The 55748-nt window shown below is 60.4% G+C and carries 56 protein-coding genes and 2 pseudogenes (1 of these 58 running past the window's edge); 19 read left to right on the top strand and 39 right to left on the bottom strand.

The genetic code is table 11. The annotated features are described in order from the left end of the window. From C6382_RS17880 to hrpA, 5 genes are all read right to left on the bottom strand, one after another. Positions 1-701, bottom strand: the 5' portion of a protein-coding gene (locus C6382_RS17880; RefSeq protein ID WP_107025696.1) for an OprO/OprP family phosphate-selective porin. Its footprint begins 613 nt before the window's first position; the window shows 701 of its 1314 coding nt (coding positions 1-701); it begins with the start codon at positions 699-701; the stop codon falls past the left edge of the window. Positions 702-899: 198 nt separating this feature from the next. Then, positions 900-1139, bottom strand: a complete 240-nt coding sequence (locus tag C6382_RS17875; protein ID WP_107025695.1) for an anti-sigma factor — start codon at positions 1137-1139, stop codon at positions 900-902. Further along, the gene (locus C6382_RS17870; protein ID WP_107025694.1) at positions 1133-1744 is read right to left on the bottom strand and encodes an RNA polymerase sigma factor; all 612 of its coding nucleotides are present in this window, start codon (positions 1742-1744) and stop codon (positions 1133-1135) included. The genes C6382_RS17875 and C6382_RS17870 overlap by 7 nt, the downstream gene beginning before the upstream one ends. Positions 1745-1805: 61 nt before the next feature. Then, on the bottom strand, positions 1806-2927 hold the full coding sequence (locus C6382_RS17865; RefSeq protein ID WP_107025693.1) for a beta-ketoacyl-ACP synthase III: 1122 nt from the start codon (positions 2925-2927) through the stop codon (positions 1806-1808). Between the two features lie 202 nt (positions 2928-3129). Continuing rightward, on the bottom strand, positions 3130-7035 hold the full coding sequence (hrpA, locus tag C6382_RS17860) for an ATP-dependent RNA helicase HrpA (protein ID WP_107025692.1): 3906 nt from the start codon (positions 7033-7035) through the stop codon (positions 3130-3132). A gap of 440 nt (positions 7036-7475) precedes the next feature. Between hrpA and C6382_RS17850 the strand changes: the two genes are divergently transcribed. Further along, complete coding sequence (locus C6382_RS17850) at positions 7476-8840, top strand: glutamine synthetase family protein (protein ID WP_107025690.1); 1365 nt, start codon at positions 7476-7478, stop codon at positions 8838-8840. A 30-nt stretch (positions 8841-8870) separates the two neighbouring features. Beyond that, positions 8871-10178 (top strand): FAD-binding oxidoreductase, encoded by a 1308-nt coding sequence (locus C6382_RS17845; protein WP_107025689.1) that lies wholly within the window; start codon positions 8871-8873, stop codon positions 10176-10178. 83 nt (positions 10179-10261) lie between these two features. Here the strand turns inward: C6382_RS17845 and fadD1 are convergent, their stop codons facing one another. Both fadD1 and fadD2 read right to left on the bottom strand, forming a co-directional pair. Next, on the bottom strand, positions 10262-11959 hold the full coding sequence (gene fadD1, locus C6382_RS17840) for a long-chain-fatty-acid--CoA ligase FadD1 (protein ID WP_107025688.1): 1698 nt from the start codon (positions 11957-11959) through the stop codon (positions 10262-10264). A gap of 298 nt (positions 11960-12257) precedes the next feature. Beyond that, complete coding sequence (gene fadD2, locus C6382_RS17835) at positions 12258-13946, bottom strand: long-chain-fatty-acid--CoA ligase FadD2 (protein ID WP_107025687.1); 1689 nt, start codon at positions 13944-13946, stop codon at positions 12258-12260. A 209-nt stretch (positions 13947-14155) separates the two neighbouring features. On the opposite strand from fadD2, the gene C6382_RS17830 reads away from it, so the two are divergent. Together C6382_RS17830 and C6382_RS17825 are read left to right on the top strand one after the other, a co-directional pair. Further along, a complete protein-coding gene (locus tag C6382_RS17830) occupies positions 14156-15100 on the top strand; it encodes an alpha/beta hydrolase (protein WP_107025686.1) in 945 nt (314 codons plus the stop codon). 35 nt (positions 15101-15135) lie between these two features. Next, complete coding sequence (locus C6382_RS17825) at positions 15136-15606, top strand: MaoC family dehydratase (protein ID WP_010223082.1); 471 nt, start codon at positions 15136-15138, stop codon at positions 15604-15606. Between the two features lie 3 nt (positions 15607-15609). Here C6382_RS17825 and C6382_RS17820 read toward each other — a convergent pair whose 3' ends face one another. From C6382_RS17820 to C6382_RS17790, 7 genes are all read right to left on the bottom strand, one after another. Continuing rightward, positions 15610-16845, bottom strand: a complete 1236-nt coding sequence (locus C6382_RS17820; RefSeq protein ID WP_107025685.1) for an RNA polymerase sigma factor — start codon at positions 16843-16845, stop codon at positions 15610-15612. Continuing rightward, on the bottom strand, positions 16845-17330 hold the full coding sequence (locus C6382_RS17815) for an SRPBCC family protein (protein ID WP_107025684.1): 486 nt from the start codon (positions 17328-17330) through the stop codon (positions 16845-16847). Before C6382_RS17815 ends, C6382_RS17820 begins: the two co-directional genes overlap by 1 nt. 19 nt (positions 17331-17349) lie before the next feature. Then, complete coding sequence (locus C6382_RS17810) at positions 17350-17694, bottom strand: YciI family protein (RefSeq protein WP_038613614.1); 345 nt, start codon at positions 17692-17694, stop codon at positions 17350-17352. Positions 17695-17751: 57 nt separating this feature from the next. Further along, positions 17752-18186: a nuclear transport factor 2 family protein gene (locus C6382_RS17805; RefSeq protein WP_107025683.1), complete on the bottom strand. Its 435-nt coding sequence runs from the start codon at positions 18184-18186 to the stop codon at positions 17752-17754. A gap of 99 nt (positions 18187-18285) precedes the next feature. After that, entirely contained in the window at positions 18286-18777 is a 492-nt protein-coding gene (locus C6382_RS17800) for a GyrI-like domain-containing protein (RefSeq protein ID WP_107025682.1), read from the bottom strand. Positions 18778-18992: 215 nt separating this feature from the next. Then, the gene (locus tag C6382_RS17795) at positions 18993-19649 is read right to left on the bottom strand and encodes a LysE family translocator (RefSeq protein WP_107025681.1); all 657 of its coding nucleotides are present in this window, start codon (positions 19647-19649) and stop codon (positions 18993-18995) included. Between the two features lie 84 nt (positions 19650-19733). Next, the gene (locus tag C6382_RS17790; protein ID WP_107025680.1) at positions 19734-20687 is read right to left on the bottom strand and encodes a threonine dehydratase; all 954 of its coding nucleotides are present in this window, start codon (positions 20685-20687) and stop codon (positions 19734-19736) included. An 87-nt stretch (positions 20688-20774) separates the two neighbouring features. On the opposite strand from C6382_RS17790, the gene C6382_RS17785 reads away from it, so the two are divergent. The 3 genes and pseudogenes from C6382_RS17785 to ada all read left to right on the top strand — a co-directional run bounded on the left by C6382_RS17785 (position 20775) and on the right by ada (position 23424). Next, complete coding sequence (locus tag C6382_RS17785) at positions 20775-22121, top strand: PLP-dependent aminotransferase family protein (RefSeq protein ID WP_107025679.1); 1347 nt, start codon at positions 20775-20777, stop codon at positions 22119-22121. A gap of 42 nt (positions 22122-22163) precedes the next feature. Next, positions 22164-22286, top strand: a pseudogene (locus C6382_RS24410) (DNA-3-methyladenine glycosylase 2 family protein); the annotation flags it as partial. A 76-nt stretch (positions 22287-22362) separates the two neighbouring features. Further along, positions 22363-23424: a bifunctional DNA-binding transcriptional regulator/O6-methylguanine-DNA methyltransferase Ada gene (gene ada, locus C6382_RS17775; RefSeq protein ID WP_107025678.1), complete on the top strand. Its 1062-nt coding sequence runs from the start codon at positions 22363-22365 to the stop codon at positions 23422-23424. 7 nt (positions 23425-23431) lie between these two features. Here the strand turns inward: ada and C6382_RS17770 are convergent, their stop codons facing one another. Then, positions 23432-23689, bottom strand: coding sequence for a DUF2790 domain-containing protein (locus tag C6382_RS17770; protein WP_107025677.1), 258 nt, complete (start codon positions 23687-23689; stop codon positions 23432-23434). 286 nt (positions 23690-23975) lie between these two features. Here C6382_RS17770 and C6382_RS17765 point away from each other — a divergent pair, with 286 nt between their 5' ends. Then, entirely contained in the window at positions 23976-24428 is a 453-nt protein-coding gene (locus C6382_RS17765; protein ID WP_256589131.1) for a GNAT family N-acetyltransferase, read from the top strand. Here the strand turns inward: C6382_RS17765 and def are convergent. Both def and C6382_RS17755 read right to left on the bottom strand, forming a co-directional pair. Next, a complete protein-coding gene (def, locus tag C6382_RS17760; protein ID WP_107025676.1) occupies positions 24380-24919 on the bottom strand; it encodes a peptide deformylase in 540 nt (179 codons plus the stop codon). The two genes, C6382_RS17765 and def, sit on opposite strands and share 49 nt — an antisense overlap. Beyond that, on the bottom strand, positions 24909-25895 hold the full coding sequence (locus C6382_RS17755; protein ID WP_107025675.1) for a YihY/virulence factor BrkB family protein: 987 nt from the start codon (positions 25893-25895) through the stop codon (positions 24909-24911). The genes def and C6382_RS17755 overlap by 11 nt, the downstream gene beginning before the upstream one ends. 282 nt (positions 25896-26177) lie before the next feature. Here C6382_RS17755 and C6382_RS17750 point away from each other — a divergent pair, with 282 nt between their 5' ends. Then, positions 26178-26561, top strand: a complete 384-nt coding sequence (locus C6382_RS17750; RefSeq protein ID WP_107025674.1) for a hypothetical protein — start codon at positions 26178-26180, stop codon at positions 26559-26561. On the opposite strand, the gene C6382_RS17745 is transcribed toward C6382_RS17750, so the two are convergent. Next, positions 26562-27398 carry a S1 RNA-binding domain-containing protein gene (locus C6382_RS17745; protein ID WP_107025673.1) on the bottom strand — a complete coding sequence of 279 codons (837 nt, stop codon included), beginning with the start codon at positions 27396-27398 and terminating at the stop codon, positions 26562-26564. Positions 27399-27508: 110 nt separating this feature from the next. On the opposite strand from C6382_RS17745, the gene C6382_RS17740 reads away from it, so the two are divergent. Then, positions 27509-28378: a DUF6279 family lipoprotein gene (locus tag C6382_RS17740; RefSeq protein ID WP_107025672.1), complete on the top strand. Its 870-nt coding sequence runs from the start codon at positions 27509-27511 to the stop codon at positions 28376-28378. Between the two features lie 32 nt (positions 28379-28410). Here the strand turns inward: C6382_RS17740 and aceK are convergent, their stop codons facing one another. Continuing rightward, positions 28411-30132, bottom strand: coding sequence for a bifunctional isocitrate dehydrogenase kinase/phosphatase (gene aceK / locus C6382_RS17735; protein ID WP_107025671.1), 1722 nt, complete (start codon positions 30130-30132; stop codon positions 28411-28413). 186 nt (positions 30133-30318) lie between these two features. On the opposite strand from aceK, the gene C6382_RS17730 reads away from it, so the two are divergent. Further along, positions 30319-31209 carry a DMT family transporter gene (locus tag C6382_RS17730; RefSeq protein ID WP_107025670.1) on the top strand — a complete coding sequence of 297 codons (891 nt, stop codon included), beginning with the start codon at positions 30319-30321 and terminating at the stop codon, positions 31207-31209. A 63-nt stretch (positions 31210-31272) separates the two neighbouring features. On the opposite strand, the gene C6382_RS17725 is transcribed toward C6382_RS17730, so the two are convergent. The 3 genes from C6382_RS17725 to cysK all read right to left on the bottom strand — a co-directional run bounded on the left by C6382_RS17725 (position 31273) and on the right by cysK (position 34641). Beyond that, entirely contained in the window at positions 31273-32163 is an 891-nt protein-coding gene (locus C6382_RS17725; protein WP_107025669.1) for a DMT family transporter, read from the bottom strand. A 405-nt stretch (positions 32164-32568) separates the two neighbouring features. Next, entirely contained in the window at positions 32569-33504 is a 936-nt protein-coding gene (locus C6382_RS17720; protein ID WP_107025668.1) for an aspartyl/asparaginyl beta-hydroxylase domain-containing protein, read from the bottom strand. Positions 33505-33666: 162 nt separating this feature from the next. Continuing rightward, the gene (cysK, locus tag C6382_RS17715) at positions 33667-34641 is read right to left on the bottom strand and encodes a cysteine synthase A (protein ID WP_107025667.1); all 975 of its coding nucleotides are present in this window, start codon (positions 34639-34641) and stop codon (positions 33667-33669) included. Between the two features lie 240 nt (positions 34642-34881). Here cysK and C6382_RS17710 point away from each other — a divergent pair, with 240 nt between their 5' ends. Together C6382_RS17710 and C6382_RS17705 are read left to right on the top strand one after the other, a co-directional pair. Continuing rightward, positions 34882-35727: a MoxR family ATPase gene (locus C6382_RS17710; protein WP_107025666.1), complete on the top strand. Its 846-nt coding sequence runs from the start codon at positions 34882-34884 to the stop codon at positions 35725-35727. 17 nt (positions 35728-35744) lie between these two features. Beyond that, positions 35745-36923 (top strand): VWA domain-containing protein, encoded by a 1179-nt coding sequence (locus C6382_RS17705; RefSeq protein WP_107025665.1) that lies wholly within the window; start codon positions 35745-35747, stop codon positions 36921-36923. 63 nt (positions 36924-36986) lie between these two features. Here C6382_RS17705 and C6382_RS17700 read toward each other — a convergent pair whose 3' ends face one another. Genes C6382_RS17700 through C6382_RS17685 form a run of 4 tightly spaced genes read right to left on the bottom strand, consistent with a single transcriptional unit; the run spans position 36987 to position 40669 of the window. After that, positions 36987-37907, bottom strand: a complete 921-nt coding sequence (locus C6382_RS17700; RefSeq protein WP_107025664.1) for a biotin-dependent carboxyltransferase family protein — start codon at positions 37905-37907, stop codon at positions 36987-36989. Continuing rightward, complete coding sequence (gene pxpB, locus C6382_RS17695; RefSeq protein WP_107025663.1) at positions 37904-38608, bottom strand: 5-oxoprolinase subunit PxpB; 705 nt, start codon at positions 38606-38608, stop codon at positions 37904-37906. Before pxpB ends, C6382_RS17700 begins: the two co-directional genes overlap by 4 nt. Further along, positions 38605-39357: a 5-oxoprolinase subunit PxpA gene (locus C6382_RS17690; RefSeq protein WP_107025662.1), complete on the bottom strand. Its 753-nt coding sequence runs from the start codon at positions 39355-39357 to the stop codon at positions 38605-38607. The genes pxpB and C6382_RS17690 overlap by 4 nt, the downstream gene beginning before the upstream one ends. 25 nt (positions 39358-39382) lie before the next feature. Then, complete coding sequence (locus C6382_RS17685; RefSeq protein WP_107025661.1) at positions 39383-40669, bottom strand: MFS transporter; 1287 nt, start codon at positions 40667-40669, stop codon at positions 39383-39385. A gap of 143 nt (positions 40670-40812) precedes the next feature. Between C6382_RS17685 and C6382_RS17680 the strand changes: the two genes are divergently transcribed. After that, entirely contained in the window at positions 40813-41724 is a 912-nt protein-coding gene (locus C6382_RS17680) for a LysR family transcriptional regulator (RefSeq protein ID WP_107025660.1), read from the top strand. On the opposite strand, the gene C6382_RS17675 is transcribed toward C6382_RS17680, so the two are convergent. Genes C6382_RS17675 through C6382_RS17665 form a run of 3 tightly spaced genes read right to left on the bottom strand, consistent with a single transcriptional unit; the run spans position 41721 to position 43538 of the window. Then, positions 41721-42242 (bottom strand): DUF2937 family protein, encoded by a 522-nt coding sequence (locus tag C6382_RS17675; RefSeq protein ID WP_107025659.1) that lies wholly within the window; start codon positions 42240-42242, stop codon positions 41721-41723. The two genes, C6382_RS17680 and C6382_RS17675, sit on opposite strands and share 4 nt — an antisense overlap. 10 nt (positions 42243-42252) lie before the next feature. Beyond that, complete coding sequence (locus tag C6382_RS17670) at positions 42253-43026, bottom strand: class II glutamine amidotransferase (RefSeq protein ID WP_107025658.1); 774 nt, start codon at positions 43024-43026, stop codon at positions 42253-42255. Positions 43027-43049: 23 nt separating this feature from the next. Beyond that, the gene (locus C6382_RS17665; protein ID WP_107025657.1) at positions 43050-43538 is read right to left on the bottom strand and encodes an MFS transporter; all 489 of its coding nucleotides are present in this window, start codon (positions 43536-43538) and stop codon (positions 43050-43052) included. Positions 43539-43622: 84 nt separating this feature from the next. Here C6382_RS17665 and C6382_RS17660 point away from each other — a divergent pair, with 84 nt between their 5' ends. After that, positions 43623-45674, top strand: a complete 2052-nt coding sequence (locus C6382_RS17660) for a S9 family peptidase (RefSeq protein ID WP_107025656.1) — start codon at positions 43623-43625, stop codon at positions 45672-45674. 149 nt (positions 45675-45823) lie between these two features. Continuing rightward, the gene (locus C6382_RS17655) at positions 45824-46294 is read left to right on the top strand and encodes a cyclic nucleotide-binding domain-containing protein (RefSeq protein WP_107025655.1); all 471 of its coding nucleotides are present in this window, start codon (positions 45824-45826) and stop codon (positions 46292-46294) included. Here the strand turns inward: C6382_RS17655 and C6382_RS17650 are convergent. Then, entirely contained in the window at positions 46291-46566 is a 276-nt protein-coding gene (locus tag C6382_RS17650; RefSeq protein WP_107025654.1) for a hypothetical protein, read from the bottom strand. The genes C6382_RS17655 and C6382_RS17650 overlap by 4 nt on opposite strands. 125 nt (positions 46567-46691) lie before the next feature. On the opposite strand from C6382_RS17650, the gene C6382_RS17645 reads away from it, so the two are divergent. Together C6382_RS17645 and C6382_RS17640 are read left to right on the top strand one after the other, a co-directional pair. Further along, positions 46692-47063 carry a YajD family HNH nuclease gene (locus tag C6382_RS17645; protein ID WP_107025653.1) on the top strand — a complete coding sequence of 124 codons (372 nt, stop codon included), beginning with the start codon at positions 46692-46694 and terminating at the stop codon, positions 47061-47063. A gap of 71 nt (positions 47064-47134) precedes the next feature. Then, positions 47135-47605: an RNA methyltransferase gene (locus C6382_RS17640; RefSeq protein WP_038613734.1), complete on the top strand. Its 471-nt coding sequence runs from the start codon at positions 47135-47137 to the stop codon at positions 47603-47605. A 6-nt stretch (positions 47606-47611) separates the two neighbouring features. Here C6382_RS17640 and C6382_RS17635 read toward each other — a convergent pair whose 3' ends face one another. The 7 genes and pseudogenes from C6382_RS17635 to C6382_RS17610 form a co-directional block, all read right to left on the bottom strand. Then, positions 47612-48826 carry a hypothetical protein gene (locus tag C6382_RS17635; protein WP_107025765.1) on the bottom strand — a complete coding sequence of 405 codons (1215 nt, stop codon included), beginning with the start codon at positions 48824-48826 and terminating at the stop codon, positions 47612-47614. 56 nt (positions 48827-48882) lie between these two features. Next, a complete protein-coding gene (locus C6382_RS17630) occupies positions 48883-49332 on the bottom strand; it encodes a YcgN family cysteine cluster protein (RefSeq protein WP_107025652.1) in 450 nt (149 codons plus the stop codon). Positions 49333-49466: 134 nt separating this feature from the next. After that, on the bottom strand, positions 49467-50399 hold the full coding sequence (locus C6382_RS17625) for a D-2-hydroxyacid dehydrogenase (RefSeq protein WP_107025651.1): 933 nt from the start codon (positions 50397-50399) through the stop codon (positions 49467-49469). A 78-nt stretch (positions 50400-50477) separates the two neighbouring features. Continuing rightward, positions 50478-50771: a YcgL domain-containing protein gene (locus tag C6382_RS17620; protein ID WP_107025650.1), complete on the bottom strand. Its 294-nt coding sequence runs from the start codon at positions 50769-50771 to the stop codon at positions 50478-50480. Next, a complete protein-coding gene (gene rnd / locus C6382_RS17615; RefSeq protein WP_107025649.1) occupies positions 50768-51901 on the bottom strand; it encodes a ribonuclease D in 1134 nt (377 codons plus the stop codon). Before rnd ends, C6382_RS17620 begins: the two co-directional genes overlap by 4 nt. 151 nt (positions 51902-52052) lie before the next feature. Then, positions 52053-52247: pseudogene (locus tag C6382_RS24405) on the bottom strand (phosphoethanolamine transferase); the annotation flags it as partial. Positions 52248-52306: 59 nt separating this feature from the next. Then, positions 52307-52672, bottom strand: a complete 366-nt coding sequence (locus C6382_RS17610; protein WP_107025648.1) for a 5-carboxymethyl-2-hydroxymuconate Delta-isomerase — start codon at positions 52670-52672, stop codon at positions 52307-52309. A 116-nt stretch (positions 52673-52788) separates the two neighbouring features. On the opposite strand from C6382_RS17610, the gene C6382_RS17605 reads away from it, so the two are divergent. Further along, positions 52789-53016 (top strand): YdcH family protein, encoded by a 228-nt coding sequence (locus tag C6382_RS17605; protein ID WP_107025647.1) that lies wholly within the window; start codon positions 52789-52791, stop codon positions 53014-53016. Positions 53017-53158: 142 nt separating this feature from the next. Here the strand turns inward: C6382_RS17605 and C6382_RS17600 are convergent, their stop codons facing one another. Further along, positions 53159-54598, bottom strand: a complete 1440-nt coding sequence (locus tag C6382_RS17600) for a sodium:alanine symporter family protein (RefSeq protein WP_107025646.1) — start codon at positions 54596-54598, stop codon at positions 53159-53161. A 433-nt stretch (positions 54599-55031) separates the two neighbouring features. After that, positions 55032-55406 carry a hypothetical protein gene (locus C6382_RS17590; protein WP_107025644.1) on the bottom strand — a complete coding sequence of 125 codons (375 nt, stop codon included), beginning with the start codon at positions 55404-55406 and terminating at the stop codon, positions 55032-55034. Positions 55407-55748: the final 342 nt, after the last annotated feature.

Raw genomic sequence — 55748 nt, 5'->3', positions numbered from 1 at the left:
TTGACGCCAAAGTGCAGGACGTTGCCGGCTTCATGCATCGGAGCGAAGACGCCACGCAGGTTGAACTGCTTGGTGCTGTCACCATCCTTGTCCTGGTTGGTGGCGTCTTTGGCAAACACACCCACCGAACCGTACAGCGAGTCACCGGCATTGCCGGAGGCCTGCAGGCCCATGCCGCCGTTGTGCGAGTTGGTCCAGTCGACCAGATCGTAGGCTGCGGTACGCTCTTGAGCAGTCACCCACTTGGAGCTGGTGGCTTTTTCCAGACCGAACTCGGGGTCGAAACGACCGACCTTGATCGACACCGGCTTGAAGCCGTTGTAGGCCAGCGAGGCTTCGTCGAAGTAACCATCTTCGGAGCGATTGTCACCACCGGCGTTATGCGAGAAGTCGTAAGAAACGGCATAAGCCCAGTCGGTGTACATCACACCGCTCAGTTCCAGAAAGGCACGACGGAAGTAACCAGCGTCGGCAGTGTTGCCGTTTTTAGTGTAGAAGCCGTCAAAACGACTGTAGTCAGCCTGGACACGACCGCCCAGCTTGAAGCTGAATTCCTTGTCGGTGGTAGCGACCTCGAGGCCACCCTTGGTCTTGACTACGATATCGGCGCCGTCGGTGGTCACGGTACCCGCAAAAGCCTGGGCGGTAACGGCCATGGCCAAAGCGCTGGCTGCGAAACCTGCGAAGTGCTTACGGATCATCGAAGAAGCTCCCCTACTCTATGGTCTTGATAATGTTGGAAAAACACGCGGCTTGAGCCACTTGTGCTGGGGAGGAATCTTGGCGGGGGGTTATGTCAGATCAGTGGCTTTTATATAAATGTTTTGTGACACGGGAACTTTTTACTTCGAATAAGAATAAGCAGGAAAGCCCCGTTGCAGGGCCTCCCAGCGCGATTTTCAGGGTTTGTCGTGGGTCCGATGGGCTGCTGTCATGCGCTGGACGATTTCGTCAATGTCGTCTACCGGTGCCTCCGGCAACGCCTTGATCGTCGCCTGGGTCAAACGCATCTGCTTGATGAACCGTCGACAGCTTTTGCAAAACAACAGGTGCTGGCGGGCCAGCAGGTTTTCACCCAGGGTGAGTTGTCCATCCAGGTAATCGCTTGAGCGGGCGACAAGTTCCTTACAGGTCAGCATTGGCCGGTTTCCTCGAAATGTTCCAGGGTCGCGAAGACCTTCAGCCGTGCCCGATGCAGCAGCACGCGGACATTGGAGAGCGAAATGTCGAGAAGATTACAGATTTGCTCCAGTTCCAGGCCCTGGCGCTCACGCAGCACCAGGACGCTGCTTTGCAACTCGGACAGGCTGAGCAAGGTATGTTCAAGGCACTCGCGCAACTGCTCCTGACTGAGCAGTGCTTCAGGGGAGTCTTCGTGCCACGAAGAAGGTGCCGACAGCCAGTGGCCATCGTTGGCGAATCGATCATCACCGATGGTGCCATGAGGAGATGGCAGATCATCAAGCAGCACCTCGCGGCGATTCTGCTTGTAGCGGGTCTTGGCCGCGTTGGCGGTAATCGTCAACAGCCAGGTCTTGAGACTGGAGCGCCCCTGAAAACCCGGCAGGCCGCGCACCACGGCCAACCAGGCATCCTGCACAGCTTCATCGGCCTGACGGCTGCCCAGAATCGCATAGGCCACGGCGCGCATAGCGCCCTGGTAGGTATTTACCAGCTCCTTGAACGCCTGCTGATCTGCGAGCAATAGACGTTCAAGCAAGCGTGCTTCGAAATCAACCGACATTGCCACCTCATCCTGACTGTGCTCAATGGACGTCGAAGCGTGCGCTTTGTTACAACCGAACTCAGCGCTTGCGCAAAATCACGCTACCGATGGAATAGCCGGCACCGAAGGAGCTGAGCACGCCCAGGGCGCCTTTTGCCAGGTCATCCTGATGTTTGTGCAAGGCAATCACCGAACCCGCCGAACTGGTGTTGGCGTAACTGTCGAGAATCACCGGTGCTTCTTCTTCCAGGGCATCACGACCGAGCAGCTTCTTGACGATCAGGTGGTTCATGCTCAGGTTGGCCTGGTGCAGCCAGAAGCGCTTGACGTCGCTGACGTTGAGGTTGTTCTCACAAAGGTGCTGAGCAATCAGCTCCGCCACCATCGGACAGACTTCACGGAACACCTTGCGGCCTTCCTGAACGAAGAGTTTGTCAGGGGCACCGATACCCTCCTCGGCCGCACGGTTGAGGAAGCCGAAGTTGTTGCGGATATTGTTGGAGAACTGGGTCAGCAGCTTGGTGCCGACAATGTCGAACTGATGCGCCGAGGTGGCCAGATCGGCACGCTCGACCAGCACCGCTGTGGCTGCATCACCGAAAATGAAGTGGCTGTCGCGGTCACGGAAGTTCAGGTGGCCGGTGCAGATCTCAGGGCTGATCACCAGTACCGCACGGGCCTGGCCCAGTTGCACACTGTTGCAGGCAGTCTGGATACCGAAGGTGGCCGAAGAGCAAGCGACGTTCATGTCGAAGCCAAAACCGTTGATACCCAGGGCCTGCTGCACTTCGATGGCGATCGCCGGGTACGGGCGCTGCAAGTTGGAGCAGGCCACGATCACCGCGTCGACGTCGGCGGCCGTGCGTCCAGCACGTTGCAGCGCCTGTTCGGCAGCCGCCACGGCCATCTGGCAGAGGATCGACGGTTCGTCGTTGGAGCGCTCCGGCAAGCGCGGCTTCATGCGTTGCGGATCGAGGATGCCGTCTTTGTCCATGACAAAGCGGCTCTTGATCCCCGAGGCCTTTTCGATGAAGGCGGCGCTGGATTCGGCCAGAGCCTGCACTTCGCCACGTTCGATGGCCTCGGCATTGTCAGCGTTGAACTGCTGCACATAGGCATTGAAGGACTCCACCAGCTCTTCGTTGGAAATGCTGTTGGCCGGGGTGTACAGGCCGGTGCCGCTGATGACGACGTTATGCACGGTCGTTCCTCTGTTCAGGGGCCGATGCCGATCGGGCAACGGCCTGTTCGATTCGGTAAGCTGGCACGAACGTACCAACTCCTACACACAATAATCCCGTCAGCGGGAGCGCTGCAGGGCACCTCATTCGGTAAGCGCTGCTGCCGGCAGGAAGGGCGCGGCAGCGACAAATATCGGTCAAGTGTGCCACAACTAAAGCCGTTTAGGCTTCTACCTGACTCCACTGCTTGCTCAATCGTTTGTCCGAAACCGGCACCTTGGTACCGAGCTGCTGAGCGAACAGCGATACCCGGTATTCTTCCAGCCACCAGCGGTACAGGGACAGTTGTTCGTCACGCTTGCCCTCTTGGGCATGCTTGTCGGCGCGCGCCTTGTACTGGCTCCACAGATTACCCAGCTCACCGCTCCAGACCCGGTCCTTCTGGACCTGGGAACCGAGTTTCTCCAGGCGCAACTCGATGGCCTTGAGGTAGCGCGGCAGCTCCTTGAGCCACAGGCCCGGGGTTTCGCGGACAAAGCCCGGGTAGACCAGGTTGCTCAGCTGCTGCTTGATGTCGTTGAGCGCCACCGCCTGGGCCAGGTCGATCTTGCCCTTGAAGCGCTTTTGTAAGCCGTGCCAGAGTTTGAGAACCTCCAGGGTCAGACGTGCCAGGCGTTCAGCATGCTCGGTCCAGCTGCCGCGCTTACGCTCGGCCAACGAGGCCAGGCCGGCGCCATCGCGAGGCAGATGCTCTTCACCTTCGAGAATGCAGCTATCGAGACTGGCCAGGAGGATGTCCTCGACCAACGCCTCGATACGCCCCAGCTCGCGGTACAGCAAACCCAGTTCGGTCAGCCCCGGGAGCTTGCCGCGCAGAAATTTGGCCGGTTCGGCCAATTGCTGCAGGAGCAGGCGCTGCAAGGCACGCCGGTGCTGAAACTCGGCTTCGGCCTGGGTCGAGAAGCGCCCTTCCTTGACCGTACCGTTTTCTTCCACCAGTGCTGGATACACCGTCATCGACAGCCCGGCGATCTTCTGCTGGGCGGTCTCGGCAACCTGGGCAAAGGCCTTGGCCTGCACCGGTTGCTGGCTTTTCTCGGTCTGCGGCACAGCCAGTGCGGCCTGGCTGGCGGCGGCAAAGCGGGCGGTCAACTCGGTCAGGTCGCGGCCTTCACCAAGAAATTTACCCTGACCATCGAGCACTTCCAGGTTCATCTTCAGGTGATTGTCCACCTGCCCGGCCGCTTCGGCCCAGGCTTCATCGCTGACCCGCGCGCCGGTCATGCGCAACAGTTCACGCCCCAGGGCCTGCGGCAGCGAGCCCTCGGCGAAGGTCATGCGCTGCAAAGCCGCTTTGACGAAGTCCGGAACCGGTACGAAGTTCTTGCGCAGGGCCTTGGGCAGGTTGCGCACCAGGGCAATGCATTTGGCTTCGAGCAAGCCTGGCACCAGCCACTCCAGACGCTCACCCGGCAAGCTTGGCAGTAAGGGCGCCGGCACTCGCACGGTGACGCCGTCGCGCGGATGGTTGGGCTCGAAGTGATAACTCAATGCCAGGCTCAGGTCGCCCAGGCGCAAGGTGTCGGGATACTGCGCCGCAGTGACTTCGCTGGCTTCACGCGCCAGGACATCTTCTTCACGCATGATCAGCAGTTGCGGGTCTTTCTGGCTGTTGACCCGGTACCAGCTGTCGAAGGTCGCCGTCTGGTGGATCTCTGCCGGCAAACGCGCTTCGTAGAAGCCGTACAGGGTCTCGTCATCGGCGAGAATATCCCGGCGCCGGGCCTTGGCCTCCAGCTCGTCGAGCTGTTCAAGCAGGCGGCGGTTGGCGCTCAGGCATTTGGCCTTCGACTGGATCTCACCACCCACCAGCGCTTCGCGGATGAACAGCTCGCGGGACATCACCGGGTCAATCGGCCCGAAGTGCACCGGGCGGCGGCCGACCACAATCAGGCCATACAGAGTGACCTGCTCGTAAGCCACCACCTGGCCGCGCTTCTTCTCCCAGTGCGGCTCGAAATGGTTCTTCTTGATCAGGTGAGTAGCCAGTGGTTCGATCCAGTCCGGTTCGATTTTGGCAACCATGCGCGCATAGAGCTTGGTGGTTTCAACCAGCTCGGCAGTCATGATCCACTGCGGGCGCTTCTTGCCCAGTCCCGACGACGGGTGCACCCAGAAACGCCGCTGACGGGCGCCGAGGTAGTCGCCGTCTTCGGTCTTCTGGCCGATCTGGCTAAGCAGGCCGGATAGAATCGCCTTGTGCAGTTTCGGGTAGTCAGCCGGCTCTTTGTTGATGCTTAGCTGCAGGTCACGGCAGATCAGGCTCAACTGCCGATGGGCATCGCGCCATTCACGCAGACGCAAATAATTGAGGAAGTTTTTCCGGCACCAGTTGCGCAACGGGCTGGCGGTCAGGGCCAGGCGCTGCTCTTCAAAACCACGCCACAGATTGACCAGCGCGGCAAAATCCGAGTCGGCGTCTTTCCACTGCGCATGCGCCTGGTCGGCAGCTTGCTGACGCTCTGGCGGGCGCTCTCGCGGGTCTTGCACCGACAAGGCACTGGCGACGATCAACAACTCATTGAGGCTGCCCTGCTTGGCACCTTCGAGCAGCATGCGCCCCAGACGCGGGTCGACCGGCAGGCGCGCCAGCTGACGCCCAAGCGGGGTGAGCTGGTTCTCGCGGTTGACCGCCGAGAGTTCCTGCAACAGGTTGAAGCCATCGCTGATCGCCTTGCCATCCGGCGGCTCGATAAACGGGAAGGCGTCGATCTCACCCAGGCGCAGGTGCAGCATCTGCAGGATCACCGCAGCGAGGTTGGTGCGCAGGATCTCGGGGTCGGTAAACGCTGGCCGCGCATTGAAATCTTCTTCGCTGTACAGCCGTACGCAAATGCCCGGCTCGACTCGGCCACAACGGCCCTTGCGCTGGTTGGCACTGGCTTGTGACACCGCCTCGATTGGCAAACGCTGAACCTTGGCGCGGTAGCTGTAGCGACTGATCCGCGCGGTACCGCTGTCGATCACATAGCGGATACCCGGCACCGTCAACGAGGTTTCCGCAACGTTGGTTGCCAGCACCACACGCCGGCCAGGGTGGGACTGGAAAATCTTCTGCTGCTCGGCTGGCGACAGACGCGCATACAACGGCAGGATCTCGGTGTGGCGCAGCTGCGCCTTGCGCAGCATTTCCGCAGCGTCGCGAATCTCGCGCTCGCCGGGCAAAAAAACCAGCACGTCACCCGGACCTTTGCCCTGGCTGCGCTCATGGGCGGCGATCTCGTCGAGGGTGGCGAGAATCGCCTGGTCAACGGTGAGGTCGTCCTCTACGCGGTTGCCCTCCTCGTCCTGCTCGCTGGTCAATGGCCGGTACCAGGTTTCCACCGGGTAGGTGCGGCCGGAGACCTCGACGATCGGCGCGTCGTTGAAGTGTTTGGAGAAACGCTCCAGATCAATCGTCGCCGAGGTGATGATCACCTTGAGGTCCGGACGTCGCGGTAGCAGGGTCTTCAGATAGCCCAGCAGGAAGTCGATGTTGAGGCTGCGTTCGTGAGCTTCGTCGACGATAATGGTGTCGTAGCGTTCGAGAAAACGGTCGTGCTGGGTTTCGGCCAGGAGAATACCGTCGGTCATCAGCTTGACCAGGGTATTGGCGTCGCTCTGGTCTTCAAAACGCACTTGATAACCGACCAGTGCCCCCAGTGGCGTGCCCAGCTCTTCGGCCACCCGCGTGGCAACACTGCGCGCCGCGATACGCCGCGGCTGGGTGTGGGCAATAAGACCATGCTGGCCACGGCCCAGCTCCAGGCAAATCTTCGGCAACTGGGTGGTTTTGCCCGAGCCGGTTTCACCGGCAATGATCAGCACCTGATGCGCGGCGAGGACTTTCTTGATTTCGTCACGCTTGGCGGCGATCGGCAGGCTGTCATCGTAACGAATGCTCGGCACGCTCGCCTTGCGCGCAGTGACCTGGGCACAGGAAGCCTGGACCTTGTCGACCCACTGGGCCAGCTTTGCCTCGTCTGGGCGCTTGCGCAGTTCATGCAGCTGCCGGCGCAAGCGATGGCGCTCGGCAATCATGGCGTGGTCGAGGTTTTTCAGCAGTTGGTCGATAGCGTGGTCAGTCATGGGGGCTTTTAGTAGTGCAGGTGAGCCTGCTTTTTCATGATCGGCATTGGAAGGGCTGCGATTGTCGCAGATTTGCCCCCGCTCGGCACGGTCGCGGGTAGCCGGATGATTGTTTAGTGGTGGGCAACCTGAAGGTATACAAAGGCTGATTTAATGAACCTTCAGTGGCATGGGAGTATCAGCGCATGACTTCGCCCCTGTGCTTGCCCCGACCGCTGTTGCGCCCTTCGTTCCCGAAGGTACGGGCTCGCTCTGGGGAAAACCCGCTGGTTCACATCATCCTCGCCTTCTGGGCCTTGTGGCACTGCCGCCATGCCCGCCCACCAGATGTTTTTCTCGCCCTAGACTGATTACATCGGCCAGCCCTGGCCTTCCTGTCTATGACTGTCGCCCTCTGGCGAAGACAGTCCTGTGCGCCTGACGGCGCGAGCGAGAACCGCATGCAATTTGCCCCCATCGAACAGGCCCGAACATTCCTGGCTGACAACCCTGATATCGAGATGATCGAGCTGTTCATCCTCGATGCCAACGGCGTACCCCGCGGCAAGCTGTTGCACCGCGAAGAACTGCTGGCGGTGTATGAAAGCGGTCGCCCCCTGCCCAGCACCATTCTCGGCCTGACCCTTAATGGCGACGATGTGGAAAACTCAGGATTGGTGTGGGACGTCGGTGATATCGACTGCCGCGCCTATCCGCTGGAAAACAGCCTGGTGCGCTTGCCCTGGCGGCAGATTCCGACGGCGGCGGTGCAAGTCAGCATGCACCCCACTGAAGGCCTGCCGGCCACCATCGCCGATCCGCGCCACCTGCTGGTCAAGGTCATCGATGCGCTCAAGGCCGAGGGTTACCATCCGGTCATGGCCTGCGAGCTGGAGTTCTACCTGCTGGACCAGAAGCGCGACCATCACGGCCGCCCGCAACCGGCCCTGGATAGCGATGGCGGACGTCCGCGCGGCACTCAGGTCTATGGCTTGCGCGAGCTGGAACAGATCGAGCCGTTCCTCGCCGACCTTTACAGTGCCTGCAAGGCCCAAGGCATCCCGGCACGCACAGCGATTTCCGAATACGCCCCGGGCCAGGTCGAAATCACCCTGGAACATGGCGATGCACTGCTGGCCATGGACCAGGCGGTGCGCTACAAGCGCCTGGTCAAAGGCGTGGCACACAAGCACGGCATGCAGGCCTGTTTCATGGCCAAACCATTCGATCACCTGGCCGGCACCGGCATGCACATGCATGTGAGCCTGGCTGACGCCCAGGGCAACAACCTGTTCGCCAGCGAAGACAAAGCCGGCACCCCGCTGCTGCGCCAGTCAGTGGCCGGCATGCTCAAACACCTGCTCGATTCGTTGCTGCTGTTCTGCCCTAACGCCAACTCCTACCGCCGCTTCCAGGCCAACAGCTATGCACCGCTGGCGCCGACCTGGGGTGTCGACAACCGCACTGTGAGCCTGCGCGTACCCGGTGGTCCGGCCAACAGTCGGCATATCGAACACCGTATCTGTGGCGCCGATGCCAACCCCTACCTGGCCGCCGCAGCGATCCTCGCCAGCCTGCACCAGGGCATCCGCCAACAGCTCGACCCGGGGGCCCCGGTCGAAGGCAACGGTTATGCCCAGGCCAAGGAATTGCTGCCCACCGACTGGCTCACTTCGCTCAAGGCTCTGGAGGCCTCGGACTGGGCACATGAGGCATTCGGTGAAGCCTTTCTTGGTGTCTACCTGGCGGTCAAACGTGCCGAGTACCGACAGTTCATGGCCGAAGTCGGCGAACAGGACTGGCGCTGGTACCTGACCCAGGCCTGATCCACTTTATTTTTGCGCCAAGGATTTTTCATGAACGCAGCCGTGAATACCGGCACCGCTCAACGCAGTGCCTCCTACTACACCGCCAGCCTCAATGACAGCACCCAGTACCCGACGCTCAAAGGCACGGTCAAGGTCGACGTGGCAATCATCGGTGGTGGTTTTACCGGCGTGGCCAGCGCCGTCGAGCTGGCCGAACGCGGCCTGAAAGTCGCCATTGTCGAGACCAACCGCATTGGCTGGGGCGCCAGCGGTCGCAACGGCGGCCAGGTGACTGGCAGCCTTTCGGGTGACGAGGCGATGCGCAAGCAGATGCGCGAAAAGCTCGGCGAAGACGTCGACGATTTCATCTGGCACCTGCGCTGGCGCGGGCACCAGATCATCGAACAACGGGTCGCACGCTATGGCATCAACTGCGACCTCAAGCGCGGCCATCTGCATGCGGCGATGAAAGCCTCGCACATGCACGAACTGCAAGCGTTTGAAGCCGAAGCACAGCGCCGCGGCATGGGTGATCAGGTGCAGTTGCTCGACCGCAACGCCATGGCCGAACACCTGCAGAGCCCGCTGTACCTGGGCGCACTGAAGAACCTGCGCAACCTGCACTTGCACCCGCTCAACCTGTGCCTGGGCGAAGCCCGCGTAGCTCACAGCCTGGGCGCGCAGATCTTCGAAAACTCCGAGGTGCTGGACATCGTCCATGGCGACCAGCCTGCGGTGGTCACCGCCCAAGGACGGGTCGAAGCCAAACAGATCCTGCTGGCCGGCGACGTCTACCACAAACTGGAAAACAAACAGCTCAAGGGCAAGATCTTCCCGGCCATGGGCGGCATTGTCACCACCGCGCCGTTGGGCGAACTGGCCACACAGATCAACCCTCAGGACCTGGCGGTGTATGACTGCCGCTTTGTCCTCGACTACTACCGCCTGACCGCTGACGGCCGCCTGTTGTTTGGCGGTGGCGCCAACTATTCAGGCCGTGACTCGCGGGATATCGCGGGCGAACTGCGCCCGTGCATCGAACGCACCTTCCCGGCACTCAAGGGCGTGCCGATCGAGTTCCAGTGGAGTTGTGCCATGGGTATCGTGGTCAATCGCATTCCGCAGCTGGGCAAGCTTTCCGACAACGTCTGGTACTGCCAGGGCTACTCCGGGCACGGTATTGCCACCAGCCACATCATGGGCGAAATCATGGCCGAGGCCTTGACCGGTACGCTGGAGAAGTTCGATACGTTTGCTGGCTGCAAGCACATCAAAGTGCCCATGGGCGATGTGCTGGGCAATCCGTTGCTAGCGGCAGGGATGTGGTATTACCAGATGCTTGAGAAGTTGCGCTAAGGCCAAAAGCATCGCGGGGCAAGCCCGCTCCCACAAGGGTTATCAGACCCCGGTGGGAGCGGGCTTGCCCCGCGATTACTGTCTTAAGCGATCTTCTTCAGACCCAGCTTTTTCAGCTCTTCATCTCGCAGCTCGCGACGCAGGATCTTGCCGACGTTGGTGGTCGGCAGTGCATCACGGAACTCGATGAAACGCGGCACCTTGTAGCCGGTGACATTGGCGCGCATGTGCTCCATCACCTGCTCTTTGGTCAGCGTCACACCAGGCCGTGCAACGATGAACAGCTTGATCACTTCACCGGACTTCTCGTCCGGTACACCGATGGCCGCACACTGCAACACGCCCGGCAATGCAGCGAGTACGTCTTCAAGCTCGTTGGGATAGACGTTGAATCCAGAGACCAGAATCATGTCTTTCTTACGGTCGACAATACGCATGTAACCGTCTGGCTGGATCAGCGCGATGTCACCAGTCTTCAACCAGCCTTCGCTGTCGAGGATCTCGTTGGTGGCGTCCTGGCGCTGCCAGTAACCCTTCATCACCTGCGGGCCCTTGACGCACAACTCACCGACTTCGCCCAACGGCAGTTCGATACCCTCATCATTAATGATCTTGCACAGGGTCGAAGGCACCGGAATACCGATGGTACCGATCTGGTTCTGCTCGGCCGGGTTGACCGCCGCCACCGGGCTGGTTTCGGTCATGCCGTAACCTTCGCAGATGGCACAGCCAGTCACTGCTTTCCAGCGCTCGGCGACACTCATCTGCAGGGCCATGCCGCCCGACAGGGTGATCTTCAGGGCCGAGAAATCCAGCTTGCGGAAGTTTTCGTTGTTGCACAGGGCAACAAACAACGTGTTCAGCCCGACAAAGCCGCTGAACTTCCACTTCGACAACTCCTTGACCATCGCCGGCAAATCGCGCGGGTTGCTGATCAGGATGTTGTGGTTGCCGATCAGCATCATTGCCATGCAATGAAAGGTGAAGGCATAGATGTGATACAGCGGCAACGGGGTGATGAGGATCTCGCAACCTTCATTGAGATTGGAGCCCATCAGCGCCCGGCACTGCAGCATATTGGCCACCAGGTTACGGTGGGTGAGCATCGCCCCCTTGGCCACCCCGGTGGTGCCACCGGTGTACTGCAACACGGCCACATCATTGCTGTCGGGGCTCGCCTCCTTCACCGGCTGGCCCGCGCCTTTGCTCAATACATCATTGAACTTCAGCGCCTTGGGCAAGTGGTAGGCCGGGACCATTTTCTTCACGTACTTGATCACGCTGTTGATCAACAGGCGCTTTACCGGTGGCAGCATATCGGCCACTTCAGTGACAATAACGTGTTTGATCTGGGTCTTGGGTACGACCTTTTCGGCCAGGTGCGCCATGTTGGCCAGGCACACCAGGGCCTTGGCGCCAGCATCATTGAACTGGTGTTCCATTTCCCGCGCGGTATACAACGGGTTGGTGTTCACCACGATAAGGCCCGCACGCAAGGCGCCGAATACGGCAACCGGATACTGCAGCACGTTGGGCAGTTGCACGGCGATACGATCACCGGGCTGCAGGTCAGTATGTTGCTGCAGGTAGGCGGCGAAGGCCCCCGACAACTCGTACAGCTGGCCGTAGGTAATGGTTTTGCCCAGGTTGCTAAAGGCTGGTTTGTCAGCAAAGCGTTGGCAGGACTGTTTCAATACTGCCTGGATATTCGGGTACTCATCAGGGTTGATTTGCGCCGCAACCCCGGCTGGGTACTTATCCTTCCAAAAATTTTCGATCATGGAAGCCCACTCCTCCAGCACCAGCGAATTCTTCACCGCAGTCGATGCGATTATTATTGATATAAGATTACGGTTTATTGCAAACCAGATCATCAGAAGCGGGCCGAGAGTAGCAGCTTTGCAATGAGCCGCCTAGAGCCAAAGCAGCCCAGACAGTCACAAAAATGACTATTAATTATGTAGTGGTCATTTTTAGAGTAAAAAACCTAAACAACCGATTCATGCATAAAAGTGGGGCTTGCCCCGCGATGCGATGTGTCAGGTACATCGCATCGCGGGGCAAGCCCCACCCTGGATGTCAGGCGATATCGCGCAGCTCCCGGCGCAAGATCTTGCCCACCGCCGTCATCGGTAACGAATCGCGCAGCACGATGTGCTTGGGCACTTTGTAGCCGGTGAAGTTGGCCTTGCAGTAAGCCTTCAGCTCCTCAAGGCTCACCCCGCCTTCACGCGGCACCACAAACAACTTTACGGCTTCGCCGGAACGCTCGTCTGGAACGCCGATTACCGCGCAGTTGGCGACTTGCGGATGGCCCATGACGACCTCTTCGATCTCGTTCGGGTACACGTTGAAACCGGAAACAATGATCATGTCCTTCTTGCGATCGACAATCCGGGTAAAACCATCAGCATCGATCACCGCAATGTCACCGGTCTTGAACCAGCCCTCGCTATCAAGCGCCTCGGCTGTGGCCTCAGGGTGCTGCCAATAGCCCTTCATCACTTGCGGCCCCTTGATGCACAATTCGCCCCGCTCGCCCATTGGCTGTTCGTTGCCTGCATCGTCAATGACCTTGAATGCCGTACCTGGCACTGGAATGCCCACTGTGCCCAGGCGCGCCAGCTTGCCATACGGATTGGTGCTGGCCACCGGCGAAGTTTCCGTCAGGCCATAGCCTTCGACAATGCGACAGCCCGTCAGGCTTTCCCAGCGCTCGGCTGTGGCTGTCACCAGCGCTGTACCACCGGAGTTGGTGACTTTCAGGGCTGAGAAATCAAGGCTCTTGAACTGCGGGTGGTTCATCAATGCCACGAACAATGTGTTCAGGCCAAGCAACCCGGAGAACTTCCACTTTTTCAGCTCTTTGATAAAACCTGGGATGTCTCGTGGATTGGTGATCAACACGTTGTGGTTGCCAGTCACCATCATGCACATGCAATTCGCGGTAAAGGCATAGATATGGTAGAGCGGCAGCGGTGCGATCATCACCTCCTGGCCCTCTTTGATCATCCGCTGCCCATCGGGGCCATGCTGGGAAAAACACGCCAGCACCTGAAGCATGTTGGCCACCAGGTTGCCGTGGGTCAGCATCGCGCCCTTGGCCAGGCCCGTGGTGCCGCCGGTATATTGCAGCACGGCAATATCGTCGAGGCTCAGCGCGACCTGCTTGGGCACCACGCCACGCCCCTGACTCAACGCGCTCTTGAAGGCCACAGCCTGGGGCAGATGGTAGTCCGGGACCATCTTCTTGACCTTGGCGACAATGGTGTTGACCAGCCAGCCCTTGGCCGTCGGCAGCATGTCGCCCATCTTCGCTTCAATCAGAAATTCAATACCGGTGTCGGGCAGTACTTCCTGCACCAGCTTGCCGAACATGTTCAGGTAGACCAGCGCCCGGGCCCCGGAATCCTTGAACTGATGGCGCATCTCGCGAGCGGTATACAGCGGGTTGGTGTTGACCACGATCAGCCCGGCGCGCAAGGCGCCAAACACGGCGATCGGATACTGCAGCACATTGGGCATCTGCACCGCGATACGGTCGCCCGGGACCAGATCGGTGTGTTGCTGCAGATAAGCGGCAAAGGCCGCCGAGTGACGTTCCAGTTCGGCGTAGGTCAGGGTCACCCCCAGGTTGCTGAACGCCGGGCGGTCCGCGAATTTCTTGCACGAGCGCTCAAACACTTCGACCACAGACTTGTAAGCATTCATGTCAATGTTCGAAGGAACGCCTGCCGGGCGCTTGTCATTCCAGAAATCAGCCTGCATTTATTCTTGTCCTCATACCTGAGCCGTTCCTGCCCTCTTGCCTGCTTGGCGAAAAAGGTGCTGTGCCGACGTTAGCAGGTATGCCGCAGGTGGCAAATATGCCAAGCGCTGTCATTTACATTGTGAATCTTGTTTGTCGCTGCCCTTCGATTGCACGCTTGGGTTATACACTGAGCTGACTTACCCACCTGTGCGCACAAGGACTCGCCATGCACCACGATGCGTTCTGGCTAGCGGCCAGCGATCACTGCAGCCTTTATGTCTACCAATGGCTGCCCAGTACGCCGATAAAAGCTGTGGTGCTGCTGGCCCATGGCATGGCCGAACATGCCGGTCGCTATCAACGCCTGGGTCAGGCCCTGAGTGCGGTGGGCTATGCCCTGATTGCCCACGACCAGCGCGGCCATGGCCGGACCGCCGAGCTCGGCACCCTGGGCTTGTTCGCCCGCCACGATGGCTGGAGCGCGGTGGTCAACGACCTGGGAATGCTCAGCCAGCACATCGGCCAGCAGTTTCCCGGGACCCCGGTGTTCCTCTTCGGCCATAGCATGGGCAGCTACATTGCCCAGGCATACCTGATGCACCATGGCGCCAGCCTGCAAGGGGCAATTCTCAGCGGCTCGAATTTCCAGCCACCAGCGCTGTACCGCACCGCCTGTGTGATTGCCCGCATCGAAGCCTGGCGTCAGGGACCTCTGGGTCACAGTGCGCTGATTGAGTGGCTATCTTTTGGCTCCTTCAACAAAGCCTTCAAACCCACGCGCACCGCCTTCGACTGGCTCAGCCGCGACAACACCGAAGTCGACCGTTATGTGGCGGACCCGCTGTGCGGTTTTCGCTGTACCAATCGGTTGTGGATTGACCTGCTGATGGGCCTTGAACAGATCAGCCAGCCAGCCAACCTCAAACAGATCGATCCGAACCTACCGATCCTGGTCATCGGCGGTGAATGTGATCCGGTCAGTGCCGGCAAGCGTCTCAAGGATCTGGCCGGTGCTTTGCGCCTGGCTGGCAACCAGCATGTCCAGTTGCAGCTGTACCCCCAAGCGCGACATGAACTGCTCAATGAAACCAACCGTGACGAGGTCACGGCCGCGATCATCGACTGGTTGGAGCAGGCCCTGGCCCTTGGCCGCCCTGCCCGCAGCGAATGACGGCCGCCCCCACGCCCCTAGCAGGAACCGAATCGATGACCCAGGTCACCAACACGCCTTACGAAGCCCTTGAAGTCGGCCAGACCGCCAGTTTCAGCAAGACCGTCGAAGAACGTGACATCCAGCTGTTCGCTGCCATGTCCGGTGACCATAACCCCGTGCACCTGGATGCCGAGTTCGCGGCCAAGAGCATGTTCAAGGAGCGTATCGCCCACGGCATGTTCAGCGGTGCGCTGATCAGTGCCGCAGTGGCCTGCGAACTGCCTGGCCCGGGCACCATCTACCTGGGTCAGACCATGAGCTTCCAGAAGCCGGTGAAGTTCGGCGACACCCTGACCGTACGCCTGGAAATCCTCGAGAAACTGCCGAAATTCAAGGTACGCATCGCTACCCGCGTGTTCAACCAGAATGATGAACTGGTTGTCGATGGCGAGGCTGAAATCCTCGCTCCGCGCAAGCAGCAAACTGTTGATCTGGTCAGCCCGCCGCCGATCACCATCGGCTGACGTTCACAACGCGCTCAGGCGGCGCTCGATAAAGCGCCGCTCGGCACCTTGCGAGGTCAGGTCCAGGGCGGTGCGGTAGGCATCACGGGCCTGATCCAGGCGCCCCAGTTGCCGGCAAAGTTCGGCGCGGGCGCAATGGGCCAGGTGATAATCCTGTAACTGCCCACGCGCCAGAATCGCCTCCACCGCCAGCAGTCCTGCCTGCGGTCCATCACGACGCGCCAGGGCCGCGGCGCGATTGAGCTCGACCACCGGCGAAGGCCAACCGCGCAGCAGCACATCGTACAAACCGACGATTTCTTCCCAGTCCGTCTGCTCGGCACTGGCCGCTTCGGCATGCACCGCAGCAATCGCTGCCTGCAAGCTGTACACCCCGAACTGCTGACTGCGCAGCGCCTGCTGCACCAGCTGGCAACCCTCGGCAATCAGCGCGCGATTCCACAGGCGACGGTCCTGTTCATCCAGCAGGATCAACTCGCCATGCTTATCGCTACGGGCCGCCTGTCGCGACGCTTGCAGCAACATCAACGCCAGCAGCCCCAGCACCTCCGGGTCAGGTAGTAGCTGCTGCAACAGGCGGCCGAGACGGATCGCTTCATCACTGAGGTCATTGCGCATCAGGTTGTTACCCGATGACGCCGAGTACCCCTCGTTGAACACCAGGTAAATAACCCGCAAGACGCTGTCCAGGCGCTCGGGCAATTCCGCCAGTGACGGTACCTGATAGGGGATCTGCGCATCGCGGATCTTGGCTTTGGCCCGCACAATGCGTTGGGCAATGGTGGCCGGGCTCTGCAAAAAAGCCCGGGCGATTTCCTCAGTGGTCAGGTCACAGACTTCCCGCAGGGTAAGTGGCACCTGGGCATCAGCTGCCAGCGCCGGGTGACAACAGGTGAAGATCAGGCGCAGGCGATCATCTTCCAGCTCCTCGTCCTTCACCTCGTCCTCCTGCAGGCCCTCCAGCGCCATCATCAACTGCGTCTGCGAGCGGTCGAAACGGGCACGCCGACGCAGACTGTCAATGGCCTTGAAGCGTCCAGTGGACACCAGCCAGGCCCGCGGGTTGGCTGGAATGCCATCGCGCTGCCAACGTTCAACGGCAATGAAGAACGCTTCGTGCATGGCCTCTTCAGCCAGGTCGAAATCACCCAGCAGGCGGATCAGGGTCGCCAGGATCCGGCGCGACTCGCGCTTGTAGACCGACTCGACCTCGGCCCGCACCTGGACCAGCGTTGCCATCAGCTCGGCATCTGGGTGGTCACCAGCGCCACCAGGCGATCCAGGCTTTCACCCCAGCCGCGATGAAAGCCCATTTCCTCGTGCGCCAGGCAATCGGCGGCATTCCAGTGCAAAGCGCGCGCGGTGTACCGCGTCTTGTCCTGAAGCGCCTCGAAGGTCACCACCACGGTCATGAACGCCTTGTTCGACGGCACCCAGCCCGGCCCGAAAGCATCGGTGAAGACAATCCGTTCAGGCGGGACAATTTCCAGAAACACCCCCTGGTTCGGGTATTCGGTGCCATCCGGGGCCTGCATCACCGTACGAAACAACCCGCCCACCCACAACTGCATTTCGCACAAGGACGTGGTCATACCGTTTGGCCCCCACCACTGCGCAAGCAGATCGGGCTCGGTCCAGGCCCGGAACACCTTGCTGCGCGGTGCATCGATCACGCGGGTCAAGGACAGTTCGTACTGCGCATTACCAGGGGGGTGAAGGCTCATTTTATTGTTCTCCTGTGTCTCAGGGTTGGAGCTCGCGGATCGGCCTCACCTCGATGCTGCCGACCCTGGCGGCAGGTATCCCCTTGGCAATGTTCAGGGCTTCGTTCAGGTCGCGGGCATCAACCAGATAGAAGCCGGCCAGTTGTTCCTTGGTCTCGGCAAAAGGCCCATCAGTCAGGCTCATGTGGCCACCGCGAACACGCACGGTGGTGGCAGTCTGCACCGGCTTGAGCGCCTCGGCGGCGAGCATCCGACCACTGCCCTGAATCGACTCGGCATAGGCCATGCATTCGGCATCGGCGGGGCTGTCGGGCAAGCTATGCAGCAGACTTTCTTCACAATAGACCAGGCAAAGGTATTTCATCGTCATCTCCACAGCAGATGCAAAGTGCAATTCGGCATAATCCTCGACGCTCTCAGTTCAAGGCTTGAGCGAGAACAGGGCGGCACCGGTTTCCATGTCGAATGGCGCCGACCAATGCTCATGAATCACCTTCCATTGCCCGCCGATGCGCTTGTAGCCGGCGGTTACGCGCATGTAGCAACTTTTATCCTCGCCGCCCTCCTCGCTGGCAGGACCACACCGATTGAGCCAGTGCGCCAGCGCCAGCTCCGGCGTTGCATGAATCTGCAGCTGCTCCATCTCGAAGATCATGTCGCCGGGGCAATGTTCCATGCAGGCTTGCCAGTGGGCCTGGTAAGCCGCTTTACCTTTGAACTGCAGTTCCTTGACGGCATCGAAGGCGACGATGTCATCGGCGTAAGGAGCGGTGATGGCGGGAATGTCCCGGGCGCGAACGGCTGGAATCCAGCGCTCGATCAGTTGGCGGACTTCGTTTTCGGCGGTGCTGTTCATGCTCGTGTCCTCTGCGATTCGACAAGGGTCAGGTGCCGAGCAAATCGGCACATTCACAGTTGGTCGAATGAGGACGCTGGGATTCGACAGGGCGGCGGACTATTTTTCGCTGCCCAGCGGCAGCCAGATTTCCATTACGCTGTGGCTGGCAAAAGGATCGAAGTCCTTGCCATAGCGTTCGAACTCCGGCGCCTGGGCAACGTGTTCACCCGATTGCGGTAACCAGTCGTTCCAAATGGCCTGGAACGTGGCTTTGAGGTTATCTAGGCTACCGTGGTGCTCGAACACGGCATAGCGCTGGGGCTTGAGTTCGACGTGCTGGAAGTCGGCTGGCGGCACCTCTAGCTCCGCCACCTGCACACCAGCGATGTAGTCAAAATTGCCGTTACCGTCGGCGTTGCAGCAAACGCCGTAGGTATGCTCCCCGACTTGCCCAGGAACCTTACCGATGTGCGGTTCGAAGCGTTGCCACAGTTGAGGAATTTCACTGATGGTGGACTGCGAGAAGCGACCACCGATACCGGCGATGGTGAAAGCATCGGCCTGCTCAAAGCGTACCGGCTGGACTGCAACTTGAATCGGAGTAGACATATCCTTTGCCTTATTTGAACCAAGAGCCCCTTGCGGGGCTCCTGGTGATTGTCATGGAAGGAAACCACTGCCTGCCGAACGTTTGGCGCGTTTGGCCGCACGTTTTTCTTCAGCGGTTTTCAGGGGCTTTTTCTTGGCCATTTTTTTCGCATCAAGACCTTTCATCTCGAAGATCCTCCGGCCTGACGGCACCTGCACACGGGTACCCCGACTGATTATAGACCCGCGGTGGCCGCTGGCACGGCGAGGATGAACTCACGGTAACCGGAAACAATCACATAAACCGCGAAGTAGCAGAATATCGCCGCCGAGAGCAGATAAGACCAGGTCAATAGGCGATCACCCAGCAAGCGTCCGCCATGACTGGCGATCAGGCACAACGACAGGCACCAGACTAGCCCTGCGACAAAGAATCCGCAAAGGAACAGCCCGGCCTCCATCATGCTGCCGCCACCGGAGCGCGAAATCAGCACACCGCCTACCGCCGCGAACCAGAGAATCGCGCTGGGCGAAGACATGGCCAGGAAGATCCCGCGCAAAAACTCCCGCCAGGACGACTCCACCACCACTTCACCGGGTTGCACATGGCCTTCGCCGCGCCATGCCGCCAGCAGCATCTTCACCGCGAACCACACCAGCATTAGCGACCCACCCAGCCACAGCACCCAACGCACGGTCTCGAACTGCAGCAACACGGTCATCCCGGCCAGGGCCGCCACCGCGTACAGCAGATCACCGACACAAGTCCCCAGGCCCAGCCAGAAACCCTGAAGAAACCCGCGCTGCATGGCCAGGGTGATCATGGCGATATTGGCGATGCCGATATCCAGGCACAGGGAGAGACTGAGGAGAAATCCGTTGGAAAAAGGCATTGGGCATTCCATAGACAGCGTTGAAGGCAGGCGCTATTAAAGCGGGAATCAGCGCCGTTGTATCGAAAGAAATTGCCCTTCGACTCAACCCGCCAACACCTGCGCATACCGCTGCCGATCGATATTGGCACCACTGAGCACCACGGCCACCTTGCGCCCGCGCTGGCGTTCGCGCTCCTGAATCAACGCAGTCAACCCCGCTGCGCCCGCGCCTTCAGCGGTGTTGTGAGTGTCTTCGTGGTAGATGCGTATTGCCTGGGCAATCTCCTCGTCGCTGACCCTGACGATCCGCGCTGCATGCTGGCGGATGATCTCGAAGGCTTCTGGCACCGGCATGCGGCAGGCCATGCCATCGGCAAAGGTATTGGCCGTGGCGGTGGTGACGATGCGGCCTTGTTCAACGCTCAAGGCAAAGGCATCGGCGGCGCTCGACACCACGCCAACGATCTCGGTGCGCAGGCCCAGCAGGTTGCGGGCCTGGATCAGCCCGCAGATACCCGAGCCCATGCCAATGGGCACATACACACAATCGAGATCCGCAACCGCTTCGAACAGCTCCAGGGCGTAAGTGGCCACACCGCGGACCAGTTGCGGGTGAAAGGACGGCACCATTTCATAGTCATGCTGTTGCGCCTGACGCGCGGCCTCTTCACGGGCCTGATCGAAATCGGCGCCGTATTCGATCAACTCCGCGCCCTGGGCGCGCATCGCCGCATTCTTCTCCCGCGAGTTACCTTGCGGCACCACGATGATGATCGGCAGCCCGGCGTTGCGCGCCGCCAGGGCCATGCTCTGCCCATGGTTGCCCCGGGTGGCAGTGACCAAACCACGCACCTGCGGCTTTTGCGCCAGCAGCCATTGCACATAGAGCAAACCACCGCGCACCTTGAACGCACCGGTCGGCGCATGATTCTCGTGTTTGACCCAGACTTCGCAGCCCAGCCGCTCGGCCAGCCGAGGCCAGGCATATTGAGCAGTGGCGGGCACACTGGCATGCACCAGACGGGCAGCCTCACGCAGGGCAGTCAGGTCGAACATGGAACACCTCGGCAGCAGTGGGTTTGACCTGATCCTAGCGCCGGGTCATTGTATGGGTAAAACCTTATATTGCATGGCCAACAATAAATGTGGACCCCTACCCTGCCTGACACTGGGCAACCCCGCTACCTGGCACTGGTCGATGCTATTGCCCAAGCCATCGAGCGCGGTGAACTGCAGGTCGGCGCCCGTCTGCCGCCACAACGGCGTCTGGCCTGGGCCCTCGGACTCAACCCCAGCACTACCCAGCAGGCCTACCGTGAGGCGGCGGCACGGCATTTGGTCAGCGGTGAAGTCGGGCGTGGCACCTACGTGCTGGCCGGTAGCAAAGAAGCCACGCTGTTTCAGCTGAAACAAAAAACTGCGCAGCCCAGCCTGATCGACTTGTCAACCAACGTGCCGGTGATCGATCCCGACAACCATGACATCGAACGCACCTTGCAGGCGCTGTTGGAGGATGGCGAGGTGCACAGCCTGGAACATTACCTGAGTGCCGACACGCTGCTACTGGCCCGCGTGCAAGGGGCTGCCTGGCTGGCCAAGCGTGGCTTGCAGGTCAACGCCAAGCAAGTGCTGTTGTGCGGCGGCGCCCAGCAAGGCCTGTTCAGCCTGCTGCTGTCGCTGTGCCAGGCGGGCGAGCCGGTGCTGGTCGAAAGCCTGACCGCCCCCGGCATCAAGGCCGCCTGCCGCCAGCTACGCCTGCCCCTGCATGGTATTGCCCTGGACCGCCAGGGTATCCTCCCCGACGACCTCGACCGCGTGGTACGGGCAACCGGCGCGCGGGTGGTGGTGCTCACGCCCAGCCTGCAAAACCCCACCGGTGCCTGCATGAGCCGCGAACGCCAGCAGGCCATTGCCGAGGTGGTGCATCGCCACGACCTGCTGCTGATTGAGGACGATGTCTACGGTGCGCTGACTGACCAGCCGCCTTTGTGGCCGTTGCTGGGCCAGCAGGGAATACTGATCAGCAGTCTGTCGAAGACCGTTGCAGCCGGCTTGCGCCTGGGCTGGATCGTCGCTGACCCGCTGCTGCTGGCCCGGATCGACCCGCACGCGCAGGCGACACACTGGCAGGTATCGCCACTGAACTTGCAGATCGCCAGCCGCTGGATCAGTGATGGTACAGCCAGCCGACGGCTGGCCTGGCAGCGTGCAGAAGTCGAACAGCGCTGGTGTCTGGCACGCAGGCTCCTCGGCAGTGAGCGGCTCTGTGGTCAACAGCCCTCGCCGCACATCTGGGTAAGTTGCACGGTGCCAGCACAAACACTGGTGCAACGCTGTCGAGCCAATGCGGTAGAGGTGGTCCCGGCCGACGTATTTACAGTAAAACAAGGCGACCTGGCGGCCGTTCGTATCAGCCTGTCTGCCGCCAGCAGCCGTGCGCAACTGAAGCAGGCGCTGGAGCGCGTGGCCCACGCCATGGAGAGACCATGAGTAACGTGTTCAACCAGGTCGAGCAATTGAAAGCCGGCGATGCGATTGCAAGGGCTGGAAACGCAGCCCTCTCGCCGCCAGATGATTGAACTCGGTCAGGCCTGGCGGCCTTACCGCACCATTGCCGCCTGGTACCTGTGGCGGGTGCCTAATCCGCGAGTTTGAACGCAAGACCCGGAGTTTTCTTCGCCGATGATCGCCTTAATCTGAACCTATCCCTACTTAGCAAGAGGTTCCCGGCATGCGCCAAGGCAAACCCCGCATCAGCGAAACCGACCCACGCTGGCAAGCGATCCTGGCCCGCGACCCGGCAGCCGACCGGGAATTTGTCTATGCCGTACGCACCACCGGTGTGTACTGCCGGCCCAGCAGCACCTCGCGCCTGCCGCGCATCGACAACGTCGAGTTCTTTGATACCCCGGCACAAGCCGAAGCCGCAGGCTATCGCCCGAGCAAACGGCGGGCGGCAGACCAGACGCTGATGGCCGAACAGCATCGCGCGCAAGTCACCCGCGCCTGCCTGTTGATTGAAAGCGCCGAGTCAGCGCCCAGCCTCAATCAACTGGCCGAGCAGTTGAACATGAGCCCTTTCCACTTTCATCGGGTGTTCAAGACCATTACCGGGGTAACGCCCAAGGCGTATGCCTCAGCCCATCGAGCAAGTAAGGTACGCAAGCAATTACGCCACTCCGACACCATCACTGATGCTCTGTACGAGGCCGGTTTCAATTCCAACAGTCGTTTTTACGAGTCCAGCAATGCACGCCTGGGCATGACCCCGGGCGCCTATCGGGATGGCGGCGCCAACATGGCTATCCGCTTTGCCATCGGTCAATGTTCATTGGGCGCGATATTGGTGGCACAAAGCGAACGCGGTATTTGCGCGATCCTCCTCGGCGATGATCCACAGGCACTACTGCACGATTTGCAGGACAAATTCCCCAAGGCCGACTTGCTTGGTGGCGATGCTGCCTTCGAAACGCTGGTGGCCCGAGTGGTGGGATTGATCGAGGTGCCGGGGATTGGCCTGGATTTGCCGCTGGACTTGCGCGGTACAGCCTTTCAGGAGCGGGTCTGGCAGGCCTTGCGGACAATCCCGGCGGGGACAACCGCCAGCTATGCCGAGATCGCTCAACAGATCGGCTCGCCCAAAGCGATGCGCGCCGTGGCCCAGGCCTGTGCGGCCAACGCCCTGGCGGTGGCCATCCCCTGTCACCGGGTGGTGCGCAGCGACGGCAACCTCTCGGGCTACCGTTGGGGCGTTGAGCGCAAGCGCCAGTTGCTGGAGCGTGAGCGCCGATAAGGCGCGATCAACCGTTGGTGCAACCGTTACCCATGGCGCGGTACTCAAGGGTATGACGCTGACCTTGATGATCTTCGTAGACCATGGTCGCCGGCACGATTTCACAGACATTAGGAATAGTCGACAGACTGATAACCTTGGCAATATCCAGGTTGGTCGAATAATCGTACTGCTGAACGACTGGCTGAGCACTGGCAGTGCTAACTTCGTCAGCCAGGGCAAAAGAAGAAACACCGACAAGGGCAAGTACAAGTAAACTTTTCATAACAATAAGCCTGCAAAGCAATCAAACTAATCGATTGACTTCATTGGCCAACAGCGGCGCGGAGAAGTTGTTACATCAGACACGAAGGACATAACACGAAGTACCGGTCCCACTGTTACTTTTTTGTGGGGACAAACATAGTTTACAAGTTGCCCGACACGGTTAAATCCCTGAACCGAACATTCACTGTTACCAAACCTGCAACAATAGCTCAAGGCTTTCACCCTCGACACGTTGCTGCTGTCGGTGTAAAAGCCCGGACCAGAGCTCCTGCCGGACAATCGCCGTGACCACCTTACGCTACTGCCTGCTGACCGGCCCCGAGCGGCCACTGCTGAATAAATTCTACAAAACCCAGGGTTCGTCCATGCGCGCAGCCGCTCAAGGGCAGCTCTGGGTAGCTCGTGCGGAGGAAATCGTCGCGGCGTTGTGCCTGACCCCGGTACCCGGCGGCGACTGGCTGACCGGGTTATGGGTGGCGCAAAACTGGAGAGGCCGAGGGATTGCCCGCTACTTGATCGAGACGGCCATGCACAGCAGCGAGGGTACGACCTGGCTGTTCTGCCATCCCGACCTCGTACCCTTCTACCAGCGCCAAGGCTTCACACCCTGCACTGAGCTACCTGCCCCGCTGGCCGAACGTCTGGTGCGTTACCAACGCAGCAAGACACTCTTGGCAATGGCCCGGCCTCAATCGTCGCCGGCAGGATCCAGCCCGGGAAACAACACCTCGGTGTAGCCGAACTTGTTGAAGTCGTGGATACGCGATGGGTACAAGCGCCCTATCAGGTGATCGCATTCATGCTGCACCACCCGCGCATGAAAGCCCTCGGCAAGCCGATCGATCACCTGGCCGTGCGGGTCGATACCCTGATAACGAATACAGCGAAAACGCGGCACCACACCGCGCAGGCCCGGCACGGACAGGCAGCCTTCCCAGCCATCTTCCACTTCTGTACCGACGGGCGTGATCAGCGGATTGAGCAGGATGGTCTGCGGCACCGGCTCGGCATCCGGATAACGCTCGCTGCGCTCGAAGCCGAAAATCACCAGTTGCAGGTCAACACCGATCTGCGGCGCGGCCAGGCCAACGCCGCCGACATGGTGCATGGTCTCGAACATGTCGGCAATCAACTGCTCCAGCTCGGTACTGCCGATCAGGTGCTGCGGTACCGGTGGGGCGATGCGCAGCAAGCGCTCGTCGCCCATTTTCAGAATGTCACGAATCATGGGATGTACGACTCAAGGGTTCACCTTCCGGCGTGGCCAGGTGATCGAGCGAGTGATCGCGTCCCAACCCGGAAACATGCTTTTTATCATGCTCGTGGGGGGTGTCACCGGCTTGTTTATCACCCGGATTCTTGCCTTCGGCAGACATATGCTCAATCACCGCGTTCATCTCTGCTCCTAATAACAAAACCGCAGCAGAAATATAGAAGTACAACAGCAGAATGATGATCGCACCAATACTGCCATACATGGCATTGTAGTTGGCGAAGACCTTGACGTAATAACCGAAGCCCAATGAAGCGATGATCCACACCACGACGGCCAGCACCGAGCCCGGGGTGATAAAACGAAACTCCTGTTTAACATCCGGCATCACGTAATAGATCAACGCCACCGCCATCATCATCAAAATAATGATCGCCGGCCAGCGCAGTATCGTCCACACCGTGACAATGAATTCCTGCATGCCGATCTGCGAGGCAATCCATTCCATCACCTGCGGCCCCAGCACCATCAAGGCTGCGCTGACCAGCAACATGCCGGCGATGCCCACGGTATAAATCACCGACAAGGGAAAGCGCTTCCACACCGGGCGGCCTTCGACCACATCGTAGGCCGCATTCATCGCGCTCATCATCAACCGCACGCCCGCCGACGCCGTCCACAAGGCGATGACAATACCCACCGAGAGCAGGCCGCCCTTGGACTGCTGCAACTGGTCGATCACCGGGTTGACTTGCTCCAGGGCCTGGGGCGGCAACACCAGCTCCGACTGCAGGCGCAGCCAGGAAAAAAAGTCCGGCAGGTGCAGGAAGCCGATCAGCGCGATCAGGAACAACAGGAAGGGAAACAGCGAAAACAGCATCTGGTAGGCCAATGCCGAGGCATAGGTAGACATCTCGTCATCGAGAAACTCCTTGACGGTGCGCACCAGCACGCGATGCAACGGCAAGCCGCGCAGGTCGGGAAAAATCATAGCGTCTCCTTGCGCCGCTCGAGGGACATGAGCTCGGCTCCTCACTAAGGTCTGCATTGAAGTCTAAACGACGATCGACGCCAAGTAGCCGTTGATTGCCACTTATGAGCGCTCTCCTGAAAGGAACTAACACGCTACCAACGTAAAGGTATGTGGACCCATGGCCTTGCTCTGGAGTTTCAAATGCTTATCAAGCGATTGCAGCATTGCGACGCCGCTTTATGTTTCACCGCATTGCCAGCACAATAGTCGACCTTTCAAGCGTCACCCGTAGGAACCTGCATGAAACTCGACAAACCCGCCGCCATCGCCCGTCGCAACCTGGAGCTGGAAAAACCGGTGCTCGCCAGCGACAACACCCTGTTCGCCGTGCTCGACAGCAAGCGCAGCCTGTGGTGGTTCGATGTGCCGGTGAAACTGGTATTGCGCAAAGGGGCGGCCGACTGGGTCAACCTGCTGCTGCACACGCCCGAGACCGACGAGCTGCAGCATTTGAAGGTACCGGTGAATTTCCTCAAAGCCCATCTGGAGAAGATGGAAGTGCGCCACCCCGGCAAGCGGCGCTCGACCATCAGCCTGGCCCTGAGCGCCGACCGCGACTCACTGCTCCAGGACCTGCGCCCAGGTGGCGAAAACCTGAGCTTTTCAGGCTTTCGCCAGGTCTGATCAGACCAGTTCGATGCGGTCAGCGTGGATGACGATGCGGCCATCCTTGTACAAGGCGCCGATGGCCTTCTTGAAGTTGCCCTTGCTGACCCCGAACATATCGCTGATCAGTTGCGGGTCGCTCTTGTCGCTGACCGGCAGCACGCCGTTGGCGTCCTTGAGCTTGGCGAGGATCTTGTCATTCAGGCTATTGGCCAGGTCCTGACCAATCGGCTGCAGGCTCAGGGCAATCTTGCCGTCGCTGCGCAGCTCCTTGATGTAACCCTTCTCCTGCTTGCCCGAACGCAGGAACTTGAACACCTCGTTCTTGTGGATCAAACCCCAGTGTTTGTTGTTGATGATCGCCTTGAAGCCCATCGGAGTTTCTTCGACCACCAGCAGATCAACCTCCTGGCCGACCTTGTAGGTCGCCGGCACCTTGTCCAGGTAGCGGTCCAGACGTGCGGTGGCGGTAATGCGGCGGGTGCGCTTGTCCAGGTAGGCATGCACTACGCAGTATTCGCCGGCTTTCATCTGGCGCTTTTCTTCGGAGTACGGCATCAACAGGTCCTTGGGCAGGCCCCAGTCGAGGAAGATGCCGATGCTGTTGATTTCCTTGACCTTGAGGCTGGCGAACTCACCGACCTGCAGCTTGGTCTTTTCGGTGGTTGCGATCAGCTTGTCTTCACTGTCCAGGTAGACGAAGACGTTCAGCCAATCTTCGACCTCGGTGGGCGTGTCCTTGGGGATGTAGCGGTTAGGCAGGAGGATTTCGCCATCCGCGCCGCCGTCCAGGTACAGGCCGAAGTCCGTGTGTTTCACGATTTGCAAACTGTTGTAACGCCCAACTAAAGCCATTTCCGGAAATCCTCTTTGCGAGGCCGGCATTCTACACCCAACCGGCAAAAGGAACCGTAATCAGCCATGCTGTTCTATAAAGACAAGCAAGCCACTGCAAGGATTCGCTCATGTACGCCTGCCTGTACAAGTCCCTGCGCCCCTTCCTGCTCCTGCTCGTCCCTGCCCTGCTGGCCGTGGCTTGCAGCCGCATTGACCTGGCCTACCGCAACCTTGATGTACTGGTGCCGTGGTCGCTCAACGACTATCTGAACATGAACCGCCAGCAAAAGGCCTGGCTCAATCAGCGCCTGAAACAGCACCTGGCCTGGCATTGCCGCACACAATTGCCGGGATACCTGACCTGGATCGATGAAGTCCGACAGATGGTCGTCAACGGCCAGGTCACCGATCAGCAAGTGCAGGCCCGCACGCAAGAAGTGAAACAGGCCATCGCCAGGGTGACGGATCAGATCACTCCGTCTGCGGCGCAGTTGCTTCGGGCCATGGACGACGAACAGGTGCGCGAGATGCGCCAGGCCTTTACTGCGGACATTCATGAACGTCAGGCCAGGCTTGTCAAAACACCCCTGGCCAGGCAGATCGCGGCGCGCGCCGAACGCATGGAGAAGCGCCTGACGCCCTGGCTGGGTGAGCTTAGCCCGCAGCAGCAATTGCGTATCATGGCCTGGTCACAAGGCCAGGGTGAGCAGAGCCGTGAGTCGGTCGCCAATCGGGCGAACTGGCAGGCGCATTTCAGTGAGGCCATGGAGCAGCGCAAAAGTGATGGTTTCCAGTCACGCCTTGAACAACTGCTGAAAAACCGCGAAACCCTGTGGACCCCGGAGTACCGCCAGGCCAGTCAGCACAGCGAACAGGCAGCCCGGCAGCTGTTGGTTGATCTGATGGCCCAGAGCAGCGAACAGCAGCGCCGGCACCTGGAGCAGAAGCTGAGCCAGGTGCGCAAAGATTTCAGTGTGCTCAAGTGTATGCAGGGTTAGGCCGGGGGGCGGGCTTGTCCCGCGATGCTTTTTCAGCATTCACGCGCCTTGCGCCGGTAAGGGAACACATCAATCACCTTACCGCCCCGAATCGCCCCCTGCAGGCTCTTCCAGTAATCGGCGTCGTACAGCTCACCATGCAACTGGCTGAACAGGCGCCGCTGCCCGCTGTCGGCAAACAGGAACGGCGGAAATTCTTCGGGAAACACGTCGAGCGGACCAATCGAATACCAGGGTTCACCGGACATCTCGTCTTCGGGATAGCGCGGTGGCGGGATGTAGCGAAAGTTGACCTCGGTGAGAAAACAGATTTCGTCATAGTCGTAAAACACCACCCGACCATGGCGGGTAACGCCGAAGTTCTTCAACAACATATCGCCGGGGAAGATATTCGCCGCCGCCAGCTGCTTGATGGCCAGACCGTAATCTTCCAGCGCTTCACGTACCTGGGCATCGTTGGCGCTTTCCAGGTAGAGGTTGAGTGGAGTCATCCGCCGCTCGGTCCAGCAGTGGCGCACCAGCACGGTGTCGCCTTCCACCTGTACCGTCGAAGGCGCCACCTCCAGCAACTCGGCCAGGCACTCGGGCTCAAACTTGCTCAAGGGGAAACGGAAGTCGGAAAACTCCTGGGTATCGGCCATGCGCCCGACACGGTCAACGCTTTTCACCAAGCGGTACTTCTCGATCACCGTGGCGCGATCGACACTCTTGGACGGCGAGAAACGGTCCTTGATGATCTTGAACACCGTGTTGAAGCCCGGCAGGGTGAACACGCTCATAACCATGCCGCGCACGCCAGGCGCCATGATGAAACGGTCGTCGGTGCTGGCCAGGTGATTGATCAGGGCGCGGTAGAACTCCGACTTGCCGTGTTTGTAGAAGCCGATCGAGGTATACAGCTCGGCGATGTGCTTACCCGGCAGGATGCGCTTGAGAAAGCTGACAAAGTCGGCCGGTACCGGCACATCGACCATGAAATAAGAACGGGTGAAGGAAAAGATGATCGATACCTCGGCCTCATCAGTGATCAGCGCGTCGATCTCGATGCCGTGGCCTTCACGGTGCAACAAAGGGATCACCAGCGGCCACTGCTCATCCTGGGTATACAGGCGCCCGACCAGGTAAGCGCCTTTATTGCGGTACAACACAGGCGTAAACAATTCCACGGCCAGCGCAGGGTCCTTGCATACCCAATCCGGCAGGTTTTCGCGTAGCTGCCCTTCGAGCCGGGCCAGGTCGCCCGCAAGGTTGCCATAGCCGACGTCGAAGCAATAGTCGTCGAAGACTTGCGCCAGCATGCTGGCCAGGCCGCCCTGGGGCCGGTAGGTACGAGTCTGGGCTGCGCGCTCGTGGCTGCGCAACGAGGGCCGGGTGGTATGGATGAACATGCAGCCATCGCTGATCAGGTCGTGACTGAACAGGCTGCAGAAGATCGAGTTGTACCAGGTCTCTGACAGTTCATCGTCCAGACGCGGGTCGATCAGGCCGATATAAGCGCTTTTGACCAACGGCCACTGCTCTACCTCCAGCAACACCTCGGCGTTGAATGCCTGATGCAACCAAATGCTGACCTCGCTGACCTTTTCCTCATACAGGTTGATCCGCGCCGCCGAGGCGCTCTGGGTCTGTTGCCACAGAGCCTGCTCGAAGCGGGCGCGGGCGCCGATGGTGATCTGGCGAAAATGCTCACGGTAATCGTCGAAGCCATCGAGGATCATCCGGGCGATATCGGCGGCCGGCCAGTGCTGGGGCATACATCAGACCTCTGCGGGAATGTCGAAGCCTGAGCTTAGCCAGTCACCGAAGTCAGGGAAAGCCTGGTGACAGGGGTGTATCGGCCAAACTCACAACTTGAAGAATTCCAGCGCAAGAAAGGGAGAGAGCCGACCAAGGCTTCTGGCGTAAACTCGCGCCCCGCCCCAAAGGACCCGGAGAGCCCCATGAGCCCCATCGCTGTCACCCGCCTATTGATTCTTGCCGCTGTCTGGGGGGCCAGCTTTCTGTTCATGCGCATCATCGCGCCAGTGCTCGGTACTGTGCCAACCGCCTTCTTCCGCGTCTCGATTGCCTGCCTCGGCTTGCTGGTGATTCTCGCCCTGCTGCGGGTGCGCTGGGACTTTAACGGCAAGCTCAAGGCTTGCCTGGTGCTGGGCATGATCAACTCGGGGATTCCGGCGACGCTTTACTCAGTAGCGGCGCAAGTACTGCCGGCCGGTTACTCCGCCATTTTCAATGCCACCACCCCACTGATGGGGGTGTTGATCGGCGCGCTGTTTTTCCGCGAGCCAATGACCCTGGCCAAGCTCAGTGGCATCTTCCTCGGTTTGTTCGGTGTCGGCATTCTCAGCGGTGCAGGTCCGGTAACGTTTGATCACCAGCTACTGCAGGGCGCCCTGTCATGCCTGGCGGCAACCACCTGCTATGGCTTTGCCGGCTATCTGGCACGGCGCTGGCTTGATCATCAGGGCGGTCTCGACAGCCGGCTGTCAGCCTTGGGCAGCATGATGGGGGCGAGCTTGTTGCTGTTACCGCTGTTTGGCTACAGCGTGGTGACCCAACCACCGGCGAGCTGGGGCGGCTGGGACGTCTGGCTGTCATTGCTGGGCTTGGGCCTGGTGTGTACGGCATTTGCCTACATCCTCTATTTCCGTCTGCTCAGCGAAATCGGCCCGGTCAAGGCCAGCACCGTGACCTTCATGATCCCGGCCTTTGGTGTGCTCTGGGGGGCCTGGCTACTGGATGAGCCACTGTCGATGGCGCATCTGTATGGTGGGGTGTTGATTGCTGTGGCGTTGTGGCTGGTGCTCAAGCCGGCGGCGGTTCGCGCCTGATCGCGGGGCAAGCCCGCTCCACCGGATCGGTAGGAGCGGGCTTGCCCCGCGATTTAGCGGATGTTAATCAGCCTGAAGTTGCGCCGCTGTTACCGCTGGCTTGCGAAACACGAACAGCAGGCCAATCACAATCAGCCCCATACCCAACAGGCTCAGCGCCGCCAGGCGGTTACCGAAGATCAGGTAGTCCATGACTGCCGTCACTGCGGGCACCAGGTAGAACAGGCTGGTGACGTTGACCAGGTTGCCCTTGGCAATCAGCCGGTACAGCAGCAGCGTCGCCAGCAGCGAGACCACCAGCCCCATCCACAGCAAAGCGCCGATGAAACTGCCAGTCAGTTCGACCTGCAGCGGCTGCAACGGCGCAAACAGCGCACACATCAGCAACCCGGCAATGTACTGCAGCGGCAAGGTACCCATAGGGTTGCTGGTGATGCGCTTTTGCATGATCGAACCAAAGGTCATGCTCGCCAGTGCCAACAACGCAAAGAGCATCCCGATCAGGGAGACCCCGCCCAGGTTAATCCCTTGAAAGACCACCATGATCAGCCCGCTCAAGCCCAGGCCCAGGCCAAACAAGCGGCTCCAGGAACGCTGACGTTCCATCAACACCACGGTGAGGATAGGTTGCACGCCCATGACCGTAGCCATGACGCCGGGGGTCACCTGGGTGTTCAGCGCCAGCAGGTAGAAGATCTGGTAGGCACCGAGCAGCACACAACCGGTGGCCAGCGCTTGCAGCACCGCCGCCCGACCACGCGGCCAGCGCAACGTGAGCAACGGCGCGAGCAGCAGCAGACCGCACAGGGCCAGGGCTGAACGCATCAGCAGGAAAGCAAAGGGGCTGGCATGGGCCAGGCCCAGCTTGGAGACGATCGCCCCGCTACTCCAGAGCAGGACGAACAGGCTGGTAGTGGCCGCCGAGGCCACGGATTCTTTCGATAGAGCAAACATGAATGCCACCTGTAATTCGGGCAGATAAGCCGAACGGTGCTGCCCGTTATGGGCAACCAACCGTATTCAGTAGGGTGCAGGTGTGACGGGACGCAGCGATTGGCCGCTTAGCCCGGCACTACCACGCCTGGTGGTGCGACAACGCACACAACCACGCTACTGACAGGTGGTGGGTAGTGACTGATCATGGCCGGCTGCTGATTCCCACGCACGTCGACAACCGCGTCGGGCGCGGTAGCGAATACGGTGCTGAGTGGGGAAGCTGGCATGAGCAGGTCTTCGGTGAGGTGAAGTGGGTTTGACTATAGCGGTGAGTTTATCGCGGGGCAAGCCCGCACCACCAGGACTGTAATCATCCCGGTGGGAGCGGCGGTGCGACGACTCGACTTGCCCCGCGATGCAGTCTCAGAACAACCAGTGATACAACAGATAAGCCGCCACCACCGCCAGCACCGGACGCAACACCCGGTAAGCCTTGGGGTTGGCGCGCTTGAACTGCTTGACCTGGCTGCTGATGACATTGCTGAAGCGCTTGCTCCAGGCATAGGCCCGGTTGATCCCGCCAACACGTTCGTCATCGGTGTTCTGCGGCGCGGTGGCACGGCCAAGGAAGGTGCTGACCTTGCGGTTGATGCAGCTCATCAGCGGGCTGTTGAGCGGACGCTCGACGTCGCAGAAGAGGATCACCCGGGTAGTCTCGGTTTCGTTTTTCACCCAGTGCACGTAAGTTTCATCAAACATCACATCATCACCGTCGCCCCACGCATAAGCCTGGCCATCGACGTAGATTCGGCAGTTGTCGGAGTTTGGCGTCGACAGGCCCAAGTGGTAACGCAGGGAACCGGCGAACGGATCACGGTGCGGGTTGAGGTGGCTGCCACCGGGCAACAGGGCAAACATCGCTCCTTTGACGCTGGGGATGCTGTTGACCAGTTCGACGGTCTTCGGGCACAGCACTTGCGCCGAGGGTAGCGCTTTGTCGTACCACTTCAGGTAGAAACGCTTCCAGCCCTTCTTGAAGAACGAACCGAAGCCAGCGTCGTTGTCTTTCTCGGCGGCGCGGATGTAACCCTCGTCGAACAGGTGCAAGGCCTCTTCACGGATAACTTCCCAGTTGTCCTTGAGTACATCAAGCTCGGGAAAACGGTTGCGATCCAGGTAGGGTTTGGAGGGCACGCCGGAGAACAGGTACATCAAGGCGTTATACGGGGCGAACAGCGCCGAATGGTTGACGAACTGGCGCAACATTGGCAAACGCGCCTTGCCGCGCAGGTGAACAAACAGCGTACTGCCAAAAAACAACAGCAATACACTTGCCTTGGCGACAAAGGAAAAGCTCATGCAACACTCCTTGAAATCAAGACTCGGCAATCTATGCCTGTTTACGCGACCATCATAAAGGGATACAGCCTCTGCAAAAATATCCGCTGCCAGTATTCAGTGTTAAGGATTGTGCAATAAACCCCGGCGCAAAAAATTGCACCGGGTCAGCCTGCAAACGCGTTACTGCTGGTTTTCCTGATCGGTGAACAGGTCGCTGAAGAGCATGCTCGACAGGTAGCGTTCCCCGGAATCGGGCAGGATCACGACGATGGTCTTGCCTTGCATTTCAGGTTTTTCCGCCAGGCGCACCGCCGCTGCCATCGCCGCGCCGGAGGAAATCCCGCAGAGGATCCCCTCCTCCTGCATCAGGCGCAGAGCCATGACTTTGGACTCCTCGTCACTGACCAGTTCAACCTGGTCGACCATGCTCAGGTCGAGGTTCTTCGGTACAAAGCCGGCGCCGATACCCTGGATCTTGTGCGGGCTGGGCTTGATCTCCTGTCCGGCCAACGCCTGGGTGATCACCGGCGACACCAGCGGCTCGACCGCCACGGAAAGGATTGCCTTGCCCTGGGTCTGCTTGATATAGCGGGAAACCCCGGTAATGGTGCCACCGGTACCGACCCCGGCGACCAGCACATCGACCGCGCCGTCAGTGTCATTCCAGATTTCCGGACCGGTGGTCTTTTCGTGGATCGCCGGGTTGGCCGGGTTATCGAACTGCGCTGGCATGAAGTACAGGGCCGGATCACTGGCGAGGATTTCAGCGGCCTTTTCGATCGCCCCTTTCATGCCCTTGGCGGGCTCGGTCAAGACCAGTTCGGCGCCCAAAGCCTTGAGCACCTTGCGCCGCTCGATGCTCATCGACGCCGGCATGGTCAGCAGCAACTTGTAGCCGCGCGCGGCAGCAACAAAGGCCAGGCCGATGCCGGTATTGCCCGAGGTGGGTTCGACTATGGTCATTCCCGGCTTGAGCTTGCCGCTGCTTTCCGCGTCCCAGATCATGTTCGCGCCGATCCGGCATTTGACCGAATAACCCGGGTTGCGCCCTTCGGTTTTGGCCAGAATGGTCACGCCGCGCGGGGCGATGCGGTTGATCTGGACCAGCGGCGTATTGCCGATGGAATGCGCGTTGTCAGCAAAGATACGGCTCATGACGGGGGTCCTTTTAGCACCGGTGCAGAAAACTTCAAGGGTAAGCCTGCCTCCAGGGTGAGTCCACCCCTGATACGTCCGGCAATACCCTCGCCCTGACCAGGTCACCAAGTGACGCTCCATTCAGAGACTGAATAGAGCGTCTGCGTTCCCAGTCAAGCAAAGCCCGCGTTATAGTCGGGCATGACAATTTTTCTGCCAGGGGCCATGTACCCCGGCACTACGTTAGAGGATCGGTTCATGAAGTTCGAAGGCACCAGCACCTACGTCGCCACAAACGACCTGAAACTGGCAGTCAACGCGGCGATCACCCTGGAGCGACCACTGCTGGTCAAGGGCGAGCCCGGCACCGGCAAGACCATGCTCGCCGAACAGTTGGCCGAATCCTTTGGCGCCAAGCTGATCACCTGGCACATCAAGTCGACCACCAAGGCCCACCAGGGCCTCTACGAGTACGATGCGGTCAGCCGCCTGCGTGACTCGCAACTGGGCGTGGACAAGGTCCACGACGTGCGCAACTACTTGAAGAAAGGCAAGCTCTGGGAGGCGTTCGAATCCGAGGAACGGGTGATTCTGCTGATCGACGAAATCGACAAGGCCGACATCGAGTTCCCCAACGACCTGTTGCAGGAACTGGACAGGATGGAGTTCTACGTCTACGAGACCGACGAGACGATCAAGGCCAAGCAGCGCCCGATCATCATCATTACCTCGAACAACGAGAAAGAGCTGCCCGACGCCTTCCTGCGCCGTTGCTTCTTCCACTACATCGCCTTCCCCGACCGCGACACCCTGCAGCAGATCGTCGATGTGCACTACCCGAACATCAAGAAAGACCTGGTCAGCGAAGCGCTGGACGTGTTCTTCGACGTGCGTAAGGTACCGGGCCTGAAGAAAAAGCCGTCCACCTCGGAACTGGTCGACTGGCTCAAGCTGCTGATGGCCGACAACATCGGCGAAGCCGTGCTGCGTGAGCGCGATCCGACCAAGGCCATCCCGCCGCTGGCCGGCGCGCTGGTGAAAAACGAACAGGACGTGCAACTGCTCGAGCGTCTGGCCTTCATGAGCCGTCGCGGTAATCGCTGAGCCCGGGGGCAATTGCCATGCTGCTCAATCTGTTCAATGAAATGCGCGCGGCCAAGGTACCCGTGTCGGTGCGTGAGCTGCTTGATTTGCTCAATGCGCTCAAGCAACGGGTGACCTTTGCCGACATGGACGAGTTCTACTTCCTGTCGCGAGCGATCCTGGTCAAGGACGAACGGCATTTCGACAAGTTCGACCGGGCCTTTTCCGTCTACTTCAAGGGCCTTGAAAACCTCAATCAGCACCTGGAAGCGCTGATTCCCGAAGACTGGCTGCGCAAGGAATTCGAGCGTTCGCTGAGCGACGAGGAGCGCGCGCAGATCCAGTCCCTGGGTGGCCTGGACAAGCTGATCGAAGAGTTCAAAAAGCGTCTGGAAGAACAGAAGGAACGCCATGCCGGTGGCAACAAGTGGATCGGCACCGGCGGTACCAGCCCGTTCGGTTCGGGGGGTTACAACCCCGAGGGGATTCGCGTCGGCGATGCCGGCAAGCGTCAGGGCAAGGCGGTCAAAGTCTGGGACCAGCGCGAGTACAAAAACCTCGATGATCAGGTCGAACTGGGCACGCGCAATATCAAGTTGGCCCTGCGCCGCTTGCGCAAGTTCGCGCGCCAGGGCGCGGCCGAAGAGCTGGATATCGACGGTACCATCGACCACACCGCCCGCGATGCCGGCCTGCTCAACATCCAGATGCGCCCGGAGCGGCGTAACAGCGTCAAGTTGCTGCTGCTGTTCGACATCGGCGGCTCGATGGACGCTCATGTGAAGATCTGCGAAGAGTTGTTCTCAGCCTGCAAGACCGAGTTCAAGCACCTGGAGTACTACTACTTCCACAACTTCGTCTATGAGTCGGTGTGGAAGAACAACCTGCGCCGCACTTCCGAGCGCACCTCGACCATGGACCTGCTGCACAAGTACGGTGCCGACTACAAAGTAGTGTTCGTTGGCGATGCGGCCATGGCACCCTACGAGATCACCCAGCCGGGCGGTAGCGTCGAACACTGGAACGAAGAAGCCGGCTATGTGTGGATGCAGCGCTTCATGGAGAAGTACAAGAAGCTTATCTGGATCAACCCTTATCCCAAGGACACCTGGGGGTATACCGCGTCGACCAACATCGTTCGCGAGTTGATCGAAGACCGGATGTTTCCATTGACCTTGCGCGGGTTGGAGGAAGGGATGCGGTTTTTGTCCAAGTGACACTATCGCGGGGCAAGCCCACAGGGTTTAGATCCTTCCTGTGGGAGCGGGCTTGCCCCGCGATCAGTCCTCAAACCGCTGCAAATAATCCCGCTGCTCCCGCCAGGCCGTTTCCTGCACTACCGGCCTGAACCTGACCACACTCCCCGGCAACCGCTGTGCTAACCGTGCCAACGCCAACGGCGTCAGCGCCCCCAGACGCGGATAGCCGCCAATGGTCTGGCGATCATTGAGCAGCACAATCGGCTGCCCATCCGGTGGCACCTGCACCGCCCCCAGCGGAATTCCCTCGGAAATCATCGGCGCGCCCTGATACTGCAAGGCAGGGCCCAGCAAACGCATGCCCATGCGGTCGGCGCGGCTATCCAGGGTCCAGTCGCGGTTGAACGCCTCAAACAGACTGATGCCGCTGAAATCGCCGATCTGCGCGCCCAGTACCAGATCGAGTGCGCTGTTGTCAGTCAGGTCTGGCCGCAATCCCTCAGGCACTGTTTTCAGCCCTGGAGCAGTCCCGCGGTATTCGAGCTGTTGCCCCTTGGCCAGCGCTGAACCCAGTCCATCCAGTCCGCCCAGCTCCTCACGCACAACACTGGCACAACTGCCCAGCACCTGCGGCGCAGCAAAACCTCCAGGCGCGGCCAGATAGGCCCGAGCGCCCTGCAATGGCTGGTTAAGGCGCAGACGCTGGCCTCGGCTCAGGGTAAAGCTGGACCAGGGTTTGAGCGGCTCACCGTCGATTCGCGCATCCAGGTCGGCGCCGGTCAGCGCCAGACAGCAATCCTGCTCGGCGACCAGGCTGAAGCCTCCCAGGGTCACTTCCACCACCGCAGCCTCGCCAGGGTTGCCCAGCAGCCAGTTGGCCCAGCGCATCGAGACCCAGTCCAGCGCCCCGCCCTGGGTCACGCCCAGATGGCGCACGCCAAAACGTCCGGCATCCTGCAACAGGCACAGCGGTGTGCTGGCCTCGATCGACAAGCGGCTCATACCAAGGCCTCCAGCGGGGTATCGTCGCCGCCCAGGTTGATGAAGGTGGCGCGATCCACGGCGACGAAGCGCACCCGGTCCCCCGGTTGCAACAGGCTGTAGCCGTCACGTGCACGGTCAAAGAGTTTGCTCGGGGTGCGGCCGATCAGGTTCCAGCCACCCGGAGAGACTGCCGGATAGGCCGCGGTCTGGCGCTCGGCGATGCCGACGCTGCCTGCCGCCACGCGCTTGCGCGGAGTGGCCAGGCGCGGCGCGGCCAGGGCTTCTTCTACCAGGCCCATGAAGGCAAAACCAGGAGCGAAGCCAAGGGCGAACACCTGATACTCGCGTTCACTGTGCCGACGCACGATGTCAGCCACCGAGGTAGCGCAACGCTCGGCCAACAGACTCAGTTCCGGTCCGACACTCAGGTCGTACCACACCGGGATCTCGTGCTGGCACCCGCCGCTGCCGTTATCCGGCTGCAGGTTTTCCAGCGCTTCGCGAATCAAGGTGCGGGCCTGGTCCGGCGACAGTTGCAGCAGGTCGAAATGCACCATCAGCGTGGTGTAAGACGGCACCAGGTCAAGCAGATGCCCGGCGAACACCGCGCGCAAGCGCTGACTGGCCGCGAGCATCCAGGGCATATTGGCTTCATCGATGGCGTCGAACAGGCGCACCATCAGGCAGTCGATGGCCACCGTTTCAATGCGGTAGCTCATGACGTCACCAGGGCATCAAGGGCCTGGCGAATCTGCTGCACCGCCGCGACCGAGCTTTCGTTGTCGCCATGTACGCACAAGGTCTGAGCCTGCAGGCGCAACTCGCTACCGTCTATGGCAATCAACGGCTCGCCACGGGCCAGACGCAGGGCCTGGTCAACGATCCGTGCCGGATCATGATGCACCGCGCCCGGCAAGCGCCGCGAGACCAGATGGCCGGCGGCATCGTAGGCGCGGTCAGCAAAGGCTTCGAACCACAAGGTAACGCCGTACTCGTCACCCAGGGCCTGGGCAGCACTGTTGTCGGCCGTGGCCATGAGCATCAGCGGCAACTGCCGGTCATAGCTGACCACCGCTTCAAGTACAGCGCGCAGCTTGAGCGGATCAGCCATCATGTCGTTGTACAGCGCGCCATGGGGTTTGACGTAAGCAATCCGAGCGCCCTGGGTCCGGCAGATGCCATCCAGCGCACCGATCTGATAGTGCAGCAAGTCGCGGATTTCCTCGGCGCTGCAGGCCATGGAACGGCGGCCGAAGCCGGCCAGATCCTGGTAAGCCGGGTGGGCACCGATCTGGACATTGCTGGCGATGGCCAGGGCCACCGTCTTGCGCATGATGCCCGGATCCCCGGCATGGAAACCGCAGGCGATGTTGGCGCAATCCACAAAGGGCATGACCTGGGCGTCCAGGCCCATGGTCCAGCTGCCAAAACTCTCACCCATATCGCAATTCAGTAGCAGGCGGCTCACGTCTGTAACTCCTTCCGGCTCGGCCTTAATGGGCTTCAAGTTCTTTGCCACGGGTTTCCGGCAGGCTCAGCGCCGCCAGGATCACCACCCCATAGGACACCGCTGCAAAAGCGCCGATACCCAGGCCCAGCGGCACCTTCTGGCTAAGCATACCAATCAGCAGCGGGAAAAACGCCGCCAGAGCCCGTCCGATGTTGTAGCAGAAGCCCTGCCCCGAACCGCGGATACGGGTAGGAAAAAGTTCGGTGAGAAAAGCCCCCATACCGCTGAAAATACCCGAGGCGAAGAAGCCCAGCGGGAAGCCCAGCCAGAGCATCACACCATCGCTGACCTGCATCTGGGTATACAGCAGGACGATGATGAACGAACCCACGGCGAACAGGATGAAGTTCTTTTTGCGTCCCAGCAGGTCAGTGAGATAAGCGCTGATCACGTAGCCGATGTACGAACCGAAAATCACCATGGCCAGGTAGCCACCGGTGCCAAGCACACTCAGGCCGCGCTCGTTCTTGAGGAAGGTCGGCAGCCAGGAGGTGATCGCGTAGTAACCGCCCAGCGCACCGGTGGTCAGCAGCGAAGCACGGATGGTGGTGAAGAGCATGCCAGGGGCAAAAATCTCATAGAAATGCGACGGTGCTTCGGTTTTTTCCGCAGCCTTGGCCTGGCGGTAGATTTCCGGGTCTTTGACCAGACGGCGGACGAAAATCACGAATACCGCAGGCACGATGCCCAGCAGGAACAGCGCGCGCCAGGCGTCTTCTGGCGGCAGCAGGGTGAACAGCACGGCGTAGAGAATCGCCGTCAGACCCCAGCCGATGGCCCAGCCAGACTGCACCATGCCCACCGCCTTGCCGCGATCCTTGGCGCGGATGACCTCGCCGATCAGCACCGCGCCAGCGGTCCATTCGCCGCCGAAACCGAAGCCCATCAGGGTACGAGCGATCAACAGTTGTTCATAGTTCTGAGCGAAGCCGCAGAGGAAGGTGAAAAAGGCGAACCACAGCACCGTCAGTTGCAGGGTGCGTACCCGGCCAATACGATCGGAGAGGATGCCGGCGATCCAGCCGCCCAGCGCCGAGGCGATCAGGGTACTGGTGTGAATCAACCCGGCTTCGGCGGTGGTGATGCCCCACAGCGCGATCAGGGTGGGGATGACGAAGCTGAGCATCTGGGTGTCCATGCCATCCAGGCCGTAGCCGATCTTGCAGCTCCAGAAGGTCCGTCGTTCCTGCTTGTTGATGTTGCGGTACCAGTCGAAAGGTCCCGCCACTGAACTGGATTTGACCTGTTGCTGCACGCCCGATGGGTTCATGGTTGCCTCAGCTTGTTGGTATTGTTTTAAAGGCGGCGATCTTTGTCGCAACCGTGACCGACATTTTTCGATGGCCTTGTGTTGGCGTCCAACGAGAAAAACCAGCGGTCTGGCATAAGAAAAAATTGATCAGTGAGCGCACCATGAACCTCAAGTTCCTCGAAACCTTTGTCTGGGTGGCCCGACTCAAGAGCTTTCGCCTGACCGCGGAAAAGCTCTTCACCACCCAGGCGTCGATCTCCAGCCGCATCGCCGCGCTTGAGGCCGACCTTGGGGTCAAGCTGCTGCTGCGCGATTCACGCGGGGTCAGTCTGACGCCCGAAGGCAGCAAGGTCCTTGAGTACGCCGAGCAGATGCTCGACACCGCCAAAGCGCTCAAACAATCGCTGGACAGCGACCGGGCCAAGGTCGGTCGAATACGCCTGGGGGTGATGGACACCGTGATCCACACCTGGATGAGCCCGCTGGTCTCGGAACTGATGGAGCGCTACCCCCAGGTAGAAATCGAACTGGTCGCCGATACTGCGCTCAATTTGCGCGAACAGCTGCAAAAAGGCTTCCTCGATGTGATCCTGCAAACCGACCTGCTACGCCAGGAATCGATCCGCAGCCTTGACCTGGCGCGCTACCCCATGGGCTGGATTGTCGCCAGCCAGTCGATCTACAACCGCGACTATGCCTCGCTCGCCGAGCTTGCCCGTGAGCGCATCGTAACCTTTTCGAAAAACTCCCGGCCGCACCAGGAAGTGCTCAGCCTGCTGCAGGCCGAAGGCGTCAGCGCCCCGCGCCTGAACTGTGTGAACTCGGTGGCGGCGATCACCCGCTTGCTGCGTGACGGCTTCGGCATCGGCGCCCTGCCGCCTGCGCTGGTCAGCGAAGAACTGGCCAGGGGTGAACTGACCTTGCTGCCGCTGGCGCAACAACCACCGAGCCTGGAGCTGGTGGTGGCCTGGCAGACCGGAGTCGAGCTGGTCGATGAAGTGGTGGCGCTGTGTCGCAATGTGCTTGAACGCTACGCCGCCAATGCCGGGCCCGAGCGGATCAAGCTGGTCTAGCGCCAGCTCTCAGTCACCGGTTTGCGCCGTCCGCCAAGCACTACCCAGCCAATCAGCAACAACAGGCTTTCCACCAGCAGCGCCAGCAGCAAGGCACAGCTCAGGCCCCAGGCCAGCGCCTCGGGAGCCAGAAGAATCTGGTAGCTGTAGCCGTTGAGGGTTTCTTCGCGCAGCTGGCTGTCGGCGCGCACCAGCACATGCCAGGTCCGTTCCAGCCAAGGCCCCTGGAGGATCTGCCACTCGCGCTCGAATTGGCGATTGCGGATCAACAGGCTGTCGATGCTGTTGGCATCGCTGTTGAACACCGGATCGTCGCTGCTGCGGTAGTGACGTACCAGCGCTTGCAAATCGCCATTGAAGAAACGCCTGGCGGTGGCCTCAAAGCCCTTGAGCCCCTCACGAGACTCCAGCAGGTGCGCCTCGACCCGCTGGCTGTAGTCATTGATCAGGCCAGGTATCTGCACACCCACCAGCAACCCGAAGGTGAACAGCAGCAACCGCAGGTAACTTCTGAACATGGACTATCCCTTAGCGTTGCCCTTGGGCGATACATTCACCACGGCGCCACAGGCCCCATTGGCCGGGCTCGTAGCGCTGCCAGGTTTCGTTCTCGGTCAGCGCCTCGGTGGCAATCACCGTGACCACGTCATTCGGGGTGGTCTCGGCCTGGAAGTCGACGATCATGTCGACGTCCTTGAGGCGCGCCGGGCCGAACGGTGCCCGGCGGGTGATATGCACAAGCTTGGTCGAGCAGAAACAGAACAGCCAGTCGCCATCGCTGAGCAGGCAATTGAAAACGCCCTTGCCACGGTACTCGGCACAGGCCTCGACCAGCACCGGCAGCAGCACCTCAACCGGCACCGGCTCCGGGAATGCCTCGCGTACGCGGTTGAGCAGGTCGCAGAAGGCCGCTTCGCTATCGGTGTCGCCAATCGGCCGATAAAAGCTGGCCTGACCCTGGAACTGGCCAAGCTGACCGTTATGGGCGAAACACCAGTTACGCCCCCACAACTCGCGAACAAACGGATGAGTGTTGGACAGGCAGACCTTGCCGACATTCGCCTGGCGAATGTGGCCGATCACCACCTCGCTCTTGATCGGGTAACGCTGGACCAGATTGGCCACTTCCGACTCGCAGCTCGCCGCCGGGTCCTGGAACAAACGCAGGCCACGGCCTTCGTAGAAGCCAATACCCCAGCCATCCCGGTGCGGCCCCGTGCGCCCGCCTCGTTGCATCAGCCCGGTGAAGCTGAAGACAATATCGGTCGGCACATTGGCACTCATGCCCAGTAGTTCACACATGCTTGACTGCTCCCGGGCAAATCCTACAAGCGCGGCTCGACCCGCGAACGGCTACCGCCCAGTGGTGCTTCAGGCGGGTTGCGGTAGCGATCACTGCTGCTGGCGGCAAACGACTCATCGACCAACGCTTCTTCGGCATCACGCTTGGCGGCCGCTTCGGCCTGCTCGCGACGCGCCTTGGCGCGCTTCTCCAGCGGCCAGCGCAGCACCACGAACACGCCATAGAGCACGAAGGCGATCATGCCGTACATGGCCAGATCAGCGGCGGCGCGCAAGGCGTTGTTGCCGACCTTGAACAGCAGGTCGAGGGCGGTAATGGCAATCGCTGGGGCGAATTTGTCTTTGACCGGATCGATGATGGTCGGGGTCAGCAGCAAGACTGCCATCAGCACCCGCAGCGGTTCGCGCAACCAGCGCCACATCCAGCGGGTCAGGCGAAAGCCCACCGCCAGGCACCCCAGGGCGGCCAGGGCGTAAAGGCCCCAGGCGAGCAGATAGTCGTTCTCGGTCATGGTGTCCGTGGCAAGCTAAGCAAATAGACGCTTATGATAAACACATTTCAGCGCGCAGGCGCCCCCCAGCCAAGAGATCACCGCATGTCCGCAGACGCCACCGCTTCCCGCCCCCCGATTGCCCGCAAGGCCGAAGGCGCTGATCCCTATGCCTGGCTGCAGGAGCGTGACAGCCCTGAAGTCATTGCTTATCTGAACGACGAAAACGCCTACCAGGAAGCGCAACTGGCCGATCAGGCGCAATTGCGCGAACAGCTGTTCGAAGAGATCAAAGACCGGATTCAAGAGACCGATCTGTCGGTGCCCTCGCCCTGGGGCCCTTACCTCTACTACAGCCGCACCACGGCGGGTGAGGAATATCCACGCCATTACCGCTGCCCGCGCCCGGCTGATGACTCCAATAGCGTTGACGAAAGCCAGGAAGAACTGCTGCTGGACCCCAACCCGTTGGCCAACGGTGGTTTCCTGTCCCTGGGCGCCTTCAACATCAGCCCCGACCACCAGCGCCTGGCTTACAGCCTCGACACCAGCGGCGATGAGATCTACACCCTGTACGTCAAGGACCTGACCAGCGGCGCCATCGAGCAACTGCCGTTCGACAATTGCGACGGCAGCATGACCTGGGCCAACGACAACCAGACGCTGTTTTTCGCCGAACTGGACGACACCCACCGCCCACACAAGCTGCTGCGCCATCGCCTTGGGCGCGAAGGCTGCCAAACGATTTTCGAAGAAAGCGACGGGCGTTTTTTCCTGCATTGCTACCGCTCCAGCTCCGAGCGCCAGCTGATCCTGCTGCTCAACAGCAAGACCACCAGCGAAGCCTGGGTGCTCGACGCCGAACAGCCTGACGGCGATTTCACCTGCCTGGCACCTCGCGTCGAAGGCCATGAATACTTCCCCGACCACGGCCAGCTCGACGGCCAGTGGCGCTGGTTCATCCGTACCAACCAGGATGGTATCAACTTCGCCCTGTACCAGGCAGCCAGTGAACAGGTGCCGAGCCGCGAACAGTGGCAACTGCTGGTGCCCCACCGTGACTCGGTGATGCTCGAAGGCCTGAGCCTGAACGCCAGCGCCCTGAGCCTGAGCCTGCGCGAAGGCGGCCTGCCGATCATCGAAGTACACCCGCAAGGACTCGCACCCTATCGGGTGGAGCTGCCTGATGCGGCTTACAGCCTCTACGTGCAGGACAGCCTGGAATTTACCAGCCCGCGCATCCGCCTGCGCTATCAGGCCCTGAACCGCCCGGCCCAGGTGCGCCAGCTGGAACTGGCCGATGGCGCCCAACAGGTGCTCAAGGAAACCCCGGTACTCGGCCCCTTCGACCCCGATGCCTATGTCAGCCAACGCCTCTGGGCCACCGCCAGCGACGGTACCCAGGTACCGATCAGCCTGGTTCAGCGCCGCAGCGACCTGGGCAAGCCGGTGCCGCTGTACCTGTATGGCTACGGCGCTTATGGCGAAAGCCTCGACCCGTGGTTCTCGCATGCCCGCCTGAGCCTGCTCGAACGCGGCGTAGCCTTCGCCATTGCCCATGTGCGTGGCGGTGGCGAACTGGGCGAAGCCTGGTACCGGGCGGGCAAACAGGAGCACAAACACAACACCTTCAGCGACTTCATCGCCTGTGCCGAGCACCTGATCGCCCAGGGAGTTACCCGCGCCGAACAACTGGCGATCAGTGGCGGCAGTGCCGGCGGCCTGCTGATCGGCGCGGTGCTCAACCAGCGCCCCGAGCTGTTCAAGGCGGCGATCGCCGAGGTGCCGTTTGTCGATGTGCTGAACACCATGCTCGACCCGGAACTGCCCTTGACCATCACCGAGTATGACGAGTGGGGCAACCCGCAAGAACCCGAGGTGCATGCGCGGATCAAGGCATACGCGCCTTACGAAAACGTCAAAGCCCAGGCCTATCCGGCCCTGCTGGTGGTGGCCGGCTACAACGACAGTCGCGTGCAGTACTGGGAAGCAGCCAAGTGGGTGGCCAGGCTGCGAGTGACCAAGACCGACGACAACCTGTTGCTGCTCAAGACCGAGATGGATGCCGGGCACGGTGGCATGAGCGGGCGCTATCAAGGGCTGCGGGATGTGGCGCTGGAATACGCTTTTGTCTTTAAAGTGCTGGGTTTGGTGTAAATCGGAATTTTTGTTGTCTGAACCATCGATTCGCCGGCAACGCCGGCTCCTACGGAAGAACCAATCCTCGTAGGAGCCGGCGTTGCCGGCGATGGGGCGCGACGCGCCCCCAAAACCAGACACCACAAATCAACAAGAAACGACCGCACATGCCCGAACCAACCCACCTGAACAACGAAATCCGCGACATGCTCATGGACTGCGGCCTGTTCGACCAGCTGCAACCCGGCGACTTCCAGCACGCCGCCGGTTTTTTCAGCATCACCACCCTCACCGCAGGCGAGGAAATCTTCGCCGAAGGCGATGCCGGTACCTTCATGTGCATCATCCACTACGGCGTGGTCTCAGTACGCAAAACCGACAGCGAGCAGCGCCAGGTGGAAATCGCCACCCTGCGCAAGGGCCGGGCCTTCGGTGAAATGGCGGTGCTCGACGGTGAGCGGCGCTCGGCCAGTTGCGTAGCCGCCAGTGACTGCCAGTTGCTGAGCCTGGGCAAGGATTCGCTGGAAAAGATGATCAACGATGCGCCGAAAATTGCCGCCAAGATCATCCGCGCCCTGGCCGTAGCGCTTTCCCGGCGCTTACGCATGCAGGATGGCCGGCACCTGTCACAGGTCTAGTCCGCGTTCTTGTCCTTGCTGTCATCGGGCGTCAACCCGGGCAAAGGCTGGTCCCTGGGCGGCACGGGCACTTTGATCGAGGGCAGCAACGGCGAACCCGGCCGCGCATCGCCGGCCCGCGGTACGCTGCTGGGGGTGATCTGCGGATAAGGGGTCGGTGTTGCGGTCCCCGGCGCGCCCGGCACCGGGGCAATTGGCCGCGGCTGCAGATCGGCGGCCAGCACCGTCTGCAGGCTGGCGAAGAACAGGGTGGCGATGGTCAGACAGCGCATGCGCAGACTCCTTGAAACACCTTCTGACAGCCTACTCCCAAGCTTAGCGGTTTGCCTGTCCGAACGGACCGCCAGCACGCTAAACTTCAGGTATAACCGTAACAAGCCCGAGAAAAGGTAATCCCATGAGTTCGTCATCCTCTGCCGCCGCCACCGCACGGCTCGACCGCATCCTCGCCGACGCCAAGCGCGACAAGGAGATGGGCTATCGCGACAAGGCCCTGAAAATGTACCCGCACGTTTGTGGCCGTTGCGCCCGGGAGTTCTCCGGCAAGCGCCTGAGCGAGCTGACTGTGCACCACCGCGACCACAACCACGACAACAACCCCCAGGACGGCTCCAACTGGGAGCTGCTGTGCCTGTACTGCCACGACAACGAGCACTCCCGTTACACCGATCAGCAATATTTCAGCGAAGGCTCGACCAGCACCCCGAGCATCGCCAAGGCGACCCACAACCCGTTCGCCGGGCTGGCCGGTCTGCTGAAAAAGGACTGATCGCAATCCCCTGCCCCACTGTGGCCGGCAAGCCCGTATAATTGCGTTCTTTTTGCGAAGGGCCCCGGCACGTGGCGAACAAACGGTACAGCTGCATTGGTCTGTTCAACCCCAAGTCAGCGGAGAACGTCGGTTCAGTGATGCGCGCGGCGGGTTGCTACGGCGTCAACTCGGTGTTCTACACCGGCAAACGTTATGAGCGCGCGCGCGACTTCGTCACCGACACCAAGCGCGTGCACTACGATATCCCGCTGATCGGCATCGACGATCTGCAGAAGATCATCCCCCTGGGCTGCACCCCCGTGGCGGTGGAACTGGTCGACGGCGCCCGCCCGCTGCCCGAGTACACCCACCCGGACCGCGCCATCTACATCTTTGGCCCCGAAGACGGCTCCCTCGACCCGAGCGTGCGTGCCTGGTGCGAAGAAACCATCTACATCCCGACCCAGGGTTGCATGAACCTCGCCGCCACCGTCAACGTGGTGCTTTACGACCGCCTGGCCAAGGGCCTCAATACCCGCTCCGGGCCGAAATTCAAATAACCCGGACTAGCGCAGCAGCTTGCTCGACAGCACTTCGGATTCGCGGCCCAGCACGCTTTCACTGAGCTGGATAAACTCTTGAGTGCTGACACTGTTCAGGCGCATCAGCGCGCGAGTGACATCGTCCAGCGAACGCTGGTTGTGGGTGTGCAGGCGGATTTCCCGGTCCAGCGCCTGCAACAGCAGGACACCGCGTGCGGTGACTGCGCTGTCAGCCTGCTCGCCGCGCAAGCTGCTGACCTTGGCGCCACGATGCTCAAGTCCGGTTTGCAGGGCCTGGTAACGCTCCTCGGTGATACCGCCAGCACGGCGCAGCAGCTCAATGGCGTAATACTCATTGATGCTTTCAGCAATCCAGTCGCTGGCCTGGCGATCATTGATCTGCGCAAACACATGCACCAGTTCGCGCAGCAAGGGGCTTGAGCCATTTTCGCTGACCAGCGGCCGACTACTGTGCAGGTAAATCGAATTGTGAGCGGCCCGCGTGCCGCGCCAGAGCTGATCCCGGGCGCCGACCAGCAGCAGTTTCGGCGGATTGCGCGGGAACACCGCCTGCAGCTGCGGCCAGCCGAAGGTCAACAGGGTCAGGTTATCCAGCCGGCGCATGCCTTGGCCCTGAGGCGCGGCAACGCTGACTTCGGTTTCGCCCAGACGCGCACGCCGGGTGCCGATGGTCCCGGCGATCATCCAGCCAGTGGGACGGTCGAACAGGCGCGAGACGTTGTCGATGCGAAAACGCTGCTTGCCGATACGTGGCCAGGGCGTCTCGACGCTCTTCCAGCCACTGGGCAGTTCAAAACTCAGGCGTGCCACCAGCTCGGTGCCATCTTGCTGATCCAGGCGCGCTGGGGGAACCAGATCGTCGCCGCGAAACAGCGCCCAGTCAGGTGTCACCCGGGTTTCAAAGCTACCGTTGCCCTGGCGCTGCGCCAGGCGCACGCGGTAAGTCAGCTGGCTCTTGCCCGGTGCTGGCTGCCAACGTCCGCGCAGGCCGTCGCGTTGCAGTTGCCACTGGCCATCAGCCTTGAAGTCACTATAGGCACCCGCCTTGCCCAGGTCGAAATCCAGGCTGCGCACGGCCGCACCTTCGGCCAGGGTCAAACGCACCTCGGCCTGTTCACTTTGCGCAATAAAACGGACGTGATAATCCAGATTGACCTTCTTCGCCCAGGCCGGCGAACTGGCCAACAGAGCCAGGGCCAACAGCCAATGGCAACGCACACGCATACAGAAACTCCTTGCTCCCCCTGACGCGATAACCGGCAAGCTTCGACGGCTCAGCCAGCGCGGAAAATCAGATAATCTTCCCAGTTATCCTCATCCACGCTGTTCTCGCTCAACATGCGCCCGGACTGGGAAATACGCTGTTTGTGCACCTGCTGACGATCACCACACACCAGGTGGTGCCAGCTCGGCAGGTCCTTGCCTTCGCTGATCAGGCGATAACCGCAGGTGGTCGGCAGCCATTTGAACTGGTCGGCCTTGCCCGGCGTCAGCTGAATACAATCGGGCACCTGCTTGAGCCGGTTGGGGTAGTCGCTGCACTGACAGGTCTTGAGATCCAGCAGCTTGCAGGCGATACGCGTGTAATAAACGCTGTTGTCGTCTTCGTCTTCGAGTTTTTGCAGGCAGCACAGGCCACAGCCGTCACACAGCGACTCCCATTCCTGACGGTCGAGCTGTTCGAGGGTTTTACGCTTCCAGAAGGCATCGGCGCTGGCAATCATGTAACGGGTGTCCTGTTTCAAAAGAGGCGCCGCAAATGCGGCCGCGCCAGTCTAGGGCGAGTCTTGCGCCATTGCCAGACCGCTGGTCAGGGCTGCCTCACCCATGGCGTGGCCGGTTTCGGCCAGGCGCTGATTCAATAGCCGCGCTGGAAATCCACTTCGCCACGCAACGCTTCACCCGCCTGATACGCCCGCAGATTCTCGACAAACAGACGTACCATCGCCGTCGGCGAGGTCGGCGCCGAGCTGTGACCGGTCAACAGCAGACCCCAGGCAGTCCAGAACGGGTGACGAGCCGGCAAAGGTTCCTGACGGCAGACATCAATCACTGCCCCCGCCAGATGCCCCAGTTTCAGCGCCTCGACCAGATCACCGTCAACCACCGCGACGCCACGCCCGGCGTTGATGAACAACGCCTCGGGGTTGAAGCGGGCAAACAGCGCGGCATCGTAAAGGTCATGGGTCGCCGGGGTGTCCGGCAACAGGTTGACGACATAGTCGACCTCCCCTACCAGCCGTCCCAGTTCGCTCATCGCGGCCACTTCGATAAAGGGCGCCTGCTCACGGGCCTGGCTGGCGATACCGTAGAGTTTGACGCCAAAGGGCAGCAGAAACTCGGCAACGCGCTGGCCGATATCACCGGTGCCGACGATCAACACCCGGCGGCCGTCCAGGCTGCGTCCGGGCCGGTCGTCCCACTTGCGCTCGACCTGGCTGACCAGACGCGCCAACACTTCCCGCTCATGACCGAGCATGTAGGTCAGGACATACTCGGCCATGACCTGGCCGAAGATGCCGACCGCCCGGGTGAGGCGATAGTCGCGCTGTAAACCGTCGGCCAGCAATGGAGTGATCCCGGCCCAGGTTGACTGCAGCCATTGGGGCTGGTGCCCCTGGCGTAACAAGGTCGCCAGCAGGTCCGGTTGCCCCAGCCACACTGGACATTGAGCAGCCTGATCGGCCAGTTCGGCCGAATCGCCACTGGTCAGGACCTCAAGGTCCGGATCGGCCTCGCGCAGCAGGCGGGCGTAGAGGGCATGATCCTGTTCAGCGATCAAAACACGCATGTTTTTTACAACCTTGGCAGAAACAACGAAGGCCGCCAGGCCTTGGGCCCTGGCGGTATCACAGCAGGCAGGCCGGGCTCAGACCGGGTCGTTACGACGCAACAGTTCTTCGGGCAGGTGCTCGATATACTCGTCCTCGGCCGGTGGCATCTGCAGGTAGTAACCCTGCTGTTCGAGGTTCTCCAGGACCTTGGCGATATCTTCGCGGGCCAACTGGCGCTCCGGGGTGAGGACCAGGTCAAAGGCATGCACCGGCTTGCCAAAAAACGGCAGCAGGGCCTCTGGCACGCGCTCCAGACCATCAGCCTTGAGCACGTAAAGGTACATTTCGTTCTTGCGTGGGCTCTTGTAGATCGAGCAGATGCGTTTCATTGCGGTTCTCCAGCGCTGGCCAGGCAGTCGAGCAGCGCTTGCCCCATACGCTCACGGCGCCAGCCGCGCAACGCATCGGGAAGTTGATAAGGTCCGGCGGGGTAGCCGCTCTTGAGCAGCAACTCGAGGAGTTTCTTGCGCAACATCAGCTCCGGGGCAATGTTCAGGCGCTCGGCCTCGGCCTGGCCGATGGTGCGCAGTTGCTTGAGCAACGCCGAGGCTTCGATCGGTAGCGGCTCGGGAACAGCCGGTGGCCATTGCGATGGCGGCACGTTGGCCGCTTGCTTGATCAGGTCGAGCAAAAACTCACCATCCTGACGAATGGTGCGCGGATGCATGTCCTCGATCTTCGCCAGCGCCGACAACGAGTCAGGCTGGGTTTTGGCCATCGGCCACAGGGCATTTTCGCGCAGGATACGGTTGCGTGGCAGGTCGCGGGCACGGGCTTCACGCTCGCGCCAGGCGCACAATTCACGCAGCACCGCCAATTGCGCCCGGGACAGTTTCCAGGCCAGCTTGGCGTCGCGGTACAGCTCGTTGGGATCGGTTTCCCGGCGCAGCTGGGAGACCAGCTCGGCACCATCTTCCAGCACCCAGGCATGTTTCTCGTCGGACAGTTGCGGACGCAGACGCTCGTAGAGCTCTGCCAGGTGTACCGCATCTTCGGCGGCGTAACTGACCTGGGTCTCCGACAGCGGGCGTTGCAGCCAGTCGGAACGGGTCTCGCCCTTGGGCAGCTCGATCCCGAGGACCTCCTGTACCAGACGCGAATAACCCATGGAGAAACCGAGGTTCAGGTAGCCTGCGGCCAACTGGGTATCGAACAGCGGCGTCGGCAGGCTGCCTGTCAGACGTGACAGCACTTCAAGATCTTCGCTGCAGGCGTGCAGAACCTTGATCACCTGGGTGTCGTCGAGCAGTTCGGCCAGCGGCTGCCAGTTGCCGATCCGCAAGGGATCGATCAAGTAGGCACGCGCGCCGTCGCCAACCTGGATCAACCCGGCAATCGGATAAAAGGTATCAACCCGCATGAACTCGGTGTCGACGGCCACGAAGGGCAGCTGGCGCCATTGCAGGCAGTGCTCAGCCAGGCTGCGGTCGTCGCAAATCCAGTGTATTTCGATGGCCACAAGGCTCTCCCACAAACAATGGCGCGCAGTATATACGCCGCAGGCCACTGCCGGGAAACCGCTCTGTGGGAGCGGGCTCGCCCCGCGATGCGATCTGGCTGAGCGCGCCCCATCGCCGGCAACGTCGGCTCCTACAAGACAGTTGCTCCCACAGCGTCGGTCGGCAACTGGCAAACAGACCCAGTTGTTGATCGTAGACGCTGGTGCGCACCTGCAACAGGCCGAACATGGAGTGAAACAGGTTGTCCTGACTCAACGGCTCATTGCGTGCCTTGTTCAGAAAGTCGGTATCGACGGCGAAATCCTGGCGATAGCTGTCGGAGAACCAGGGTGTTGACATAGGCATTGACGATGCTTTATTCGCTGCACTGGTTCAACGCGTTGCCCATTCATTACGCTCAGCCACTAAGCGGGCAAGTGCAATTTTGAATAAGCGTCACGATCTATATCGAGTACTTCGACGCACAGTTGGATGTCAACGCCTGGCGTGCCCGGAATCGCTTCTTTGAGCACCTCCAGCAGGCTTGCTGATAATTGCCGCTTCACCTCTGGCGACCGGCCGCTGAGAATCGCCAGCTTGATATGGGCGAACGCGCGCTCCTGCAGGGCTGTGCCCACCCGGAAACTGGCCAGGGCCACGGCACGGCTCTTGATGTCCAGTTCATCGTCAAACTGGCCGCTGCCGACCAGCGTATGGTTCAGACGCAACAGCAGATGGTCGACGTCCAGTTCAGGCAGATTTTCACTGTATTCCACATGGAGATGAGGCATTGCAGGGCCCTGGATTCAGATATGTTGCATCAGACTACCTCAACCACGGAGTCTGACAAACCCGACTATCCTCATAGTTCATGACTTCCACCCCAAACCCCTGGAGAGGTGAAGAAATGCCGGTAAAGCACGATCTACTCGCAGACCTGAACATGACCAAGGACGCGTTCGACGCCAAGAAAAAAGCCGACTCACGACTCAGCGAGCTGCACGATAAGTACAACGCCATCGATGCCGAAGTGGTCAAGGCAGAATCAAACAGTGCCTCCGATGAGCAGATCACCCAACTACGAAAAAAACGCCTGTTGATCAAGGACGAAATCGTCGCCCACGTGAAGCCGTAAGGCCCCCGCGGAATGCCCAGAAACCACCTTGGGCGGGCTTGCCCTGCGATTGAGCTGTTTCAGGACAGTCGCATCGCGGGGCCAACCCGCTCCCGCAGTGTCAAACCTGTGGGGGGGCGGGTTTGCCCTGCAATAACAAGTATTACCGCTCCTTCAACGCGTCAAGCGGTTGCTCGGTGCTAGCTGCCGCCCCCCAGATCTCTGCATCGATCTTGCCCGCCAACTCTGGATAATCCTTGGCGTTGAATTCCGGCGTGCCCACAGCTTTCTGCGCGAAGTAGTCGCGGGTCAGCTTGACCACCACACCGGACAGCAAGCAGATCGCGATCAGGTTGATGGTCGCCATCAGGCCCATCGCCGCATCGGCGGCGTCAAACACCGTAGCAACGCTTTCATAGGCGCCCCAGACCACCATCAACAGTGCCGCTGTGCGCAGCACGGTCAAGCCCAGGCGGGTGTTCAGCTTCAGATACACCATGGCGTTTTCGGCATAGGTGTAGTTGCCGATGATTGAGGTGAAGGCAAAGAAGAAGATCGCAATGGCAATGAAGTACTGCCCGGCCCAACCGATGTGCTCGTTCATCGCCGCCTGGGTCAGCGGGGTACCGGTCATGTCAGGGCCAGGCACCACACCGGACAGCAGGATCATGATGGCGGTGGCGGTACAGATCAGCAACGTATCGATGAACACGCCCAGGGCCTGCACAAAGCCTTGCGAAGAGGGATGGTGAGGATTGGGGGTCGCCACCGCAGCAATGTTCGGCGCCGAGCCCATACCTGCTTCGTTGGAGAACAGACCGCGCTTGACGCCATTGAGCAAGGCCCCGGCCACACCGCCGACCGCCGACTCGATGCCGAAGGCGCTCTTGACGATCAGCATCAGCACGCCCGGTACTTCATCCAGATTGGTCACGATCACATAGACCGCCACCAGCAGGTAAGCACCGGCCATGAACGGTACGACCCATTCGGCAATGCGCGCGATTTTCTTGATGCCGCCGAAAATCACCAGCCCGGCCAGCACGGCCACCACCACACCCGTGGTCAGCTTGGGCACACCAAAGGCGCCTAGCGTTGCATCGGCAATGGAGTTGGCCTGCACGGCACCGAATACCAAGCCAAAAGCGATAATCAGGCAGACCGAAAAAATCGCTGCCGCCCAAGGTGCATTCAAACCCTTGGCGATATAGAACGCTGGACCACCGCGATACTCACCGTTGCTGTTACGGACTTTGTACAGCTGCGCCAGGGTGCTTTCCGCGTAGGCCGTCGCCATACCCAGCGAGGCTACCACCCACATCCAGAACACTGCGCCCGGCCCACCGAGGGTAATGGCCACAGCCACGCCAGCAAGGTTTCCGGTACCGACCCGCGAGGCCAGGCTGGTGCACAACGCCTGAAACGGCGTGATGCCACCTGGATCGTTCGCCGGTGCACGCAGCACCGAGCGGAAGAACTCGGGCAAATGGCGAAACTGGATAAAGCCCAAGCGGACAGTGAAGTAGATACCTGCAGCCAGCAGGCCATAGATCAGGACATACCCCCAGAAAAAGGTATTCAGTGCGTTGATCACGGCTGTCATTGTCTGTTCCCAAATAAAGTGCAAGGCCGGTAAAGCGCCCTGCTCAGTCTGTAAAGCAACCGGCGCCAGAGGACGCCCCGTGCCTTTTTCAATATGAATGGTCTGGAACAATGGGAATGCCCACTGCTTCAGTAATCACTTCGGCACCACCGCTTGGGTGATGAATGATGTCGAGCGCAAGGGCTCGATTTGACCAGCATGCATGAGTCAATACGCTGATCTGATGTTGAAGCCGGGCATATTAACAGATCTCACTGCTACCTTCCCAAAGGGCCTGCTACGCGGATATCACGTCCAGGCAAAGATGGCAGCACTGCATTCTGCGGACACCATCCAGATCAATCGAGTAGAGAAGAACCACTCTTCACTCGATTATTGGCCAACGGCGATCAGGAAAACGACACCAGACCTGTAGGGTCAAGCTTCAGATAGGTTACGGCGAGGTAAGGGTAATCAGGTATTTTCCGCTGGTAACCGGTTTGCCTGCGTGATCGACCAGCGCATAGTGTTGATCGTAATAACGGCCCTGGACATTCTCGGCCACCAGCTTGACCTTTACTGAAGTGCTATCCAGGGCACTGACTGAAGCCTGTTGATCTATCCGACGCACATCGATAGCAGTGTTCCGAGCCAGTGCGGGGCAGTCGTCCATTCGCCAACCGATTGGCTGGAACGATGTCTTGCAGGATGACTCAACGATGCTCCCGGTAAATCTGATCGTCCCCTGAGCCATCGGGGTTGCAGCCTGGCACACGGCACAAAGGCTGAGAAGCATGACCACACTGGCTACCTGCAACTTGCCACTCATGCTGACACTCCTCAGGAAAAAGTAATTGCCTTGAGTGTCGGCACGTTCAGCAGAATTTTCAGATTTGTCTGATAGTAAAATTTGCGCACTGCCAAGCGCGTCACAAATTATCGATTTATCCAGCAAAACCGCGCAAACCTGCTAGCAACAATTGAGGGAGCGCCGAGGGCGGTATAGGCCTCTTCGCGGGGCAAGCTCACTCGTCGCTGGTCACCGATCGTGCGAGAAAACGAAAATTCCCACGATTGCTTGGGATGCTTCCTGCATCAAATCCTTTGCTGCCTTGGTAGCGTGCGCTGAAATTTGAGCGTGCCCAGGCGTTCGCCTGGACATCGCGTTCTG

It is taken from the genome of Pseudomonas sp. BBP2017 (assembly GCF_003024385.1).
Lineage (GTDB): Bacteria > Pseudomonadota > Gammaproteobacteria > Pseudomonadales > Pseudomonadaceae > Aquipseudomonas.
This window is presented reverse-complemented; position numbering and strand designations above follow the sequence as displayed.

What these genes read in the sequence shown, in the direction of transcription:
- C6382_RS17875 (WP_107025695.1), bottom strand. Translation starts at nt 1,139, where the DNA reads ATGCTGACCTGTAAGGAACTTGTCGCCCGCTCAAGCGATTACCTGGAT.
- C6382_RS17870 (WP_107025694.1), bottom strand. Translation starts at nt 1,744, where the DNA reads ATGTCGGTTGATTTCGAAGCACGCTTGCTTGAACGTCTATTGCTCGCA.
- hrpA (WP_107025692.1), bottom strand. Translation starts at nt 7,035, where the DNA reads ATGACTGACCACGCTATCGACCAACTGCTGAAAAACCTCGACCACGCC.
- C6382_RS17850 (WP_107025690.1), top strand. Translation starts at nt 7,476, where the DNA reads ATGCAATTTGCCCCCATCGAACAGGCCCGAACATTCCTGGCTGACAAC.
- C6382_RS17845 (WP_107025689.1), top strand. Translation starts at nt 8,871, where the DNA reads ATGAACGCAGCCGTGAATACCGGCACCGCTCAACGCAGTGCCTCCTAC.
- fadD1 (WP_107025688.1), bottom strand. Translation starts at nt 11,959, where the DNA reads ATGATCGAAAATTTTTGGAAGGATAAGTACCCAGCCGGGGTTGCGGCG.
- fadD2 (WP_107025687.1), bottom strand. Translation starts at nt 13,946, where the DNA reads ATGCAGGCTGATTTCTGGAATGACAAGCGCCCGGCAGGCGTTCCTTCG.
- C6382_RS17830 (WP_107025686.1), top strand. Translation starts at nt 14,156, where the DNA reads ATGCACCACGATGCGTTCTGGCTAGCGGCCAGCGATCACTGCAGCCTT.
- C6382_RS17825 (WP_010223082.1), top strand. Translation starts at nt 15,136, where the DNA reads ATGACCCAGGTCACCAACACGCCTTACGAAGCCCTTGAAGTCGGCCAG.
- C6382_RS17820 (WP_107025685.1), bottom strand. Translation starts at nt 16,845, where the DNA reads ATGGCAACGCTGGTCCAGGTGCGGGCCGAGGTCGAGTCGGTCTACAAG.
- C6382_RS17815 (WP_107025684.1), bottom strand. Translation starts at nt 17,330, where the DNA reads ATGAGCCTTCACCCCCCTGGTAATGCGCAGTACGAACTGTCCTTGACC.
- C6382_RS17810 (WP_038613614.1), bottom strand. Translation starts at nt 17,694, where the DNA reads ATGAAATACCTTTGCCTGGTCTATTGTGAAGAAAGTCTGCTGCATAGC.
- C6382_RS17805 (WP_107025683.1), bottom strand. Translation starts at nt 18,186, where the DNA reads ATGAACAGCACCGCCGAAAACGAAGTCCGCCAACTGATCGAGCGCTGG.
- C6382_RS17800 (WP_107025682.1), bottom strand. Translation starts at nt 18,777, where the DNA reads ATGTCTACTCCGATTCAAGTTGCAGTCCAGCCGGTACGCTTTGAGCAG.
- C6382_RS17795 (WP_107025681.1), bottom strand. Translation starts at nt 19,649, where the DNA reads ATGCCTTTTTCCAACGGATTTCTCCTCAGTCTCTCCCTGTGCCTGGAT.
- C6382_RS17790 (WP_107025680.1), bottom strand. Translation starts at nt 20,687, where the DNA reads ATGTTCGACCTGACTGCCCTGCGTGAGGCTGCCCGTCTGGTGCATGCC.
- C6382_RS17785 (WP_107025679.1), top strand. Translation starts at nt 20,775, where the DNA reads ATGTGGACCCCTACCCTGCCTGACACTGGGCAACCCCGCTACCTGGCA.
- ada (WP_107025678.1), top strand. Translation starts at nt 22,363, where the DNA reads ATGCGCCAAGGCAAACCCCGCATCAGCGAAACCGACCCACGCTGGCAA.
- C6382_RS17770 (WP_107025677.1), bottom strand. Translation starts at nt 23,689, where the DNA reads ATGAAAAGTTTACTTGTACTTGCCCTTGTCGGTGTTTCTTCTTTTGCC.
- def (WP_107025676.1), bottom strand. Translation starts at nt 24,919, where the DNA reads ATGATTCGTGACATTCTGAAAATGGGCGACGAGCGCTTGCTGCGCATC.
- C6382_RS17755 (WP_107025675.1), bottom strand. Translation starts at nt 25,895, where the DNA reads ATGATTTTTCCCGACCTGCGCGGCTTGCCGTTGCATCGCGTGCTGGTG.
- C6382_RS17750 (WP_107025674.1), top strand. Translation starts at nt 26,178, where the DNA reads ATGAAACTCGACAAACCCGCCGCCATCGCCCGTCGCAACCTGGAGCTG.
- C6382_RS17745 (WP_107025673.1), bottom strand. Translation starts at nt 27,398, where the DNA reads ATGGCTTTAGTTGGGCGTTACAACAGTTTGCAAATCGTGAAACACACG.
- C6382_RS17740 (WP_107025672.1), top strand. Translation starts at nt 27,509, where the DNA reads ATGTACGCCTGCCTGTACAAGTCCCTGCGCCCCTTCCTGCTCCTGCTC.
- aceK (WP_107025671.1), bottom strand. Translation starts at nt 30,132, where the DNA reads ATGCCCCAGCACTGGCCGGCCGCCGATATCGCCCGGATGATCCTCGAT.
- C6382_RS17730 (WP_107025670.1), top strand. Translation starts at nt 30,319, where the DNA reads ATGAGCCCCATCGCTGTCACCCGCCTATTGATTCTTGCCGCTGTCTGG.
- C6382_RS17725 (WP_107025669.1), bottom strand. Translation starts at nt 32,163, where the DNA reads ATGTTTGCTCTATCGAAAGAATCCGTGGCCTCGGCGGCCACTACCAGC.
- C6382_RS17720 (WP_107025668.1), bottom strand. Translation starts at nt 33,504, where the DNA reads ATGAGCTTTTCCTTTGTCGCCAAGGCAAGTGTATTGCTGTTGTTTTTT.
- cysK (WP_107025667.1), bottom strand. Translation starts at nt 34,641, where the DNA reads ATGAGCCGTATCTTTGCTGACAACGCGCATTCCATCGGCAATACGCCG.
- C6382_RS17710 (WP_107025666.1), top strand. Translation starts at nt 34,882, where the DNA reads ATGAAGTTCGAAGGCACCAGCACCTACGTCGCCACAAACGACCTGAAA.
- C6382_RS17705 (WP_107025665.1), top strand. Translation starts at nt 35,745, where the DNA reads ATGCTGCTCAATCTGTTCAATGAAATGCGCGCGGCCAAGGTACCCGTG.
- C6382_RS17700 (WP_107025664.1), bottom strand. Translation starts at nt 37,907, where the DNA reads ATGAGCCGCTTGTCGATCGAGGCCAGCACACCGCTGTGCCTGTTGCAG.
- pxpB (WP_107025663.1), bottom strand. Translation starts at nt 38,608, where the DNA reads ATGAGCTACCGCATTGAAACGGTGGCCATCGACTGCCTGATGGTGCGC.
- C6382_RS17685 (WP_107025661.1), bottom strand. Translation starts at nt 40,669, where the DNA reads ATGAACCCATCGGGCGTGCAGCAACAGGTCAAATCCAGTTCAGTGGCG.
- C6382_RS17680 (WP_107025660.1), top strand. Translation starts at nt 40,813, where the DNA reads ATGAACCTCAAGTTCCTCGAAACCTTTGTCTGGGTGGCCCGACTCAAG.
- C6382_RS17675 (WP_107025659.1), bottom strand. Translation starts at nt 42,242, where the DNA reads ATGTTCAGAAGTTACCTGCGGTTGCTGCTGTTCACCTTCGGGTTGCTG.
- C6382_RS17670 (WP_107025658.1), bottom strand. Translation starts at nt 43,026, where the DNA reads ATGTGTGAACTACTGGGCATGAGTGCCAATGTGCCGACCGATATTGTC.
- C6382_RS17665 (WP_107025657.1), bottom strand. Translation starts at nt 43,538, where the DNA reads ATGACCGAGAACGACTATCTGCTCGCCTGGGGCCTTTACGCCCTGGCC.
- C6382_RS17660 (WP_107025656.1), top strand. Translation starts at nt 43,623, where the DNA reads ATGTCCGCAGACGCCACCGCTTCCCGCCCCCCGATTGCCCGCAAGGCC.
- C6382_RS17655 (WP_107025655.1), top strand. Translation starts at nt 45,824, where the DNA reads ATGCCCGAACCAACCCACCTGAACAACGAAATCCGCGACATGCTCATG.
- C6382_RS17650 (WP_107025654.1), bottom strand. Translation starts at nt 46,566, where the DNA reads ATGCGCTGTCTGACCATCGCCACCCTGTTCTTCGCCAGCCTGCAGACG.
- C6382_RS17645 (WP_107025653.1), top strand. Translation starts at nt 46,692, where the DNA reads ATGAGTTCGTCATCCTCTGCCGCCGCCACCGCACGGCTCGACCGCATC.
- C6382_RS17630 (WP_107025652.1), bottom strand. Translation starts at nt 49,332, where the DNA reads ATGATTGCCAGCGCCGATGCCTTCTGGAAGCGTAAAACCCTCGAACAG.
- C6382_RS17625 (WP_107025651.1), bottom strand. Translation starts at nt 50,399, where the DNA reads ATGCGTGTTTTGATCGCTGAACAGGATCATGCCCTCTACGCCCGCCTG.
- C6382_RS17620 (WP_107025650.1), bottom strand. Translation starts at nt 50,771, where the DNA reads ATGAAACGCATCTGCTCGATCTACAAGAGCCCACGCAAGAACGAAATG.
- C6382_RS17610 (WP_107025648.1), bottom strand. Translation starts at nt 52,672, where the DNA reads ATGCCTCATCTCCATGTGGAATACAGTGAAAATCTGCCTGAACTGGAC.
- C6382_RS17605 (WP_107025647.1), top strand. Translation starts at nt 52,789, where the DNA reads ATGCCGGTAAAGCACGATCTACTCGCAGACCTGAACATGACCAAGGAC.
- C6382_RS17600 (WP_107025646.1), bottom strand. Translation starts at nt 54,598, where the DNA reads ATGACAGCCGTGATCAACGCACTGAATACCTTTTTCTGGGGGTATGTC.
- C6382_RS17590 (WP_107025644.1), bottom strand. Translation starts at nt 55,406, where the DNA reads ATGAGTGGCAAGTTGCAGGTAGCCAGTGTGGTCATGCTTCTCAGCCTT.